General features: G+C 67.8%; 36 protein-coding genes and 1 rRNA gene. 10 read left to right on the forward strand and 27 right to left on the reverse strand.

Going from position 1 to position 41155, the window contains the following annotated elements:
* The first annotated feature begins 17 nt into the window (after positions 1–17).
* A 5S ribosomal RNA gene (gene rrf / locus VFY73_RS07760) occupies positions 18–130 on the forward strand.
* Between the two features lie 167 nt (positions 131–297).
* Here the strand turns inward: rrf and VFY73_RS07765 are convergent.
* From VFY73_RS07765 to VFY73_RS07800, 8 genes are all read right to left on the reverse strand, one after another.
* Positions 298–1590, reverse strand: coding sequence for a glycosyltransferase (locus VFY73_RS07765; RefSeq protein WP_329717355.1), 1293 nt, complete (start codon positions 1588–1590; stop codon positions 298–300).
* Positions 1587–2822: a hypothetical protein gene (locus tag VFY73_RS07770; RefSeq protein WP_329717356.1), complete on the reverse strand. Its 1236-nt coding sequence runs from the start codon at positions 2820–2822 to the stop codon at positions 1587–1589. The genes VFY73_RS07765 and VFY73_RS07770 overlap by 4 nt, the downstream gene beginning before the upstream one ends.
* 20 nt (positions 2823–2842) lie before the next feature.
* Positions 2843–3175: a hypothetical protein gene (locus VFY73_RS07775; RefSeq protein ID WP_329717357.1), complete on the reverse strand. Its 333-nt coding sequence runs from the start codon at positions 3173–3175 to the stop codon at positions 2843–2845.
* A gap of 8 nt (positions 3176–3183) precedes the next feature.
* A complete protein-coding gene (locus VFY73_RS07780) occupies positions 3184–4617 on the reverse strand; it encodes a cytochrome P450 (RefSeq protein ID WP_329717358.1) in 1434 nt (477 codons plus the stop codon).
* Positions 4614–5786: a hypothetical protein gene (locus tag VFY73_RS07785; RefSeq protein ID WP_329717359.1), complete on the reverse strand. Its 1173-nt coding sequence runs from the start codon at positions 5784–5786 to the stop codon at positions 4614–4616. Before VFY73_RS07785 ends, VFY73_RS07780 begins: the two co-directional genes overlap by 4 nt.
* 24 nt (positions 5787–5810) lie before the next feature.
* Positions 5811–6761, reverse strand: a complete 951-nt coding sequence (locus VFY73_RS07790; protein ID WP_329717360.1) for an MBL fold metallo-hydrolase — start codon at positions 6759–6761, stop codon at positions 5811–5813.
* On the reverse strand, positions 6758–8491 hold the full coding sequence (locus tag VFY73_RS07795) for a long-chain-fatty-acid--CoA ligase (RefSeq protein WP_329717361.1): 1734 nt from the start codon (positions 8489–8491) through the stop codon (positions 6758–6760). Before VFY73_RS07795 ends, VFY73_RS07790 begins: the two co-directional genes overlap by 4 nt.
* Positions 8492–8553: 62 nt before the next feature.
* Positions 8554–9297 (reverse strand): FFLEELY motif protein, encoded by a 744-nt coding sequence (locus tag VFY73_RS07800; protein WP_329717362.1) that lies wholly within the window; start codon positions 9295–9297, stop codon positions 8554–8556.
* Positions 9298–9434: 137 nt separating this feature from the next.
* Here VFY73_RS07800 and VFY73_RS07805 point away from each other — a divergent pair, with 137 nt between their 5' ends.
* Entirely contained in the window at positions 9435–10355 is a 921-nt protein-coding gene (locus tag VFY73_RS07805; protein ID WP_329717363.1) for an esterase/lipase family protein, read from the forward strand.
* 492 nt (positions 10356–10847) lie between these two features.
* Here VFY73_RS07805 and VFY73_RS07810 read toward each other — a convergent pair whose 3' ends face one another.
* The 5 genes from VFY73_RS07810 to VFY73_RS07830 form a co-directional block, all read right to left on the reverse strand.
* Entirely contained in the window at positions 10848–11699 is an 852-nt protein-coding gene (locus VFY73_RS07810; protein ID WP_329717364.1) for an HDOD domain-containing protein, read from the reverse strand.
* Between the two features lie 138 nt (positions 11700–11837).
* Positions 11838–12116, reverse strand: a complete 279-nt coding sequence (locus VFY73_RS07815; RefSeq protein WP_329717365.1) for a hypothetical protein — start codon at positions 12114–12116, stop codon at positions 11838–11840.
* A 54-nt stretch (positions 12117–12170) separates the two neighbouring features.
* The gene (locus VFY73_RS07820) at positions 12171–12338 is read right to left on the reverse strand and encodes a hypothetical protein (protein ID WP_329717366.1); all 168 of its coding nucleotides are present in this window, start codon (positions 12336–12338) and stop codon (positions 12171–12173) included.
* Between the two features lie 52 nt (positions 12339–12390).
* Positions 12391–12564 (reverse strand): hypothetical protein, encoded by a 174-nt coding sequence (locus tag VFY73_RS07825; RefSeq protein ID WP_329717367.1) that lies wholly within the window; start codon positions 12562–12564, stop codon positions 12391–12393.
* A gap of 541 nt (positions 12565–13105) precedes the next feature.
* Entirely contained in the window at positions 13106–13714 is a 609-nt protein-coding gene (locus VFY73_RS07830) for a hypothetical protein (RefSeq protein ID WP_329717368.1), read from the reverse strand.
* A gap of 110 nt (positions 13715–13824) precedes the next feature.
* Here VFY73_RS07830 and VFY73_RS07835 point away from each other — a divergent pair, with 110 nt between their 5' ends.
* The gene (locus VFY73_RS07835) at positions 13825–14457 is read left to right on the forward strand and encodes an SRPBCC domain-containing protein (protein ID WP_329717370.1); all 633 of its coding nucleotides are present in this window, start codon (positions 13825–13827) and stop codon (positions 14455–14457) included.
* Between the two features lie 12 nt (positions 14458–14469).
* Here the strand turns inward: VFY73_RS07835 and fusA are convergent, their stop codons facing one another.
* Both fusA and VFY73_RS07845 read right to left on the reverse strand, forming a co-directional pair.
* A complete protein-coding gene (fusA, locus tag VFY73_RS07840; protein ID WP_329717372.1) occupies positions 14470–16584 on the reverse strand; it encodes an elongation factor G in 2115 nt (704 codons plus the stop codon).
* A gap of 264 nt (positions 16585–16848) precedes the next feature.
* Complete coding sequence (locus VFY73_RS07845; protein WP_329717374.1) at positions 16849–18318, reverse strand: AMP nucleosidase; 1470 nt, start codon at positions 18316–18318, stop codon at positions 16849–16851.
* Positions 18319–18472: 154 nt separating this feature from the next.
* On the opposite strand from VFY73_RS07845, the gene VFY73_RS07850 reads away from it, so the two are divergent.
* A complete protein-coding gene (locus VFY73_RS07850; RefSeq protein WP_329717376.1) occupies positions 18473–18991 on the forward strand; it encodes a hypothetical protein in 519 nt (172 codons plus the stop codon).
* Positions 18992–19250: 259 nt separating this feature from the next.
* On the forward strand, positions 19251–20198 hold the full coding sequence (locus VFY73_RS07855) for a sigma-70 family RNA polymerase sigma factor (RefSeq protein ID WP_329717378.1): 948 nt from the start codon (positions 19251–19253) through the stop codon (positions 20196–20198).
* Positions 20199–20228: 30 nt separating this feature from the next.
* On the opposite strand, the gene VFY73_RS07860 is transcribed toward VFY73_RS07855, so the two are convergent.
* A complete protein-coding gene (locus tag VFY73_RS07860) occupies positions 20229–22127 on the reverse strand; it encodes a M48 family metallopeptidase (protein WP_329717380.1) in 1899 nt (632 codons plus the stop codon).
* 101 nt (positions 22128–22228) lie between these two features.
* Complete coding sequence (gene icmF, locus VFY73_RS07865; RefSeq protein ID WP_329717382.1) at positions 22229–25519, reverse strand: fused isobutyryl-CoA mutase/GTPase IcmF; 3291 nt, start codon at positions 25517–25519, stop codon at positions 22229–22231.
* A gap of 186 nt (positions 25520–25705) precedes the next feature.
* On the opposite strand from icmF, the gene VFY73_RS07870 reads away from it, so the two are divergent.
* Complete coding sequence (locus VFY73_RS07870; RefSeq protein WP_329717384.1) at positions 25706–26473, forward strand: type III pantothenate kinase; 768 nt, start codon at positions 25706–25708, stop codon at positions 26471–26473.
* Positions 26474–26581: 108 nt separating this feature from the next.
* Here VFY73_RS07870 and VFY73_RS07875 read toward each other — a convergent pair whose 3' ends face one another.
* From VFY73_RS07875 to VFY73_RS07915, 9 genes are all read right to left on the reverse strand, one after another.
* Complete coding sequence (locus VFY73_RS07875; protein WP_329717386.1) at positions 26582–27553, reverse strand: Bug family tripartite tricarboxylate transporter substrate binding protein; 972 nt, start codon at positions 27551–27553, stop codon at positions 26582–26584.
* A gap of 108 nt (positions 27554–27661) precedes the next feature.
* Positions 27662–28987, reverse strand: coding sequence for an ATP-dependent protease ATPase subunit HslU (hslU, locus tag VFY73_RS07880; RefSeq protein ID WP_329717388.1), 1326 nt, complete (start codon positions 28985–28987; stop codon positions 27662–27664).
* Entirely contained in the window at positions 28984–29535 is a 552-nt protein-coding gene (gene hslV, locus VFY73_RS07885) for an ATP-dependent protease subunit HslV (RefSeq protein ID WP_329717390.1), read from the reverse strand. The genes hslU and hslV overlap by 4 nt, the downstream gene beginning before the upstream one ends.
* A 192-nt stretch (positions 29536–29727) precedes the next feature.
* Positions 29728–31626, reverse strand: coding sequence for an STAS domain-containing protein (locus VFY73_RS07890; protein WP_329717392.1), 1899 nt, complete (start codon positions 31624–31626; stop codon positions 29728–29730).
* Between the two features lie 49 nt (positions 31627–31675).
* On the reverse strand, positions 31676–32155 hold the full coding sequence (gene dksA / locus VFY73_RS30415) for an RNA polymerase-binding protein DksA (protein WP_414654427.1): 480 nt from the start codon (positions 32153–32155) through the stop codon (positions 31676–31678).
* A 408-nt stretch (positions 32156–32563) separates the two neighbouring features.
* Positions 32564–33604 (reverse strand): GTP-binding protein, encoded by a 1041-nt coding sequence (locus tag VFY73_RS07900; RefSeq protein ID WP_329717396.1) that lies wholly within the window; start codon positions 33602–33604, stop codon positions 32564–32566.
* A gap of 315 nt (positions 33605–33919) precedes the next feature.
* The gene (locus VFY73_RS07905; RefSeq protein ID WP_329717398.1) at positions 33920–34411 is read right to left on the reverse strand and encodes a tetratricopeptide repeat protein; all 492 of its coding nucleotides are present in this window, start codon (positions 34409–34411) and stop codon (positions 33920–33922) included.
* Positions 34412–34516: 105 nt separating this feature from the next.
* Complete coding sequence (locus VFY73_RS07910; RefSeq protein ID WP_329717400.1) at positions 34517–35293, reverse strand: anti-sigma factor domain-containing protein; 777 nt, start codon at positions 35291–35293, stop codon at positions 34517–34519.
* A complete protein-coding gene (locus VFY73_RS07915; RefSeq protein ID WP_329717402.1) occupies positions 35290–35874 on the reverse strand; it encodes a sigma-70 family RNA polymerase sigma factor in 585 nt (194 codons plus the stop codon). The genes VFY73_RS07910 and VFY73_RS07915 overlap by 4 nt, the downstream gene beginning before the upstream one ends.
* Positions 35875–35995: 121 nt before the next feature.
* Between VFY73_RS07915 and VFY73_RS07920 the strand changes: the two genes are divergently transcribed.
* Together VFY73_RS07920 and lnt are read left to right on the forward strand one after the other, a co-directional pair.
* Complete coding sequence (locus VFY73_RS07920; protein WP_414654429.1) at positions 35996–36937, forward strand: HlyC/CorC family transporter; 942 nt, start codon at positions 35996–35998, stop codon at positions 36935–36937.
* A complete protein-coding gene (gene lnt / locus VFY73_RS07925) occupies positions 36934–38451 on the forward strand; it encodes an apolipoprotein N-acyltransferase (RefSeq protein WP_329717404.1) in 1518 nt (505 codons plus the stop codon). The genes VFY73_RS07920 and lnt overlap by 4 nt, the downstream gene beginning before the upstream one ends.
* On the opposite strand, the gene VFY73_RS07930 is transcribed toward lnt, so the two are convergent.
* The gene (locus tag VFY73_RS07930) at positions 38420–38899 is read right to left on the reverse strand and encodes a hypothetical protein (protein WP_329717406.1); all 480 of its coding nucleotides are present in this window, start codon (positions 38897–38899) and stop codon (positions 38420–38422) included. The genes lnt and VFY73_RS07930 overlap by 32 nt on opposite strands.
* Positions 38900–39060: 161 nt before the next feature.
* Here VFY73_RS07930 and glyQ point away from each other — a divergent pair, with 161 nt between their 5' ends.
* Positions 39061–39987, forward strand: coding sequence for a glycine--tRNA ligase subunit alpha (gene glyQ / locus VFY73_RS07935; protein ID WP_329717408.1), 927 nt, complete (start codon positions 39061–39063; stop codon positions 39985–39987).
* Positions 39984–41155 (forward strand): glycine--tRNA ligase subunit beta (glyS, locus tag VFY73_RS07940; RefSeq protein ID WP_329717410.1); only part of this gene is annotated, 1172 nt, incomplete at its 3' end. The genes glyQ and glyS, both read left to right, overlap by 4 nt.

Raw genomic sequence — 41155 nt, forward strand, 5'->3', positions numbered from 1 at the left:
CCAAGCAACAAGTTAAGCCTGATGACCATAGCGAGGTGGTCCCACTCCTTCCCATCCCGAACAGGACAGTGAAACGCCTCTGCGCCGATGATAGTGCGGATTCCCGTGTGAAAGTAGGACATCGTCAGGCTAATATCCGAGAGGCCCGATTGCAATGCAGTCGGGCCTTTTCTTTTGGGCCTTTCTTTTGTTCGGTTCAAGTCCTTCCCCCGAATGAAAGGTCTCCAAGCTCCGGCTCGGCGTTCGTGCGTTCGAGCCTCAAATATTGGGGATGCAGAGACGCAGCCCAAGTGCAAATCACGAACTCAAGGGCCGACGGGAAGTTTCTTCCAACAACTCACAGGTCCGGCGGGTCGCCGCCTGCGAGTCGTCATCAATCGACGGTCGTTGCTGCGCCTCGCCAGCCGCAGCGTCTGGTGACAACAAGGTGCTGAGCCGCTCACGGACCGTCTCTGCCGTGGCGCGATTCAGCGGCAGCCAAGTCCCATGGCCCTGCCCGGTGAGCCGACAGCCATTTTCGAACTGGTCGTAGGCCGAAGCGAGCACCAACTGGGGGACGTCAAAGCGCAACGCTTGAGCGACGCTGCCGATTCCACCGTGGTGCACGAACGCGCTGGCGCCGCGCAGCAGCGCACTCAGTGGTGCGTGCCTGACTGACAGGACGTCGGGCGCCATGGCGGCGAGCGGGATGTCGTCGCTGCGCAGATGGGGCGACAAGATGACCACGGGTTGCCCCAGCCGTCGGCAAGCCGGCAATACCAGATCGTTGAAGCGCTCTGCGGCACCGGCCGCTGAGCCAGGGTAGGCGAGGACATACCGGGGATGTCGGCGAACGAAATCATTCCATGCTGTTGGCAGCGCGGGCTGGACACTGGGTTCATACAGCGGGAATCCGGTCTGCATGACCCCTCGTCGGCGCCAATTCGAGGGAATTGAGGCGAACTCGGGGGGGTACAGCGCGATGCCGCCGTCGGGCGAATGGAGCCAGTCTCCGAAGACCGAGGTCGCGATGCGGGGTGTCCCCCACTGGGCTTGCCAGCGCTGAAGGGCGGGTCGGGCCATGGGCTCCAGCTTCCATTGATCGAGCAGGTGCCACAGTACCCGGCGCGCCGGCGGCGGCACCCATCGCGGCACCTGCCAGGCGCCCAGGAACATCGGATCGTCGGCGCTGCGCAAGCCCATGGGGGCTGTATAGCCGGAGAGCAGACGGATCCGGTCCGGCCAACGCTCGCGCGCAAACCGTGCACCCGCAGCCAGTGGTGATGCCAGCACCGTCCAGCGGTCGCCGGTTGCGTGGGTCAACGCGTCGAGAACGTCGCAGGTCGGCCCGATCGAGGGGACGGCGAGATGCCGCCACAGCACTCCGAACCCGTGCAGCGGATGCCAGAGCAGTGGATGCTTCAGCGTGCGTTCATGCGCGGCTGTGTCGACCACCGCCCGAAAGGGCACGCCTTCGGCCAACGATTGACCTTCATAGGGCGCCTGAGACAGCAGCTGCACTTCGTGACCACGCTGGACCAGCGCTCGCGCGACGGCGAGAAACGGATGCAGGTCACCGGCGCTGCCCAGCGTGACGACGGCGAACCTCATCGCCGTGGTCCGCCGAAGCACTGAAAGTCAGTGAAGCGGGTGACCGCTGGCTGGTGCGCGAAGTTGTCGGCGAGTCTGCGCGGGCCGGCGGTCAAGGCGAAGTAGTCATAGGTGCCCGGCACTTCAACAGCCATCAGGTACTGAAAGTGGCAACGGTACCTGTCCCGGCGGATTGCTTGATAACGTTCGGGCGGGAAACAGCGCACAAAGCGAGGCGACACCCGTTTTGGCCCCCCTCCCGACGCCCGCGCCTCAGTGGGCACGCCATCCTCGCAGACATCGGTTGGATCGATCAGCGCAAAGCAGCAGCCATCAGGCGGTGCAGTGACGTCGATCCAATTCAGATCATGGGCGGCACGCAGTGTCCCGAGTTCTTGCCGGAACTTTGCGGCTTCAGGTTGATAGCTGAGCAGCGGGATGCACTCGCCCAAGGTCAGCAGCGATACCGAAGCCGGGCGCTGCAACAGTTGTCTGTCGGCGCCCAGGGCGCGCGCCAGCACACTGACCGCCAGCATCGCACCGGAGCTGTGGCCGACGACAAGCACCTCGTCGACATGGGGCGCCACGACCAACTCGCACAAGCGCTTGGCGAACTGGTCAAGCCGCTCTTCCAGGGTAGGCAACTGGCCACGCGACTGCTGCAGAACGACGCTGGCACTGCGCATCAACCAGGCCATCTGCACCTTGGCTTGCGCACCCTTTGCCCAGGCGCGCAACGGCACGATGCCACCAACGACCACCGCGACGCCCAGCCACGCTGTCGTGTGGCTGCCGATGGACCACGCGAGGCCGGCCAGGCCGAGCAGCGCAAACACCACGCCAGCGATCAAGCTCGCCGGCAGGCTCAACGCCAGAAAGGCGGGCCAGCTCGTCTGCAGGATGCGCCACAACGACCCGTTGACCAGCAGGCGCGCGGTCGTGCGGATCGTCACCGCGAGCAGTCGAACTTGTCCGCGCGGCCAGTGCTGGCGAACGATGTCGTCCCAGCGCAGGAACTCGTAGCGCGTATCGACCGCTTCGCCGCCGTCGGCGCCTTGCCAACGCACGTCCCATGCGGCATTGCGGCCAACTCGTTGGCGCGGTCCCACCGTGATCCGGTCGCCGCTGACCTTGGATTGCAGTGCAGCCTGATCGGCGTAGAGCGCGTGGTAGTGGCCGGGCCCCTGCGGATCGAAGCCGCTCAGGTACAGCACATGCCGGCGCCGCACGCGCTTGTCGTTGGAGGCCGACATTGCCGCAGTCGTCGGCGCCATCAAAAAATGGTCTGCTTGTGCAAACCCTTGGCCAGCATCAGATCGACCAGCGGCTGCTCACGCTTGTTGGCGCGGCGGCAATGCCCGGGTTGGAAACGGTCGGTCAACCAAATGACGCCACGGGCCCAGCGTTGCTCCCGCGCGCGCCACGCGTGGGACGAGACCGACTCCCACGCGTAGCCGTTGAACAGCGTCGCGTTGACGAAATGGTCCAGCGCCCGCACCCCCGCGCGGCCCCTGGCGGTCGGACCGCCGAGGCCGATCAACACCAACAGCAGATAGCCGGCGATGGCCATCGGCACGATCGCCGTCATCACCAGAAACCCCGCCATCCGCTCCTTCATGGCCCCTCACCGACTCGGCGCTGAAATACGCGCAAACGGATGCCATTCTCGGCGCGAATCGTCAACCGACCGACCGGCTCCGGCACATGGCCCGGCACCGGTTCGACGCGGAACTCGCGGGCCAGCGTGGCCAGGATCAACGCTGCCTCTTGCTGGGCGAACGCAGCGCCAATGCAGACCCGTGGGCCCATGCCAAACGGCAGGTACGCGCGGCGCAGCGACTCGCGCGCCGACGGGCCGGGGTCTTGCGCAGGTGCATCAGATCCGGCGTCGTCGTAGCGGTCGGGGTCGAACTCGTCAGGCCGAGCCCAGAGGTCACGATGGCGTTGGATCAGCCACGGCGAGATGACCACCGATGCATGGGCTGGCACCCGCTTGTCGCGCATCGTGCAGCCGGCCGCCGACTGCCGCGCCAGGAAGCCGACCGGCGGGAACAGTCGCAAGGCCTCACGAAACACGTTGCGCGCCAACGCCAGGTCCTTCATCGCGCCGGGGTCGTCGCTGTCAGGGTCGAACGTGGTGCGCGCCTCTTCATGCAGGCGCTCTTGCACCGACGGGGCATGTGCCAGCAGGTGAAGCGCCCACGACAACGCGCTGGCCGAGGTCTCGTGCCCGGCCAGGAACAGCATCGCCACCTGATCGACCAGCTCGTCGAAGCCGAAGCCTTGACCGGTCTTCCCATCGCGCACCTGCAGCAACGTGGCCAGGATGTCACCTTCGATGACCACCTGGCCGGCTTGCGCCGCTTCGAAACGCGGTCGGATCAGCGCGGACAGCAGCGTGCGGATTTCCGCTGCGGCATGCCGACTGCGGCGGATCTGCCACCACGGGCGCAGCCAGCGCAGGCCGAAGAACGCCGGCATCATCAGGCGCGGCGCCAGCGCCTGGTAGCGCTCGAAGGCGGCGAACACCTGCTGCGCGCCGGCGCTGTCCAGGGGTTGCGACAGGATGGTGCGCAGGATGATGTCGGCCGCGACGTGGGTCATCTCGATCTCTACATCGTGCTCGGCGCCTTCCGGCACCTTGCGCAGGCGCTGGGCCATCGCGGCGGCGGCCTCGCGCATGCGGCCGAAAACATGCCGGATGCGCGCGGCCTCGAACGACGGGTCCATCAGCGCGCGCTGGCGTTGCCACACTTCGCCGTTGGTGGTGAAGATGCTGTCGCCCAGCAACGGGCGCAACGCGTCTCCCAGCATCGCGTGCTTGGGGAATGCGGCCGCTTCATCGACCATCACCCGGCGTACCAGCGCCGGCTCGTTGACCATGTACAGGTCGACCCCCGGCAGATGCACCTCGCCCATTTTCATTTGGTAGCTGCGGGCGTACAGGCTGTCCAGCCACGAGCGGCGCTTGCTGAAGAACATGCGCCAGGCGGACGGCCGCTTGGCCTGCGGTGCCGGGTAGTGCGGGCAGAATCGTTCAGGGGTCATGGATCAGTCGAAGCCTGGGGCGGGTGGCGGTCACGCAGCGTGGGTCGGCCGGCAGTGAAGGCCAGCAGATCGTAGCGGCCGGCGAGATCGGCAGGTTTCAGGTACTGCATGTGCATGGCCAGACGATTGCGCCGCAGTGTCTGGTAGTGCTCGGGCCGCAGGATCTTCGGGAAGCGTGGCGACAGGCGGTGCAGCACCGCGCGGCCTGGCCGATGCCAGGGCGATATGCGTGCGCATCCTGCCCAGTCGGCAGGTGCGGTGTAGTCGACCCAAGTCAGTTGCGGATGGCTGGTCAGTGCGTCCAACTCGTTACGCAATTGGTCAGCGGTTGCAAAGTAGTAGACCAGCGGGGTGCAATGACCCAGAGTCAGCAAGCTCAGTTGCGGGCCTCCGCTGCGGCCAATGTCCGGCGACAGGCTCAATGCGCGCGACAACGCACTGGCGGCCAACGTGGCGCCTGTGCTGTGGCCGACGACGAGCAGTTCCTGCGCATCAGGCGACTCCGCGGCTGCCTGGGCGATCAGCGCAGCCATGGCGTCGACGCGCGGGTCGAGCTCGTGCACGCGACCCGCGGCCTGGGTGTGCGAAAAGCCGTAGAGCCGCATCAGCCAGTCACTGCCGAGCCGATGGGACAGCCGCCGCCAACTCCACCAAGCGCCGCCACAGGCGACCAGGCCGACGGTCAACGTGGCCCACGGCGCCGCTGATGGCGGCAGCCCCGCCACGATGGCAGTTGCCAGCACGCTCCACAGCAGTGCCATCAACAGCGCCACGCCAAGCGGGAACACGACGAACATCCAGTTCAGCCGCGAGGCGCGCCATGCGCGGCCGAAGAAGCCCTGCCGGAACCCATCGACGTAGAAGCTCCAGTGGTCGCGCAACACACGGCCAGCGGTGCGCTCCCAGTGGGCGCGCACGATGTCGTCCCAGCGCAGCAAGGTGTAGCGGGTGTGCAGGTCGTCGCCACCTGCACTGGCCGGCCAGTGCACGTCCCATTCGTCCGCCCACTCGTTCAGCCGGCGGCGTCCGCTGACCTGCACCGGCGGGTCATCCGCGCCCTCCGAGCCGGCGGGGCGATGGGCGGCAAGGTTGCGGGACAGGTGGTGGTAGAAGCGTGGGCTTTTCGGGTCGAAGCCTGCAATGAAGAACACGCGCCGGTGCAAAGGCATGCACGGATTGTCGCGTGGCAGGCGTCAGGTGGCCGGTGGCGGCAGATCGAGCACGCCATTGTCGCTGTGCAACAACCCGTCCCCGATCAGCTTCTCGACCAGTTCATGGGCCCAGCGTGCCGGCGTCAGTGCGGTGCGACCGATGCGCGTACTCAGTTCGAAGATCGGCGTCTGCAGCAGCCAGGCTTCCAGCTCGGGGCGCCCCCGGGATTGATGCTCCATCATGTGGAACATCACCAGCGCACGGGCGGCGTGTTGTGCATGGCGCGCCGGATCCTGCTCGAAAGCGCTCAGTCGCCGTCGGCTGGCCGCCAGCGCGGCCGGCGCATCGCCGAACACGTCTCCATGGCCGGGGATCACGCAGCGTGGCGCCAACGACTCGATCAAGTCCAGCGTGCGCCGTGCCGGGCCAAAGCCGTCTTCGCCAAACAGCTCCGGGAAGATGATCGCCAGGCGGTCTTCCCAAAGCGCGTCGCCCGAGATCAAGGTGCGCGTTTGCGGCTCGAACAGCAGCACGGCGTCGGGGTCGTGGCCGGGGGCGGCGTGGACTTGCCACTGCGCCTGGCCCAGCCTGAGCGTGCAGCCCGGCGCGATCGCGCCGTCGACGCGGAAGCGCTCGCACAGCTGGCCGGTGGTGCGGTAGCTCAGGCGTGTTTCGTCCCAGGCTTGCACCACCTCCAGCGAAGCTGTCGGCACATAGGTCTTGGCCGGGTGACGGGCCTGCAACGCCCGGTTGCCGCCGCAGTGGTCCGAATGCAGGTGGGTGTTGACGATGCGTTCCAGCGCCGCGCCGCCCAGGGCCTGCTCGACCAGCGTGATCGTCATCCCGGCATGTCGCGCATAGCCGGTGTCGACGACCGTGGCCGGGGCGCCTGCGCCGCCTGCCGCAAACACGATGTTGTTGGCCGACAGCCAGTCGCGCTGCAGCACCTGGGCGCCCAGCGAGCGCAGCGTGCCGGCGTGGGCTGCGCTCATCCGCCGGTGTGGGCGCGCAACTCGCGGCGCAGCACCTTGCCAACCGGCGATTTGGGCAGCTCGTCGCGGAACTCGATCACCTTCGGTCGCTTGTAGGCGGTGAAGTTGTCGCGGCACCAGGCGGCCACGTCTTCTTCCGACAGCGTGGCGTCTTTCTTCACGACGAACAGCTTGACCGCCTCGCCCGAGCGGGCGTCGGGGATGCCGATCGCCGCGCACTCGAGCACACCCGGGTGCAGATTGACGACCTGCTCGATCTCGGTCGGGTAGACGTTGAAGCCGGAGACCAGGACCATGTCCTTCTTGCGATCGACGATGCGCACGTAGCCGCGCTCGTCCATGATGCCGACATCGCCGCTCTTGAAGAAGCCGTCAGGGCCGATCGCCCTGGCGGTTTCGTCCGGCCGGTTCCAGTAGCCCGCCATCACCTGGGGGCCGCGGATGCAGATCTCGCCCGGTGTGCCGAACGGCAGGTCACGCCCTTCGTCGTCGCGGATGGCGATCTCGGTCGATGGGATCGGCATCCCGATCGTGCCGCTGAATTCGGCCACGTCGAGCCGGTTGCTGGTCGCTACCGGCGAGGTCTCCGACAGGCCATAGCCCTCGACGACCGGACAGCCGGTGAGCTTCAGCCATTTTTCGGCCGTGGCCTGCTGCACCGCCATGCCCCCGCTGTTGGTGACGACCAGTTCCGAGAAATCGAGCCGCGCAAAATCTGGTTCGTTGGCCAGTGCGTTGAGCAGCGTGTTGACGGCCGGGAACATGTTGATCCGGTGCTCGCCCAGCGTGCGGATCAAGCCGGGGATGTCGCGCGGGTTCGGGATCAGCAGGTTCATGATCCCGAGCCGAGCGCCCATCATGTAGCAGATGGTCAACGCGAAGATGTGGTACAGCGGCAGCGCGCAGACGCAGGTCAGCGGCTTGTCGCCCAACTTGTCGAGCATCGGGCCGAACCAGGCCTCTGATTGCAGGATGTTGGCCACGACATTGCGATGCAGCAGCGTGGCCCCTTTCGACACCCCGGTGGTACCGCCCGTGTACTGCAGGAACGCGACATCGTCGGGGCCGATGGCCACCGGCCTCAGGCGCATCCGCGTGCCTTCCGCGATCACCATGTTGAAGCGGGTGACCGAGCGGCCATCGGCCAGCGGCAGGCGGTATTCGGGCACCATCTTCTTCAGGTGACGCACCGCAAAGTTGACCAACTGGCCTTTCCAGAAACCGAGCAGGTCCCCCATCGACGCGAGCACGACATGGCGCACCGAGGTGCCGTCGATCGCCTCCTCCAGCGTGTGGGCGAAATTCTCGAGCACGACGATCGCGGTCGCACCGCTGTCCTTCAGCTGGTGCGCCAGCTCCCGCGCGGTGTAGAGCGGGTTCACGTTCACCACCACCGCGCCGGCGCGCAAGATGGCGCCGATCGCCACCATGTACTGCGGCAGGTTCGGCATCATCACGGCGACGCGGTCGCCCTTGGCCAGCCCTTTGGCCTGCAGCCACGCGGCCAAGGCTTCGGAGAGCTCGTCGACCTCGCGAAAGCGCAGGCGGCTGCCCATGCAGCACGCCGCGTCGCGCGCGGCATGGCGACGCCATGAGTCCTCCAGCAGCGCCACGACCGACGGGTAGCGCGACGCATCGACGCGCGCCGGCACCCCCGGCGGATAGTGCGCCAGCCACGGGCGTGGTGCGGTCGTTGCGGAGGGGGCATCGGCCAGGGCGAGGTCGGTCACGGCGAATCCAGAAGTCAGAGATGAGCGGGGCGCCCCATGCTGCGGGGCGCTGCGGCGGCCGGCTACGGTAGTTGTCCCAACGCAGAGGCTTCAGCTGTCGCCGGGGTGACAGCGGGCGTGTCGAACAGGGCCTGCATCAACGCACGTTCGCGCTGCTCGATCAACGCCAGGAACTCGGTTGCGCCGCCCATGGCACCGAAGGTGTCGAAGCCGCGTTCGAGAAAGGTCTGCAGTGATGCCAGGCCTGCCGCCCGAGCCGGCCCGCGCATCAGCTTCAGGCTGTGGCGCAGCAGGCGGTTGCGGGTGTAGCGGTCCAACTGCTGGCCCAAGGTCATCACCAACTCGATCTGGCGCGCGCGGTCGGCCGGCCGGCCGGTGGCTTGCCACGCCTGGCGATAGGCGGTGGCGTCGACGTGTTCGCTCGGCAGCAGACGTGCCATCGCACTGTCCAGCGATTCGGACAAGGCGTGCAACTCGGCCAGTGCGTCGACCGTGACCACCACCTCGCTCGGGAACAGCCGCACCAGCGCGGGCACGATGCGGGCGAACTGGGCGTCGCGCTCGGCAAAATCCTGTGGGCCGTAGAGGTCGTCGAGAAAGAAGCGCGCCGCCGCGGCGTAGCGTGCATGGGCCAGCAGGTCGGCGTGGCTGCGGGCAAAACGGTCGCGCTGGTAGGTCTTGAGGGCCCGCACCTTTGCCGCCCAGGCCGGCTCGGCGATACGTGCCGCTCGCTCGGCCTGCACCTGTTGCAGATGGCCCAGGATGCTGGCCGCCAAGGGGGGGCTGGTGCCGTTGCTATTGCGCATGGTGTCGTGAGCCTATCGCAGCGGGCCGCCGTTTGGGTGCCGAGCCTAGTGGCGGAGCTCTAGCTTCGGTGGCGCCTGCAGCACTGCACCGGTGTGACACTGTGCGGATGACGCCTGTGCCGATCCCGCGCTGAACCATGCTGGCCCGATTGCAACAACTGCTGGTTTTGGGCTGGTGCATGGCGCTCCTGGCTGCCGCCATCCTGCCCTGGCGGGCCGGTTACCCGGTGGGCTCGCTGGTCGCGGTGGCCGTGGTGCTGGCCAGCCACGCGTTGTGGCTGCTGGTGACCTTTGCGCTGATGCGCTGGCACAACCGGCGCGACGCGGCGCCACCCGTGAGCTGGCGGCAGTGGTGGGCGGCCTGGTGGGGCGAGGTGCGGATGGCGCCGCGGGTGTTCGGCTGGCGCCAACCCTTCGCCTCAAATGCCGAGCGCGACTTCCTGCCGGCCGATGCGCGTGGTCGCGCGGGCGTCGTGCTGGTGCACGGCTTTGTCTGCAACCGGGGCCTGTGGACACCTTGGTTGGCGCAATTGCGCGCTGAAGGTGTCCCGTTCGTGGCGGTCAACCTGGAGCCGGTGTTTGGCTCCATCGATGACTACCCGGCCATCATCGAAGCTGCCGTGAAGAAGCTGGAGGCGTGTACCGGCGAGAAGCCGCTGCTGGTGGGCCACAGCATGGGCGGGCTGGCGATACGGGCCTGGCTGGCCCGGCAGGCGGCCGACGGGCGCATCCGCGGGGTGATCACGATCGGCACGCCGCACCGCGGCACCTGGCTCGCCACGCTGTCGCAGTTCGGGCGCAACACGCGCGAGATGCGGCCGGGCAGTGACTGGCTGTGCCGGCTCGAGGCCGGCGAGACGGCCTCACGCCGCGAACTGTTTCTCTGCATCTACGGCCATGGCGACAACATCGTCTTCCCGGCCTCGCACGCCGTGCTTCCCGGGGCCCGGCAGTTGCACGTCGCGGGCACTGCGCACATCGATCTGCTGCACCATCCCGAAGTGGTCGCCACGCTGTGGCAGGCGCTCGGTCGGCCGGGACCGCGTGACGGCGCCTGAGCCGGGAGTGGCCCGGCCCCACAGGCCCGACGCGGCCAACCACAGCGGCGCCAGTACCAGCCACAGCAGGGCGCGGCCATCCGCCACCTGGGCGTGCAGCAAGCCCAGCACCCAGACCGACAGTGCCAACCCCCATGCCAGGCACAGCAGGGCGCGCGAAGGTTGACTCGCCCACGCCGGGTGGATGCGCCGGCCGAGCTGACGCAGCGTGAGATGGCCGGCGACCAAGGCGCTGATCGCCAGCAGGGCGCCGCTGAACCAGGGGCCGAGCCACTGGCGAAGCGGGAACATCGGGTCGAACGCCGGCATCGAAAGCAGGCCGACGCCCACTGCCGTGGACAAAGCCAGGAACAGGGCCAATCCGTAACGACGACTCATGTCAGGTGTCATGCCGACCTGCTTCTTGTGGGAGCGATCTTTCGACCGAGAAATTCAGTGTCGCGTCGGCATCGCAACGGCACCATCACCCCCTTGGGGGATTACCCGCGGTGCTCAGCTGTCGATTTCGCGCAGCAGCGTTTCGGTCGGCCCCAGGCCCATGTTCAGCAACTGGGCGATGTCGCGCACATCGTCTGGCACTGCAGGGTTGGTCCAGCTCTGCGCGGTGTGTCGCGCCAGTCGGATCGCCAGCATCACGTTGCGGACCTGGCTCGCACTTTCCTGCCGGTCGTCGGTGATGCGCACCAGCAATTCGGGCAAACGCCAGGTCACCATCAAAGCATGCTGGATCTCGGCCAGCGGTACCCCCAGCAGCGCGCGCTGCACGGCAACGCTGCGCAGCGTCGGATCGGTCTTCTGGCGGTAGGCGATGTCCAGCGCCAAGTGCGGCGCATGCAGCCACAACAGCATCTCGGCAAAGTCGTGCAGCAGCGCAGCCTCGTGGATCACCGGTGCGTCGTGGTCGAAACGGTGGACCGCGAAGCTGAGCGCGAACTTGCCTGCACGGTGAGCACGCTGGAGCACGTCGCGCAGACCTTGCAACGCTTCGGGCTGGTCGTGCAGGTGCTGCTCGATCGTCGGCTGCGGGCCGAAGTCGCGGAAGAACGGGGTGATGCCGATCAGCACCAGCGCCTCGGTGGCGGTCTCGACATCGGTCTGGCGCCGGCCACTGTTTTGCAAGCCGGCGGTGTAGGCCAGCAGCTTCAGCATCATCAATGGGTCGGCCGAGATGACGTCGGCCAGCATGCGGGCATCGACGGCGTCCTCGTTTTCGCGCAGGTCTTCCAGTGCGTTGGCCGTGCTGGCGAGCACCGGGATCTCGGCCTGCTGGAAATAGCGCACCCAGCCGGCCACATCCAGCGGCGTGCGGCGAGGTGGAAACAGCGAGGCGTCAGGTGCGTTCATGGGGCCGAAGTCCGGCCGCAGGGAGCAGCCCGGTTTTCGGCTTTATCGGCTGGCCGGCACCGAAGTTGAGCCGGCCGGCGACCCCTGGTGAAGCACCAGGGGTGCCGACCGGCCTGATCGACGCCTGTTCCGCACCGATCACAGGCGCGAGACGTCGAGGCGGCCGACGTACTCACCGTTGACGAACAGCGCACCTTCGGGTGCGCCGGCTTCGGCGTAGAACTCCACCTCGGGCAACGGGCCGGGCTGTGCCGGGCGGGCGACGGGCGCGGCCAGTTGCCGAGCGAACCAGGCCAGCCAGACACCGGCGCGGCGCAACTGCCGGGCGGCGAGGCGGCGTGCCGGGTGGGCGGCCGCGACGGGGCGCCAGGGCGCGGGCCCATGGGCGACTTGGGGAACGTAGAGCGGGCGATGCATGGTGGTGACTCCAAGGGGCTCCACCGATCGGGCAGAGCCGAAGAAAAAAAGGATTCAGGGGCCGTGGCGGTCGCTGTCGGCGAGCTTCAGCTCGCGGCGCAGCTCATTGCGACCTCGTTGGCGTTGCGACCTGTCGCCACGGTCATGGCGGCCGGCTTGGCGCATGCGGGTTGGCGCGACCAACGGGTTGCGTGGCTTGGCGGTGGCAATGGTGAATTTCATGAACGCTCCTTGGGAATGACGGGATCGAACGATTTCAAAGGGCCTGCCGCGCTCACTGGTGCTCGGCAACGTCGAACGAGTCGCCGGCGGCCAGCACCGCGGCGTCGACAGGTGCCTTGGCGCTGGCGGTGCCGGGGGCCTGGCGGGCAGCGCGCAGGTCGGCCATCAGCAGCCGGCACAGCATCCAGGCGTGCCAGGCGCTTTGCGCGACTTGCGAAACAAACATCGGGTTGTGCATGGGTCTTCTCTTTCTTGTGCAGTCGATCGTCACCGGCGTCCGGCCGGTGGCGGGCAAAGCGCGGCGTCGGTGCCGCTGGGTCACTGGTGGGCCAAAGCAAACGGCCCGGGTGGAAAACCAACCCGGGCCGTGTGTCTGTGGAGGCCGCCGGAGGCGGCGGCCTTCAGCGCAAGTGACGACGACGGTGGGTCGAGAGGGATGCGACGCCTGCCACACCAACCGACAGGAAGGCGGCTCGGTGGGCGAAGGTCGCGCACAAGTTCAGCAGCATCAAAGGTCCTGGTGGGTGGCAGGGCCGGCCGGGAGGCCGGGGCGAAGGCTCTGTGGTGTCGGCTGGGCTCGCCTCCTGCGAGGCGGCCGCCGTTCTCCCTGAGCTGGGCGCAATGATAAACGATTGATTATCTTGCGCAACCACTTTTTATCAGTTGAGCATCCACAAGAAGGAGGACGTGGCAGAGCCGCCACCCGAAATGGTGGCGTCTGGCGGCGTAAGGCAACGAAATGAGGCGGCCCAGCGCGGCCGCCGGGCTCAGCGCTTTTTCTTCAGCGGCGCGACCCCGCTCTGGGTCTTCAGCCACAGCGAGTGCATGTCGTCGGCCGGCACGGTGCCGGGTGCCGGCTTGCCCGGGCGCAACACGCCGGGTGCGACCACGGTGGGCGGGGCGACCGGTGCGGGGGGCGCTGGCGGTGCGGCGGGGGCCGTTGCCGGCATCAACACCTCGCCCAACAGATCGAGCAGCCGGGTGCGGGCCCGCTGCGGGTGGCGCCTGTAGTACGTCAGCACCAAGCCGACGATGAAGCGTTCGTCGTCATCTTGCGGCAGCGGGGCATCGTTGCTGGCCTCGGGCAGGGCGGCGCCGAGCGCGGCGCGGCCGCCGCCTTGCGGCTGGTCCATCCAGCCATACGGCTTGTGGCAACACTGTTCGAACTGGCGCGCCAGGCGCTCACCGATTTGCCGCGAGCGGCCCTTGATCTGGCTCCAGTAGCTGGGTTGAATCTGCAAGCGTTCGGCGAATCGCCGTTCAAGGCCGCGCAAGGTGGCGGCATCGGGGTGCTTGACGGTGCTGCGAACGAATTCGTCGAACAACAGCAATGCGTTGTCCAGCCGAACCGCCGCCACGTCGCGGGGAAACTCCATGGCGCTGATGATAAAGCCGCGTTGCCTCGCACATGGGGTCAAACCGCTTGCTCACAACGGTCGGCCCGGTCTCCAATCCAGAAGACGTCAGAACTGATGGAGCCATGCCGATGAATTTCCGCTCAATCCGGCCGATCGGCCTGACCGTGCTGCCGGTCGCAGCGCTCATCGGGCTCGGCGTTGGCGCGGTCAGTGCTGCGGCGGTTGAACGCGCGATCGAGCGCGAGGTGGTGGTACCCGCCACGCTGGACCAGGCCTGGGCCGCGTGGACCACGCGCGAGGGCGTCACCAGCTTCTTTTCGCCCGACGCCGAGATCGACGCCCGTGTGGGCGGCGCCTTCCACATCTTCATGGACCCGACCGCAGCGCCCGGCGAAAAGGGCGCGGACGACATGCGCTACATGGCGTTGCAGCCGAAGAAGATGCTCTCGTTCGACTGGAACGCGCCGCCCAGCCTGCCCGAGGCGCGCGCGCAACGCACCTTCGTGATCGTGCGCTTCGAGCCGGTCAGTGACAAGGAAACACGGGTGACGCTGCACCACACCGGCTGGGGCACCGGGGGCCAATGGGACTCGACCTACGCCTACTTCGACAAGGCCTGGCCGCGTGTGCTGGAGAGCCTGCGCAAACGCTTCGAGACCGGCCCGCAGGATTGGGCACCCTGGCTGGCACAGCTGAGGGCCTACAAAGTGAAAGAGGCTGCCGCAGCAGCCTCTTCAGCCGCCAGCGCGGCAGCGAAGTAGCAACGCAACCCGTCAATCGTCGCTCGCGGCGACCTTGTGCTGGCTGGTCAGCTGCTGCTGCACCGTGGGCGGCACCGCTTCGTAGTGCGACAGGCTGAGCGTATAGCGGCCCTGGCCGCTGGTCAGCGCGTTGAGCCGGTTCTGGTAGCTCATCAGCTCGGCCAGCGGCGCCTGGGCTTTGACCAGCATCAGCCCGGCCATCTGCGCATCGGTGCCGGCCACCTGGGCGCGGCGTGACGACAGGTCGCCGGTGATGTCGCCGGTCGACGCCTCGGGCGCGGTGATCTCGACGTTGACGATCGGCTCCAGCACGATCGGCCGCGCCTCCAGGATGGCGGCGACCACAGCCTTGCGACCGGCGGTGACGAAGGCGATTTCCTTGCTGTCGACGCTGTGGCTCTTGCCGTCGTGCACGGTGACCTTGATGTCGACCACCGAGTAGCCGGCGATCACCCCGCCAGCCAGCGCTTCACGCACGCCTTTTTCGACCGCCGGGATGAAGGTGTTCGGGATCGCCCCGCCCTTGACCTCATCGGCGAACTGGAAGCCGCTGCCGCGCGGCAATGGTTCGACGCGCAGGAACACCTCGCCGAACTGACCCGCGCCGCCGGTCTGCTTCTTGTGCCGGTGGTGGCCCTCGGCCTTGGCGGTGATGGTTTCGCGGTAGGCCACCCGCGGTGGCCGGGTGTTGACCTCGAACTTGTGCACGTCGCGCAGCCGATCGAGCAGGATGCGCAGGTGCAGGTCGCCCAGGCCGTTGACGATGGTCTCGTTGGTGGCGGCGACGTGTTCGACCTTCAGGCACGGGTCTTCGTCGACCAGCTTCTGCAAGATCTCCCACATGCGCTGCTCGTCGCCGTGGCGTTTCGGCTCGATCGCCAGGCCGTGCACCGGCACCGGGAAGGCCAGCGGCTTGAGGTGGATGTGATCGTCTTCGGCTGCGTCGTGCAGCACCGCGTCGAAATGCAGGCTGTCGACCTTGGCCACCGCGCAGATGTCGCCGGGCAAGGCCTTTTGCACCTCGACATGGTCCTTGCCCTGCAGCATGAACAGGTGGCCGACCTTGAACGGCTTGCGGCCGTCGCCCACGTACAGCAGGCTGTTCGGCGTCACGGTGCCCTGGTGCACGCGGAACACGCCCATCTTGCCGACATATGGGTCGACCGTGACCTTGAACACATGGGCCAGCACGTGGAGCGCCGGGTCAGGGGTGGCGTGCATCGGTTCGGCGTCGGGGCCCTCGCCGCGCAGAAAGTCGGGCGGATTGCCTTCGGTCGGGTTGGGCAGCAGCCGCACGATCACGTCGAGCAGTTCGCGCACGCCGGCGCCGGAACGGGAGGAGACAAAACACACCGGGATAAGGTGGCCCTGACGCAGTGCCTCTTCGAGCGGGGCGTGCAGCTCGCTCGCGTCCACGTCGCCGTCGTTCAAGTAGCGCTCGACGAAGTCGCCGTCGACCTCGACCACCTGCTCGACCAGCGCGCGGTGGGCCGCCTCCACCGACGAGAAATCGGCCGAACCTTCGCGGTTGTAGAAGCAGTCGACCACCTGCGCGGCGCCCGCCGACGGCAGGTTCAACGGCAGGCATTCCTTGCCGAAGGTCGCCTGGATCTGCTCCAGCACGCCCTGCAGGTCCACGCCCGGCGCGTCGATCTTGTTGACGATGATGATGCGGTCCAGGTGCCGCTCGGCGGCGTGCTGCATCATGCGCACCGCCATCGGCTCGACGCCGGTGGCAGCGTTGATCACGATGGCCGCGGTTTCGACGGCCTCCAGCGCCGGCAGCGATTGGCCGACGAAATCAGCCGCCCCCGGGGTGTCGATCAGGTGGATACGGGTGTCGGCATGCTTCAGGTGCATCACCGACGAATTCAAGGAGTGCTGCAGCCGGCGCTCGAGCGGGTCGTGGTCACTGACCGTGCTGCCGCGTTCCAGACTGCCGGATGCGCCGATCATGCCGGTCTTGACGAGCATCGCCTCGGCGAGCGATGTCTTGCCCGCGGCCGCGGGCCCGACCAGCGCCAGGGTTCGGATCGCGGCGATCGCGGGATGGGTCGCCGACGCGGCGCCAGGGGCCGTTGCACCGGCGGCCGTGGCCCCGGCCGCCGGAAGATCTGGGCTTGACATGGTGGCTCTCCTCGTGAGTCAACGAAGGGCCGCTCCCGAGTCGACTCACCCCCTCGGAGGGCGGTGGCTGCATCCAGGCAGCCGCCTCGGGCCCTGCATCACCCGTCGCGGCACGAGAGCGCCGCGAAGGTGGCGGGCCATCAAGTGAACCCCAGCCTACGCCTGCCCGCAGCCGGGCGCAAGCGACTGAACACCGAGAAGAAAAACGCCCAGGGCGGGCCGGGCGTCGGAAATCGATACCGCGGGCCAACCCGCGGCGGCGCACTACTGGAACGCCACTTCTGCAAAGCCCCGCAGCTTGCGGCTGTGCAACTGGCCGACGCTGGATTCGCGCAGCAGCTCGAGCGCTCTCACCCCGATGCGCAAATGCTGGTCGACCCGTTCGCGGTAGAAATGGTTGGCCATGCCGGGCAGCTTGATCTCGCCGTGCAGCGGCTTGTCGCTCACGCACAGCAAGGTCCCATAGGGCACGCGGAAGCGGAAACCGTTGGCCGCGATGGTGGCCGATTCCATGTCGAGCGCGATCGCGCGGCTCTGGCTGAAACGGCGCTCGGGGCCCGGGTGCGGCAACAGCTCCCAGTTGCGGTTGTCGGTCGACGCGACCGTGCCGGTGCGCATGATCTTCTTCAGCTCATAACCCGACAATTGGGTGACTTCGGCGACCGCGTGCTCGAGCGCGAGCTGCACTTCGGCCAGCGGCGGGATCGGCACCCACAGCGGCAGTTCTTCGTCCAGCACATGGTCTTCGCGCACATAGCCGTGGGCCAGCACGTAGTCGCCCAATTGCTGGGTGTTGCGAAGGCCGGCACAGTGGCCGAGCATGATCCACGCGTGCGGGCGCAGCACGGCGACGTGGTCGGTGATGTTCTTGGCGTTGGCGGGGCCGACGCCGATGTTGATCATCGTGATGCCGCCATGGCCCTCGCGCACCAGGTGGTAGGCCGGCATCTGCGGCAACCGCGGCGGCGGGTGGCCGGCACCGGCTGCAGGCAGGCCGACGCGCGGCGTCACCACGTTGCCGGGCTCGACGAAAGCGAGGTAGTCGCTGTTCGGGTCGCCCATCCACAGGTGACCCAGGCGGATGAACTCGTCGATGTAGAACTGGTAGTTCGTGAACAGCACGAAGTTCTGGAAGTACTCCGGCGCGGTGCCGGTGTAGTGGCGCAACCGGTGCAATGAATAGTCGACCCGCGGTGCGGTGAACAGCGCCAGCGGGTGCGGGTCGCGCGGGGCCGGCTCGTAGGTGCCATTGGCGATGCCGTCGTCCATCGCGGCCAGGTCAGGCAGGTCGAACAGGTCGCGCAGCCGCATGCGCCGCTCGGGTGTCATCGTCCCTTCCAGGTGGTCGGCCTCGGCGAGCGAGAAATGCACGGGAATGGGCTGGGTGCCCAGCCCGATGTCCAGCGCCACACCGTGGTTGCGCAGCAGCAGGCGGAACTGCTCGCGGTAGTAGTCGGCGAAGAGTTCAGGCCGGGTCAGCGTGGTTTCATAGACGCCCGGGCCGGCGACGAAACCGAAGCTCAGCCGGGTGTCGGCGCGGGCCACGGTGTCGGTCTGCACGCGCACGCTCGGGTACCAGGCGCGCACCCGGCTGGTGGGCTCGTGGCCGGCGACGAAACTCTGCAAATGCTGGCGCAGATGCTGCACCTGGCTCTGGTACAGGGTGGCCACCTGGGCCAAGGCGGCGTCGGCGTCGGTGAAGGTCTGGCGGGGGGTGAATGGGGCTTCGCTCATGCACCATTCTCGCGCCACGGAACGGCCGTTTCGGCACGTCCCCAAAGGGTAAATTCGCGTAAAGGCTGCGCTTGGGGGTCGCCCTGTGCCGCATCCTCATGCGTTGCCAGAGTGGAGGCACTGTTGTCGCCGCTCGTCTTTCGAGGAGAACACTTTGAAACGCCACACCTGGGCCGCCCTGGCCACCACCCTGACCCTGATCGCTCCGCTGGCCGGCTACGCCCAGACGGCCGTTGAACCTGCGCCTCCCGATGCCCCTGCTGCGCCCGCTGCCCAAGCCGCGCCGCCCGCCCCGCCGGCGCCCGCCATGGTCCCCGGCGAAAAGCCGCAGCGCCTGCCGCAAGACAAGTTCGCGCAGGTGGACGCCAACCGCGACGGCGCGATCACCCGCGACGAGGCGGCAGCTGCCCCGCAGCTGTCAGGCAAGTTCGACGAGATCGACGCCGACCGTGATGGCCGCGTCATGCCGGCCGAGCTGAAGGCGTACGCCAAGACCCATCGCGGCGGCGCCAAGGGCGCCTTCAGCAAGATGGATGGCAATGGTGACGGCGTGGTCACACGCGATGAGGTTGCCGCCAACCCCAGGCTCTCCCGCAAGTTCGACGCCGCCGACATGGACCGCGATGGCCGCGTCACGCCGGAGGAAGCCAAGGCCGCCAGAGGCAGCAAATAGGATCCTTCCTTGCCGGCCCGTGAGGGCTGGCTGACCGGCCCAGCCCATCGTCGCTGGCCGGAAACACGAGCGCGCACGTCGCGATCGATGGTGCTGAATCGGGCGCGCGCCGAGCTGTTGGCGGCGCAGGGCAAGGCCGCGTGCCGGGGCCGTCAGCCTCGCACGCCTCTTGCCAAGGCCTCAAGCCGGGCATTGGCCGCAATTCCCCCCACTTTTGTGGTCATATGCTTTTGCGTTGCGGGCCTATGATGCACTCACCATGATCTCGATGCAGGGTGTCCCTTCTGTCCTGATCGCCAAGAACCAATCCTGGGTTCGGAAGCAGGCACAGGCACTGGTGCGCCACCTGCCGGCCAACGTCGAGCGGGCCGACCTGATCCAGGTCGGGCTGATCGCCGTGGCGCAGGCGGCGGTCAGTTTCGAGTGGGAAGGTGACCGCGACACCGCGGAAGCCCAGGAGGCTTTCGTGCGCTACGCGCGCATGCGGGTCAAAGGCGCGATGCTCGACGAGTTGCGCCAGATGGACTACCTGAGCCGCGGCGAACGCCGCAAGATCAAGGTCATCCAGATCGCCCGCGAGCGCCATCGCCAGACGCACGGCGCCGAGCCCAACTTCACCCAACTGGCCGCTGCCACCGGCTTGGCCGCCGAAGAGATCAGCTCCTTGATGCAGGCCGACCAGATGGGCCGCCATCAGGTCAACCTCGACGCCGACGAAAGCGACGAGGGCGGCGACCACGGCCACCGCTTCCACCCGGCCACGCCGCAGGAGGAAGTCGAGGCCCGGGTCGACACCGGCATCGTGATGCGTCGGCTCGAAAGTTTCTTTGCCGACCTGCCCGAGCGCGAGCGCATGGTCATCGATGCCTACCTGGGCGTCGGCTTGACGCCGCTCGAGGTAGCCAAATCGCTCAAGGTGACGCCGTCGCGTGTCTCGCAGATCTACCACTCGGTGGTGCGCCGCGTCGCAGTGCACTTCGGCAACGGGCCGAGCCGCGCGACCGACCGTTACCCGGACAAGTCGTCCGAGGAGTTCGCCGAGCTGATGCGCCAGCGCGAAGAGCAACTGCACCGCAGCCCGCACGACGCCTGGGACGAAATGATGGAGCAAGTGCTCACCCAGCGTGGGCGTGGCAAGCCGCCTGCCAGCAGCGGCACCGGCGAAGACGACTTCATCGAGGTCACGCCGACCACGCGCTGGGGCTGAGGCACAGCGCTGGCGGGCGGTTCGGCGCGTTTAGATCACCTTGGCGCCCACGACCTGCTGCAAGGTCGCGCCGTAGTCGGCATGGTCGCCATCCAGCGTGCAGAGCATCAGGTGGATCGGCCACTCCAGTTGAGCCAGGCGGTCGACGATGGCCTGCTGGCGGTTGCGCTGGCGTGCCCACCAGGTCAGCTTCACGCCCAGCACATAGGTCTCGATGTTCGGGTCTGATGGCAGTTCGCGCCGGACCAGATAGGCGCTGTCGATGCCGTCGTGGTCGACCCGGCTGAGCAACTGCTGGACAGCCGCCCATGCATCGCCCCCAAGCCCGTGCGGTTTGACGACGTGTCGGGTGTTCAACCGGTTGGCGTCCTGCTGCCGCTGGTTCTCGAAGGCATCGCGCTGACGCCAGCGTTCGGCAAAGTCTTCGGCGCGGGTGTCGTCACCGCGTTGCTTGAAGTGGCTGTATGCGCGCTCACAGGCCGGCTTGGTCGCGTCGGCGTCCAGCGCCATCGCGCGCTCCAGCAGGGCAACACCACCCTCGTCGTCCTTGTCCAGGCGCAGCACCCCTTCGAGGTACAGCGCGCCGGCACGGTCCGGATGGTCGGCGTTGTAGGCCGCCAGCGCATCCCGCCAGTCGGTGCCCGGCTCCAACTGCACCTGCAGCTGCAAGCGCTCGAGTTCTTCGTCGGGGTTGCGTTCTGCCTGCGACCGCAAGGCCACCAGGCGGCTGCGCTGTTGCTGGATTTCGCCGTGCCGTTCACGCCAGGGTTGGGTGACGCGTTCGGCCCACGCCGTCTGGAAGTGATCGTGCAGCGTGGGCAGCAGTGCGCCCAGCCATGCCTCGGCCGCGGACGGACCCTGGCGCGGGCGCGGCTGCGTGTTCATCGTCTCGGCCTGGCCGGGTAACGCCGACAGCCGGGCCGCCAGCGCGGGGTGGGTGTCGGCGAGACTTGTTTCGCGTGCCAGGGCCTGGCTGAGCCAGCGCTGGGCGTTGTCGGCAGCCAACTCGGTGCCGGCCTCGTTGGCCCAACGCGCCATCAGGTCGCGCGGCGGCTGAGGCTGGTCGCGGATGCGCTCGAGCGTTTGATTCAGAAAGCTGTCGTAGCGCGGGCTCGCCAGGTTGACGCGTTTGAGCGCGTCGGCCGCCGCCTGGGCGCCGACCAGGTCCACCGATGCGCGATCGGCCTGGTACTCGTTGGCCCGCGCCAGCACGAAGGTGTAGGCGTTGAAATACGGCGCGTACCAGCCGATCAGCCGTTGCAGGCCGCGGCCGATGAAGCCTTGCCACTGCTCGGCGTGGTGCTGGATCGTGCCCCAGCTCAGGCGCAGGCGGTAGATGAAGGCGCCGAAGCGGCTGTGCGAGCCCGCCAGGTGGCCATATTCGTGCGCCACCACTGCCATCGCCTCTTCGGGCGACATGCTGTCCAGCAGCGGCAGGCCCAGCAGCAGGTAGTTGCGCGGGAACCCGACCAGGCCGAACAACGGCCGCTGAACCACGGCGGCGTTGATCTGGTCGATCAACAGCACGTGGTGCACCCTGGGGCCGCGCAGTCGCTGGCGCATGTCCTGCACGGCAGCGAACAGCGCGGGCGCCTGGGCTGCCGTGAGCTCCAGCCCGTCCGGGGGCGGCAGCCGCACGAACATTGCGCGCAGCGAATGCTTGACCAGGAACCACAGCGGGATGGCCAGCAGCCACAGCAGCTTGCCGAGCTTGAACAGCAGCAGCAAGGCCTTGCCGCCCGTCAGCAGCGTTGCGATCGCGATGCCGACCAGCAGCACCAGCCCCAGCCCGGCGGCGCCGAGCACCAGCGCCAGAATGCCGAAGCCCAGCAGGGCGAGTGCCGCGACCTTGATCGCGTAGCTGCGTGGATGCTCGGCACTCTCGCGCTCGAGCCGACCCACCATCTGGGCAAAACGTTCTGCGTCCATGATCCCCCCATGCGCGCCTGCACGGCGCTGTCCTGGGTAGGAATTGTCGCGTCAGCCTTGGCGGCCCGAAGCGGGGAAAGCCCGGCCTCGGGCGGCATTCGTCACATGCTGCGGCGGTACTGCCCGCCCACCTCGAACAGCGCCGTGGTGATCTGACCGAGCGAGCACACGCGCACCGCGTCCATCAGCACCTCGAAGACGTTGCGGTTCTCGATCACCGCGGTCTGCAGGCGCTGCAGCATCGCCGGTGAATCACCGGCATGCTGGGTGTGAAAGTCGGCCAGGCGCGTCAACTGGCTCTGCTTTTCTTCTTCGGTCGAGCGGGCCAGCTCGATGTGCTCGGGCACCGGGTCGCCGTGCGGGTTGCGGAAGGTGTTGACGCCGATGATCGGGTACTCGCCGGTATGCTTCAGCATCTCGTAGTGCATCGACTCTTCCTGGATCTTCGAGCGCTGGTAGCCGGTCTCCATCGCACCCAGCACACCGCCGCGTTCGGCGATCTTCTCGAACTCGGCCAGTACGGCTTCTTCGACCAGCTCGGTCAGCTCGTCGATGATGAACGCGCCCTGGTTCGGGTTCTCGTTCTTCGCCAGGCCCCACTCGCGGTTGATGATCAGCTGGATCGCCATCGCGCGGCGCACACTCTCTTCGGTCGGCGTCGTGATCGCCTCGTCGTAGGCGTTGGTGTGCAGCGAGTTGCAGTTGTCGTAGATCGCGATCAGCGCCTGCAGCGTGGTGCGGATGTCGTTGAACGCGATCTCCTGCGCATGCAGGCTGCGGCCCGAGGTCTGCACGTGGTACTTCAGCTTCTGCGAGCGCTCGTTGGCGCCGTAGCGGTCGCGCATCGCCACCGCCCAGATGCGACGCGCGACGCGGCCGAGCACGGTGTACTCCGGGTCCATGCCGTTCGAGAAGAAGAACGACAGGTTGGGCGCGAAGTCGTCGATGTGCATGCCACGCGCGAGGTAGGCTTCGACGAAGGTGAAGCCGTTGCTCAGCGTGAAGGCGAGTTGCGAGATCGGGTTCGCGCCGGCCTCGGCGATGTGATAACCGCTGATCGAGACCGAGTAGAAGTTGCGCACGTCGTGGTGCACGAAGTACTCGGCGATGTCGCCCATCACCTTGAGCGAGAACTCGGTCGAGAAGATGCAGGTGTTCTGGCCCTGGTCTTCCTTCAGGATGTCGGCCTGCACGGTGCCGCGCACGTTAGCCAGCACCCAGGCGCGGATCTTGGCCGCCTCGGTGTCGCTCGGCTCGCGGTTGTTGTCGGCGCGAAACTTGTCGAGCTGCTGGTCGATCGCGGTGTTCATGAACATCGCGAGGATCGTCGGCGCCGGGCCGTTGATCGTCATCGAGACCGACGTCGTCGGGCTGCACAGGTCGAAGCCCGAGTACAGCACCTTCATGTCTTCGAGCGTCGCGATCGAGACGCCCGAGTTGCCGACCTTGCCGTAGATGTCCGGCCGCGGTGCCGGGTCGGCGCCGTACAGCGTCACCGAGTCGAAAGCGGTCGACAGCCGCTTGGCCGGCATGCCCTCTGACACCAGCTTGAAGCGTCGGTTGGTGCGGAAGGCATCGCCCTCGCCGGCGAACATGCGCGTCGGGTCTTCGCCTTCACGCTTGAACGCGAACACACCGGCGGTGTAGGGGAAGCTGCCGGGCACGTTGTCCAGCATCAGCCACTTCAGCACTTCGCCATCGCACTCGTAGCCCGGCAGCGCGACCTTGCGGATCTTCGAGCCCGACAGCGTGGTGTGGACGAGGCGGGTGCGGATCTCCTTGTCGCGGATCTTCACCACGTAGTCGTCGCCGGCGTAGGCCTTCTGCATGTCGGGCCACTGCGCCAACAGGTGGCGCGCATCGGCGCCGAGCTGGCCTTCGCGCTGCTGCGCCAGGTTCAGCACCGCGTCGCGGGCGTTGGTCTTGTCCGGGTTGGCTTCGGTCAGCATGCGCGCCGTGGACTTCAGCTGCTGCACCTCGCGCGCCAGCCGTGCTTGGGCGCGCGCGCGGGCCTTGTAGCCGCGCACCGCGTCGCTGATCTCGGCCAGGTAACGCACGCGCGCCGACGGCACGATCGGCGTCTGGTGCGTGCTGTGGCGCGTGGCCACCGGCGGCAGCCGGCCTTCGGTGAGCTTCAGACCCACGTCGCGCAGCCGCTCACGCAGCGCCTGGTACAGCGCCGTCACGCCGTCGTCGTTGAAGCGGCTGGCCATCGTGCCGAAGACCGGCATCTGGTCCGGCATCACGGTGAAGGCTTCGCGGTTGCGCTGCACCTGCTTGCTGACGTCGCGCAGCGCATCGGCCGCACCCTTGCGGTCGAACTTGTTGATCGCGACGAACTCGGCGAAGTCGAGCATGTCGATCTTCTCGAGCTGGCTGGCGGCGCCGAACTCGGGCGTCATCACGTACATCGGCACGTCGACCAGCGGCACGATCGCCGCGTCGCCCTGGCCGATGCCGGAGGTCTCGACGATCACCAGGTCGAAGCCGGCGGCGCGGGCCGCGGCGATCACATCGGGCAACGCGGCCGAGACCTCGCTGCCGGTGTCGCGCGTCGCGAGCGAGCGCATGTAGACGCGCGAGCCTTGGCTCCACGGCGAGATCGCGTTCATGCGGATCCGGTCGCCCAGCAGCGCGCCACCACTCTTGCGGCGCGACGGATCGATCGAGATGACAGCGATGCGCAGCGCATCGTCCTGGTCGAGGCGGAAGCGGCGGATCAGTTCGTCGGTCAGGCTGGACTTGCCGGCGCCACCGGTGCCAGTGATGCCCAGCACCGGGGCCGGGTGGGCCTTGGCGGCCTCGTGCACGGCAGCCACCAGCTCGGGCTCGGCCTTGCCGTTTTCGAGCGCGGTGATCAGCTGGGCCAGTGCGCGCCAGGCGGCTTCCGAGTGGCCCTGGATCGCCTTCACGGTCTTGGGCGCATGCACCGTCAGGTCGGCGTCGGCGCGCATCACCATCTCGCCGATCATCCCTTGCAGACCCATGCGCTGGCCGTCTTCGGGGCTGTAGATGCGCACGCCCTGGTCGGCCAGCGCGCGGATCTCGGCTGGCACGATCACGCCGCCACCGCCGCCGAAGACCTGGATGTGCGCGCCGCCGCGCGCGCGCAGCAGCTCGACCATGTAGCTGAAGTATTCGTTGTGGCCACCCTGGTAGCTGGAGACGGCAATGCCTTGCGCGTCTTCCTGCAGCGCCGCGGTGACGACCTCGTCGACCGAGCGGTTGTGGCCCAGGTGGATCACCTCGGCCCCCATGCCCTGCAGGATGCGACGCATGATGTTGATGGCGGCGTCGTGGCCATCGAACAGCGACGCGGCGGTGACGAAGCGCACCTTGTTCGTCGGGCGGTAGGCGGCCAGGGCTTTGTACTCGGCGGACAGGTCGGTCATGGTCGAACTCGTGGGATGGGCGGGCGGGCCGGGAAGGTCGGACGTCTGGTTGACGTTTACGTAAACGTCAATTGTGCATGATGCCGGCCATCGGCAAAAGGCAGTCTGACACCGCCCGGGCAGGGGTGCTTGGGGTTTTCCCCGCCGCGCGGCGGGCCATGCCGCCGGCTGCTACCCTCGCGGTCCATGAGCTTCATGGCCATCGACATCGGGAACACTCGGCTGAAGTGGGCGCAGTACGCGTCGCCACAGCCGGGCGCGGCGCTGCTTTCGCACGGGGCGATGTTCCTCGAGACCATCGACGAGATGGCCGAAAAGGAGTGGAAGAGCCTGGCGCCGCCGCGCAGCATGCTCGGCTGCGTCGTGGCCGGCGAGGCGGTGCGCCGCCGCGTCGAAGAGCAGCTCGAGCTGTGGGACCTGACCCCGCGTTGGGTGGTGTCGTCGCCGCACGAGGCTGGCGTGACCAACGGCTACGACCACCCAGCCCGGCTCGGCGCCGACCGCTGGGTCGCGATGATCGGCGCGCGTGGCCATGTGCTGGCGCGCGGTCCGGCGCGGCCGGTGCTGGTGGTGATGATCGGCACCGCCGTGACGGTGGATGCGCTGGACACCCAGGGAAAATTCCTCGGGGGGCTGATCCTGCCCGGCCACGGCATCATGCTGCGGGCACTCGAAAGCGGTACCGCCGGCCTGCGCGTGCCCACCGGCGAGGTGATGCGCTTTCCGGCCAATACGTCGGACGCGCTGACCAGCGGCGGCACCTACGCGATCACCGGCGCGATCGAGCGCATGCACCGCCACCTGGCCGAGCACTGCGGCGAGCCGCCGGTGATGCTGGTCACGGGTGGTGCGGGCTGGAAGGTCGCGCCGCATCTGGACCTGCCGCACGAGCTGATCGAGTCACTGATCTTCGACGGCTTGCTGCACATCCAGTCGCACCGGCTGGCATTTTGACTCTGCTGCTTCGCGGAATGCAGCGCTCCGCAGGAGCCGCTGCACTGAGGGGGCGGGCCCCTGGTCCGACGCGGCCTGCAAGGCAGCCCCGGGACGGGGCGTGGAGACTCAACCCTTCAGCTTCAGCATGTGGGCGACGACGCCGGCGATGCTCTGGTCGACCTCCAGCGCTTGCTTGAATGGCTCGCCGACCAGCAGCGCCCCCATCCATTCCTTGGCGATCACGGCCTGTTGCCAGGAGGTGGATTCGGTGGCGCTGACGACGAGGTCGCGCAGCGCGGCCTTCTGCACATCGCTGATGCCGGCCGGGGCGAATACGCCGCGCCAGTTGGCCAGCTCGATCGGCAGACCTTGTTCGCTCAACGAGGCGATGCCGTGCAGGCCGCGTCGCGACGAGACAGCGAGCGCGACCACGCGCTTGGCTTCGATTTCGGCCTTCAGTTCGCTGTAGCCCGAGATCAGGATCTGCGCCTTGCCGCTGTCCAGCAGCGCGAGCGACTCCTTCGCGGCGGTGGCTGGCTCGTAGCGCAGCCGGTCGGTGTCCAGCCGCATCTGGCGGATCATCATGCCGGCCAGCATGTGGTCGACGCCACCGAGCGAGCCGCCGGTGAAGACGACGCCGCCAACGCCGCGCTGCAGCTCGGCGTTCAGCGCCTTCAGGTTGGCCAATTTCGAGCCGGCCGGCACCACCAGAGCGAGGTAGTCGTTGGTCAGGCGCGCCAGCGGCGTCACCTGGGCCAGCGTGACCTTCGGTTGCGACGCGGCGATCGCCCCGACCATCACCATGCCGCCGACCAGCAGAGCGGCAGGGTCCTGGTTGAAGCGCTCGACGAAATCGGCCAGGCCAATCGTGCCGCCCTTGCCGCCCTTGTTCTCGTAAACGACCTTTTGCGCCAAGCCGGCGGCCAGCGCCGCGTCGCCTAGCGCGTGGCCGGTCTGGTCCCAGCCACCGCCGACGCCGCCGGGCACGTAAATGCGCAGCTGCGGCAGCGGGCTGGGTTTGCCGTTGGCCGCGCGGGCAGCGGCCAACGGCCCCAGCGCCGTGGCGACAAGCGCCAGGCAGTCACGACGTCGAACCATGGGAAGCCTCCACAACCGAGCTCGAAGCGATACTTCCCATCATCGCTGCGAGGCTGTCAATCGGCTGGCAGAAGTCTGCGGGTTTCCAGGGGGGCCTGCGGTACGGTTTCACAGGATGTAGCGCGACAGATCCTCGTTGCGCGCCAACTCGCCCAGCCGCTGCGACACCATGGCAGCGTCGATGGTCACGGTTTCGCCGCTGCGCTGCGGGGCATCGAAGCTCAACTCGTCGAGCAGACGCTCCAACACCGTCGACAGCCGGCGGGCGCCGATGTTCTCGGTGCGCTCGTTGACCTCATAGGCAATCTCGGCCAGTCGGTGAACTGCGTCGGGCGCAATGTCCAGCGTCACCCCTTCGGTGGCCAGCAGGGCTTGGTACTGCTGGATCAGGTTGGCCTGGGTGCCGCTCAAGATGGCTTCGAAATCGGCCACCGACAGCGCCTGCAGCTCGACGCGGATCGGAAAGCGCCCTTGCAGTTCGGGGATCAGGTCGCTCGGCTTCGACAGGTGGAACGCGCCCGACGCGATGAACAGGATGTGGTCGGTCCGTACCAGGCCGTACTTGGTGTTGACGGTGGTGCCCTCGACCAGCGGCAACAGGTCGCGTTGCACGCCCTGGCGCGAGACATCGGCGCTCTGGGTGTTGTTGCGTGAGGCGACCTTGTCGATCTCGTCGAGGAAGACGATGCCGTTCTGCTCGACATTGCCGAGCGCGCGGCCCCGCAGCTCGTCCTCGTTGACCAGCTTGGCGGCCTCTTCGTCGGTCAGCGCCTTCAGCGCATCGGCGATGCGCAGCTTGCGGGTCGTCTTGCGCGATTGGCCCATCTGTGAAAACAGACCCTGCAGTTGCTCGGCCATTTCCTCCATGCCAGGCGGCGTCATGATTTCCATGCCCGGCTTGGCCTCGGCCAGCTCCAGCTCGATCTCCTTGTCGTCCATCGAGCCTTCGCGCAGGCGCTTGCGCATCGTCTGGCGCGCGGTCGAGTCGCCGGTTTCGCCGCTGCCGAAGCCCACGTTCCTCGGTGGCGGCACCAGCACGTCGAGTACACGCTCTTCGGCGGCATCCTCCGCACGCATGCGGGCCCGGGCCAGCGCGGCCGCGCGCTCCTGCTTGATCGCCACCTCGACCAGGTCGCGCACGATGGAGTCGACGTCCTTGCCGACATAACCGACCTCGGTGAATTTCGTCGCCTCGACCTTGATGAATGGCGCATCGGCCAGCTTGGCCAGTCGGCGCGCGATCTCGGTCTTGCCAACGCCGGTCGGCCCGATCATCAGGATGTTCTTCGGCGTGATCTCGGCCCGCAGGCCCGGCTCCACCTTCTGGCGACGCCAGCGGTTGCGCAACGCGATCGCGACCGCGCGTTTTGCGTCCTGCTGGCCGACGATGTGGCGATCCAGCTCCGAAACAATTTCTCTCGGGGTCATGCTCATTCCAGGACCTCGATGGTGTGGTTCTGATTGGTGTAGATGCAGATCTCGCCGGCGATCTCGAGCGAGCGCTTGACGATGTCGGTGGCGCTCAGCTCGCTGTGGCCCAGCAGCGCGCGTGCAGCGGCCTGCGCGAAGGCGCCGCCGGAGCCGATCGCCGCGATGCCCAGCTCGGGCTCCAGCACATCACCATTGCCGGTGATGATCAGTGACGCTTCGCGGTCAGCCACCGCCAGCATGGCCTCGAGGTTACGCAGCACCTTGTCGGTGCGCCAATCGCGCGTGAGTTCGATCGCGGCGCGCACCAGGTGGCCCTGATGCTTGTCGAGCTTGGCTTCGAAGCGTTCGAACAGCGTGAAAGCATCAGCCGTGGCGCCCGCAAAGCCAGCCAGCACCTTGTCGTGGTGCAGCCGGCGCACCTTGCGCGCACTGGCCTTGACGATGGTGTTGCCCAGCGTCACCTGGCCATCGCCGCCCAGCGCCACCTGCCAACGCCCGTCGGGCAGCTTGCGGCGCACGCTGAGGATGGTCGTGCCGTGATAGGAGTCCATGGAATCTGTCTTCTTCAAATCGAAAGTCGAGCATGCCACGACAAGATGGCGATCGGCATGACCGCTTCAAGTGCTGCACGCAATGCGGCGCTCCGCCGGAGCCGCCGGCTTCAAGTGGCGTGCGCGGATCCGGCTTGGCCGGGCCGCTGCGCGAGCCCCCTCGGGGGGCAGCCCCCGGAAGGGGGCGTGGGGCTAACTCTGTCTCAATTGCATCGCCACGTGCTCACTGATGCCCATCGCATGGAACATCAGTGCCACCAGACGGTTGACGTCGGTGAAGGTGATTTGGCGTTGCTCGGCGCGTTTGGAGATGACCCAGTTCAGCAAGTCACCCGCGGCGACGAAGTCGACCCGGATCAACAGCGCGCACGAGATACGCACCAGCTTCGAGTCGCCCAGCCGCTGGTCCAGGTGCTTCAGCAAGGCGGTCTGATCACCGGCCAGCTGGCCCGAGATCTCGAGGCTGGTGACCTCGACCTCGCCGTGGCCGTCCGGCGCGTCCATCACCGAGGTGACCACGTCGCCGACCGACGACAGGATCGCCGAGCGGGTGTTGGCCGACGGGCCGCTGATCCGGACCGTGCACTTGGTCGGCTCCCAGCTCGGCGGTGAAACCTCGTAGGTCACGCAATAGTCGATTGCGACGTCGTCGAATTGATCGGGGCGGTTGACCAAGCGCAGGGCATCGAGCCGCGCCAGCCAGAAGGCCGGGTCGGCATCACGCACGCCGACCGGCGCGGCTTCCTGCAGCACGTCGAACAGTTTGTCGGCCGCCAGCCAACGCATCGTCAGCTTCTCTTGAGCCCATTGCTGGAACATGTGGCGCAGTTCCGCGGCCGCCGCCGGCTCGATGCGCTTGAGTTGAGTCCAGTCGAGCACCCAGGGCATCGACATCTGCAGCAGCTGCGACGACAGCTGCGTCAGCCCATCATGGGTCAGCAGCGGGTCGCAGACCCAGCCGATCTGGGTGGTGCTTTCGGTGTTGCTGGCGCTGGCGGCCCGCTGTGCCGCGGTCGCGTCGGCCAGCAGTTTGGGCAGCGAATACCACTGGGGCGGCGACCGGTGGCACTGCTCGGCAAAGCTCATCGACAGCGAGTCGAAGCGCTGCTGCTGGCCGGTGGCCCGGTACAGGTCGAACAGCACCAGCCAGGTGTCTTCATGGTGCTGGCGCGGCGCGCCTTGGCTGGTCAGCTGCACGAGCACGTGTTCGCTGTGCGTGAAGTCGGCGTTGGCGAACGCGATCACCGCCTCATCCAACTCCGGGTCGTGCTTGATCTCGCGCACCTCGACCTCGGGTAGGTCGGTGATGCGGCCCATCGGCATGCGCGCGGTCGGGGTGGGCTCCGGCGCGGCCGCCGCGGGCGTTGGCGCCGGGGCGGCGGGTGGCGGAAAGTCGAAGGCCAGCGGCGGCAGCTCGCGTGGCGCGGGCGGCGGGGCGACCGCCGCAACCGCCGCGGGTGTCGGGGCCGGGCCCGGGGCGGGAGCCGCGCGCGGCTCGACCACGCCGCCAATCGCGCCCACCGGCGGCAGGGTGATCGGGCCACCGCCGTCGGAGCGCAATTCGAGCGGGATCGTCGCCTCGGGGTCGATCGGGTGCGTCAGCACCGGCGGCGGCACCTTCAGGTGGGCGGGGGCGCCGCTGGGCGACGCGGCCGGCGCTGACGCAGCGGCTGGCGCGGTCGGCGGCACTGGCGTGAAGGCCATCGGCCGCGAGGCCGACAGCGGCGCCACGCCAACCATCTGCTTCTCGATCGCGTCGATCTTGGCTTTGACGGCACCGTCGGCCAAGCTGGACGGGCGGCTCGCCCGCACGTCGACCTCGTCGAGATTCGAGTTGGCCAGCGCTGCCGCCTGCTCGGGCGTCAGGCCTTCGCGACGGATGCGGCGCAGCATGTCCAACTCGCGCTTGCGGACGAAATCGTTACGCCGCTTGCGCTCGATCATCGCCTTCAGCTCGGCGCGATCGGAATCGGCGAACTGGCTCAGGCGGCTGTCTTCGACCCGCTGGATCAGGTCCTTGGCCGGGCCGGCCACCTTGCGCACCACGCGGCGCAGCAGGCCGCCGCCTTCACCGTCGTTGTCGTTCGACATGGCGCCGGCTCAGGGTTGCGCGGAGGGGGAGGGTCGGGCAGGACAGGGTTCAGTCCCCGAACATCTTTTGCTTCATCTCGCGCCGTTGCTGCGCTTCGAGCGACAGCGTGGCGGTCGGGCGGGCCAGCAGGCGGCCCAGACCGATCGGCTCGCCAGTCTCGTCGCAGTAGCCGTAGTCACCGGCCTCGATGCGGCCCAGCGATTGCGAGATCTTCTTCAGCAGCTTGCGCTCGCGGTCGCGCGTGCGCAGCTCCAGCGCGTGCTCTTCCTCGATCGTGGCGCGGTCGGCCGGATCGGGGACGATCGAGGTGTCTTCGCGCAGGTGCTCGGTGGTTTCACCGGCGTTGGACAGCAGCGCGTCCTTCTGCTCCTGCAGCCGGCTGCGGAAGAACTCCAGCTGCTTGTCGTTCATGTACTCGGACTCTGGCATCGCCAGCAGTTCGGCTTCGGTCAGGTCGCGACCGGCTTTCGTCTTCCAGGCGTTGGCAAGCTTGGGGTCCGCCTTGGTGGCACTCTTCACGGCATTCATCGGTTCTGGATAGGTCTTTGTCGCCTGTTTCGCAGGGGCGAAACGGTCGGTGAAGCTGGCGGTGGAAGGGGTGGGGGCGTGAGCCCGGGACGGCGCGGCTGGAGCGGGTATCTTGGCCGGTGCTGCTTTGGCCGCGGGGGCTTTGGCAGGCGCTTCGGCGACGGATTTCACGCTCGCGGCTTTTGCCGTTGCTGCCTTGGGGGTGGCCTTCGGGGCAGCGGCGGGCTTGGTCGCGCTTTCCTGGGCTGGGGCCGCGCTTTTCGCCGGTGTCTTGCTCACGTCCGTCTCCTCACCACATGGCATGGGATATGGCGGTTATACCCCTTGGGCGGGGGCGCTTGTGGTGCAACCGCCACGGTTTTGGCGCGCGGATTGTAGCCACGGTGATGTGCCCGTTGGCTGGCCCGCTCAGGCCAGGCAACCCTCCAGGCCCTGCAGCAGGATGTCTTTTGGCAGATCGATGCCAATGAACACCATCTTGCTGGTTTTTTTCTCGCCTGGGGCCCACTTGGGGCCGAGATCGCTGCCCATCAGCTGGTGCACGCCCTGGAAGATGACCTTGCGGTCGCTGCCCTTCAGGTACAGCACGCCCTTGTAGCGCAGCATCTTCGGGCCGTAGACCTGCACGATCGCGCCCAGGAAGTCTTCCAGCTTGGCCGGGTTCAGCGGCTTGTCGGCGCGGAAGACGAACGACTTCACGTCGTCATCGTGGGCGTGGTGATGCGGATGGTCGCAGTGTTCGCCGTGCTCGTGGTCATGATCATGGTCGTGCCCATGGTCGTGGCCGCCGTCCTCGTTGAGGAACTCGGGGTCGATGTCGAGCTTGGCGTTGAGGTTGAAGCCCTTGAGGTCGAACACGTTGGCCAGCGGCACGTCGCCGAAGTTGACCCGGCGCTGCGGCGCGCGTGGGTTCATGTGCTTCAGGCGGTGCACCAGGTCGTCGACCGCGACTTCGTCGACGAGGTCGGTCTTGCTGATGAAGATTTGATCGGCAAAGCCCACCTGGCGGCGTGCTTCCTGGCGGCTGTCGAGTTGCTCGTTGGCGTGCTTGGCGTCGACCAGGGTCAGGATCGAGTCGAGCAGGTAACTCTCGGCCACCTCGTCGTCCATGAAGAAGGTCTGGGCCACCGGGCCGGGGTCGGCAAGGCCGGTGGTCTCGATCACCACGCGTTCGAAGTCCAACTCGCCTTTGCGTCTGCGGGCGGCCAGGTCGGCCAGCGTCGAACGCAGATCTTCGCGGATGGTGCAGCAGACGCAGCCGTTGCTCATCTGGATCACCTGCTCTTTGCTTTCGGTGACCAAGATGTCGGTGTCGATGTTTTCTTCGCCGAACTCGTTCTCGATGACGGCGATCTTCTGGCCGTGAGCCTCGGTCAGCACGCGCTTGAGCAGGGTTGTCTTGCCGGAGCCGAGGAAGCCGGTGAGGATGGTGGCGGGAATCAGGGACATGGTGGGGCGTGGAGGTGAAAGCGCAGCGTCGCGCGGGCCAGACAAAGCATGCAGCCAGCCCCGGGCGACGATGCCCCAGCCTGCCAGAGGGCAGCCGGGGCATGGACTCTGGGGCAGCAGCCATGCCCTGTCAAGCGACAGGGCATGGCCCGCCACCCGCACGAACAGAGGCTCCCCAGGGTCCGGGCTAGGCCCGCCCCGCCCCCCGAGGGGGATCAAGAAACTCGGGAGCAGCCCTTCGCTTCTTATTGGGGGCGATGTGCACCATTTTCAACCGCCAGCTTCACCCCACACGCCGGGGGCGCTTTGGGCAGTTCAGGGCTTGGCGGCGTAGACGTTGCCGTTGGCCTTGTAGCGGGTGATCGAGGCTTTCAGGTCGGTGTACTCGGCGCAGGGCATGAAGCAGACCTTGTCCAGCGTGGCCAGACGAGCCTCGGCCTGGGGCAACTGGTTCAGCACCAGGTACAGCTCGCCGGAGTATTCCAGCGCACCCTTGTGCTTCGGGTCGATGCGCAGCGCTTCGTTGTAATACTGTTCGGCGGCCGTGTAGTCGGGCACCTTGGCCTTGCGGTGGCTGTAGCCCATCAGGTTGTTCCAGTCGGCGCTACCGCGGTCGTCGACCTGCTTCAGCGCGTCGATCGCCGCGACCCACTTGTTCTGCTGGATCAGCTCGCGCGCAGCGGCCAGTTTGTCGGATGCGGCGTTGCTGGTGCTGGGGCCGGTGTCGGCGGCGTGGACGGCCAACGCCAGCGTGGCGGTGGCGAGCGTGGTGCCGATCAGGCGAAAGGTACGGGCAATGCGGGTCATGGTGAATCCTCTGGTTTGAAGTGGCGCCACCTTTGGCGCTCGCTGGCACCTACGGGGGGGGTGGGCGTTTGGACGCAGTGGATGCAAAAAAAACTCTTCGCCGGCTCACCACAGCTTGGCGCACGGGCCTTCGGCGAGGAAGGGTTGTGTCGGAGCGGCTGGCGGTGGCGCGTCAGCGGGCTCCAGGCTGACCGCGAGTCGATCGACCTTGGCAAAAATCGCCTCCGACGCGGCGGGCAGCTGCAGCGTGCCCGGGCCGGCCGGCAGCGCGCCGACCGGGATTGCGGGCCCGCCGTCCCTGCCCAATGCCCACAGTCGCGCCACCTGGCCGGCGGGCAGTTGGTAAGCCGGCTGCAGCCACTTGATCGTCAACACCTGGCCCTGCCGGCGCGAACTGGCCAGCACCAGCGCTTTGCCCTGGGCGTCCGACAGGATGCCGACGTAGGCCGCCGGCAAACCGGGCCCGGCGGCTTCGAGGCCGACCTTGGCAGCCCACGGTGGCTGCCAGCGCAGCGCGGCGACCGCCAGCGCCGCTCCGACCAGTACCCCCAGCACCAGGCCGGCGCCCACCGGGCCGCCGCGCGGGCCGACCGGCAGCCAGCGGCCCCACCACGGTGTGACGGCCTGCGGGGCCGGTGGTGTGGCAGGCTGCGAACCGAACAGCCGCGTTTCGATGCGGGTCCAGACGGCATCGCGCGGTGCCGCGGCCGGGACCACGTCGGCCAGCCTGGCAAGCCGCTGCTGCCAGCTCTCGACCACGCGCCGGGCTTGCGGGGCCTCGTGCAGCACACGTTCGAAGCGGCGCCGGGCGCGGCCCCGCAGTGTGCCGACGGCGTAGTCGCGCGCCAGCGCGTCCAGCCGCGGTGGGTACAGGTAGTTCATGCCGCGCCCTCGGCCGCCGGGTCGTCGCCCATGCAGGCCTTCAGCTTGTCCAGCCCGCGCCGGACCCAGGCCTTGACGGTGCCCAGCGGCGCCGCCAGCGTCTCGGCAATCTCGCCGTGCGCGAGCCCGCGGTAATAAGCCAGGGCCACCGCCTGGCGCTGCGGCGCGCTCAGCGACGCCATGCAACGGTCCAGGCCAAGCTTGGCGATGCTGGCCGCCAGCAACTGCGGCGGCTCGGCGGCCGGGTCGGCCGGCAGGTCCATCGTGTCGTCGTCCAGCGCGTGGGTGCGGGCCATTTCTTCGCGGCCGGCGCGCAGGCCGTCGATCGCCCGGTTGCGGACGATGTTGATCAGCCAGGTCATTGGGCTGGCGATCGCGCGCTGGTAGCTGCCGGCGTGCTGCCAGACACTGACGAAGGCCTCTTGCAGCACCTCTTCGGCCTGCTCGCGGCGCAGCGTGATGCGCCAGGCCACGCCCAGCAGGTGGGCGCTGGTCAGGCGGTACAGGCGGGCGAAGGCTGCGCGGTCGCGCAGCGCGATGCGCGACAGCAGCTGGGCCAGGTCGTCGGTCGGTTCGTCCACGCGGGCGTGCGGGCAGCCAGGGTTGGCGCGCAGTGTAGGGCCCAGGGCCGGCCGCGAGGTAGGGGCTGGGCGTGTCAAGTCGTTCGGGTATCCTAGGTTCCCCGCAATTGCCGGCACCCTTGTGTCCGATCCCCAGTCTCATCGCGCCCCGGCCTCGCCGAAGAAGGGCGCCCACCCTCACCGCGGCTCCGGCGGCGACACCGCGCACGAGCGCACCGACAAGCGCACGCTGTTCGAGCGCCTGGTCGAGTTCATTTCGCCCGGCCCCGATTCAACCGACGAGCTGATCGAAACGCTGGCGGAGGCCGAGCACCGCGAGCTGATCGAGCCGCAGTCGCGCGCGATGCTCGAAGGCGTGATCCGCATGGCCGACATGGTGGCCGGCGACGTGATGGTCGCCGCACCGCGCATGGACCTGCTCGACATCGACGCGCCGTATGACGAGCTGCTGGCCGTTGTCATCGACACCGGCCACTCGCGCTTTCCGGTCACCGAAGGTTCGCGCGACAACATCATCGGCATCCTGCTGGCCAAGGACTTGCTCAAGCTGCAGCGCGCGCCGGAGCTGAACCTGCGCACGCTGCTGCGCCCGGCCGTGTTCGTGCCCGAAAGCAAGGGCCTGAACGAGTTGCTGCGCGACTTCCGCACCAATCGCAACCACCTGGCGATCGTGATCGACGAATTCGGCACCACCGCCGGGTTGTTGACGATCGAGGACGTGCTGGAAGAAATCGTCGGCGAGATCGAGGACGAATTCGACGACGCCGCTGCCGGCAGCGCGGCCGATGCGGTCTACACCCTGGCCGACGGCAGCCACCGGGTCGCCGGCGACGCGGCGATCGCCTCGGTCAACGAGGCTTTCGCGGTCGCGCTGCCGCAAGACGAGTTCGACACCATCGGCGGCCTGATCGCCCATGAACTGGGCCGGGTGCCGCGGCGTGGCGAATCGGTCGAGGTCGCGAACCTGCGCTTCTCGGTGATGCTGACGCGTGGCGGTGCGGTGCGCTGGTTCAAGGTCCAGCGTCTGCCCAAGCCGGCCGACGCGGCCGAAGCCGAAGCGTGAAGCGGGTGGGTTTCTGGCCGCTGGCGATGCTGCTCGCCGGCGGGCTGCACACGGCATCGTTCGCGCCGCTGGGCTGGTGGCCGCTGCAGATCGCCGCGCTGGCACTGCTCGCCGGGGCCGTGAACGCCGCCACGCCGCGCCAGGCCGCTGTGCGCGGCTTCTGTTTCAGCGTGGCCTGGCTCACGTCGGGCCTGTGGTGGCTTTACATCAGCATGCACGACTACGGCGGCATGCCGGCACCATTGGCCGCCCTTGCCGTGGTGGTGCTGGCGGCAGCCCTGTCGCTCTATGTGGCCGGGGCGATGGCGCTGTTCGCCTGGCTGCGCCGCGGTAGGCCGGTGCCCGATGCGCTGGGTTTCGCCGCCTGCTGGCTGCTGGCCGAGTTGGCGCGCGGCCAGTTCTTCACCGGCTTCCCCTGGATCGCCTCGGGTTATGCGCACAGCGACGGCGTGTTGGCGGGGCTGGCGCCATGGATCGGGGTCTACGGTATCGGCGCCGTCGCGGCGTTGCTGGCGATGACGCTCGCGATGGGGTGGCATGCGAAGACTCGCTCATGGCGGCTGGCGATGCTGTTGGTGGCGCTGCCGATCGCGGTTCAATTCGCGCCGAGAGAGTTCACCGAATCCACCGGTACGCTGCGGGTCAGCCTGCTGCAGCCCAACGTCGCACAGGACCTGAAGTTCGATGGCGACCGCATCGTCGGCCAGATGGCGGCGCTGCAGGCCCAGCTGCAATCGGCGCAGGGGGATCTGGTCGTCACACCGGAATCGGTGCTGCCGATCCCGAAGGACCAACTCGACCCGGTCTATTGGCAACAACTGATGGCGCCGTTTCGCAGCGGCGTCCGCGCCGCGCTCGTCGGCACTTTCCTGGGCAACGAGCAAGACGGTTACGTCAATTCGCTGGTCGGGGTGTCCGCTGGCGGCGAGCGCTACAGCTACGGCAAGCGCCACCTGCTGCCGTTCGGCGAATACGTGCCACCGGGCTTTCGCTGGTTCGTCGATTTGATGCAGATCCCGCTCGGCGACCAGGCCAGTGGCCGCAGCGAAGCGCCGTTCGTGGCCGGCGGTCAGCGCCTGCGGCCGCTGATCTGCTACGAAGACCTGTTCGGCGAGCACATGGTCGACAGTGCCGTGGCGGGCGCCGACGAAGCGACCATGTTCGTCAACGTCAGCAACCTGGCCTGGTTTGGCCGCCACATGGTGCAGGACCAGGACCTGCAGTTCTCGCGCCTGCGCTCGCTGGAGTTCCAGCGGCCGATGGTGCGGGCGACCAACACCGGTGCCACCGCGGTGATCGACCACCGCGGCCGCGTGACGGCCCGGTTGCCGGCGGAAACCGCCGGCACGCTCGACGCCGAGGTCGAGGGCCGGCGAGGCGCGACGCCCTACGCGCGCTGGCTGGCAGCATTCGGGCTGTGGCCGCTGTGGGGGCTGGGCCTGGCCGGCGTGGCGGGGCTCGCCGCCGGCCGCGCTGCACGGGTCAGTCGTGCAGCACCACCGAGATATCGCTGATCCAGCCGCCGGTCGCGCCTGAATCGAGGCGGCCCTGCACCTGGAACGTGTGGGAGCCGACCGTCAGCCGCACCGGCACCGTGATCGACGGGCGCACCCAGCCGTCGAAGCCCAGCGTGCCATTGGCGCCGCAGAAAGCGTCGAACGTCGAGGCCGTGGGCGAGATGGCCACACCGTCGACCAGGATGTCGAGATCGACCCAGGCGCTGCTGTTGCCGGCCGGCGCGTCGACCGAGCACTCGGCCGAGAAGGTCAGCACGTAGGTGGCGGCGGTCGTGATGTTGACGGTGCGGGTGGTGGCACCGGTCGAAGCGAGCGGCACGAGCGCCGTCGGCGTGGTGAACGAAAAGTTGCTCGCGTAGGTGCCCGACATGAGGACCTTGGCCTGGGCGGCGGCGGTCAAGGCAAGCAGGGCGGCGGCACAGATGGCCTGATGACGAAGCTTCATGGAAGACTCTCCTGGGGTTGTCGATGCCGCCCTTCTTGGTGATGCGAGCGGTGCCCACACTCTGTGCGTTCGGGTTCGCGGCGCCGATCCCTAGCGCCGCCGAATGCGCCCCCTAGAGCGGGTGGCTCCTAGAATCCCCAGTTTTCATCGTTCGAGTCCCCATGCTGACCTTCCAGCAACTCATCCTCCGCCTGCAGGACTACTGGGACGCGCAAGGTTGCGCGCTGCTGCAGCCCTACGACATGGAGGTGGGGGCCGGTACCAGCCACACCGCCACCTTCCTGCGCGCGATCGGCCCCGAGCCGTGGAAGGCCGCCTACGTGCAGCCCAGCCGCCGCCCCAAGGACGGCCGCTACGGCCAGAACCCGAACCGCCTGCAGCACTACTACCAGTACCAGGTGGTGCTGAAGCCCGCGCCGGCCAACATCCTCGAGCTCTACCTCGGCTCGCTCGAAGCACTCGGCTTCGACCTGAAGAAGAACGACGTCCGCTTCGTCGAGGACGATTGGGAGAACCCGACGCTCGGCTGCTGGGGCCTGGGCTGGGAGGTCTGGCTGAACGGCATGGAGGTGACGCAGTTCACCTACTTCCAACAGGTCGGCGGCATCGACTGCAAGCCCGCCACCGGCGAGATCACCTACGGCCTCGAACGGCTGGCGATGTACCTGCAGGGTGTCGAGAACGTCTACGACCTGCAGTACGCGCCGGGCATCAAGTACGGCGACGTATTCCTGCAGAACGAGATCGAGCAGAGCACCTACAACTTCGAGCACTCGGATGTCGAGTTCCTGCTGCAGGCCTTCTCGGCGCACGAGAAGCAGAGCAAGTACCTGATGGAACAGCAGCTCGCGCTGCCCGCCTACGAGCAACTGCTCAAGGCGGCCCACACCTTCAACATGCTCGATGCCCGTGGCGCGATCAGCGTGACCGAGCGCGCCGCCTACATCGGCCGCATCCGCAACCTCGCGCGTGCCGTCGCGCAAAGCTACCTCGCCAGCCGGGCCCGCCTGGGCTTCCCGATGGCACCCAAGGAATGGGCAGCGGAAGTGCTGGCCCAGCTCGAACAAAAGGACGGCCCGAAGCCATGACCGCCCAAACCCTTCTCGTTGAACTGTTCGTCGAAGAACTGCCGCCCAAGGCACTGAAGAAGCTGGGCGAAGAGTTCGCCGGCAACCTGGCCGCCAGCCTGAGGGCACAAGGCCTGACCGCGGCCGATGCGGCAGTGACGTCGTATGCCTCGCCGCGTCGCCTGGGCGTGCAGGTGGCACAAGTTGCTGCCAAGGCAGCCGACCGTCCGCTGCAGCAGAAGCTGATGCCGGTGGCGGTGGCCTTGAATGCCGAAGGTCAGCCGACACCGGCGCTGCTGAAGAAGCTCGCCGCGCTGGGTGCCGATGCGTCGGCCGTGCCGCAGTTGAAGCGCGCGATGGATGGCAAGGCCGAAGCGCTGTTCCTGGACACCGTGGTGCCCGGCGCGACACTGGCCGAGGGCCTGCAGAAGGCGCTCGACGAGACACTGGCCAGGCTGCCGATCCCGAAGGTGATGACCTACCAGCTGGCCGATGGCTGGAGCGACGTGAAGTTCGTGCGGCCGGCTCATGGCCTGGTCGCGTTGCATGGCGCGGCGGTGGTACCGGTCGGTGTGCTGGGCCTGATGGCGGGCCGCACGACCAAGGGCCACCGGTTCGAGGCGCTGACGCCGCTGGTCGAGCTGGTCGATGCCGACAGCTACGCTGCGCAGATGGTCGAGCAGGGCGCGGTGATCGCCGGTTTTGCCGAGCGCCGCGCCGAGATCGTGCGCCAGCTCGACGTGGCAGCGACCGCGCGTGGCCTGAAGCCGATCGATGACGACGCGCTGCTCGACGAGGTCACCGCGCTGGTCGAGCGGCCGAACGTGCTCGCCTGCCAGTTCGAATCGGAGTTCCTCGGCGTGCCGCAGGAGTGCCTGATCCTGACGATGAAGGCCAACCAGAAGTACTTCCCGTTGCTCGATGCACAGGGCAAGCTGACGAACCAGTTCCTGCTCGTCAGCAACATCCGGCCCGAGGACGCGAGCGCGGTGACCGGCGGCAACGAGCGCGTCGTGCGTCCGCGCCTGGCCGACGCCAAGTTCTTCTTCGACCAAGACCGCAAGAAGACGCTCGAATCGCGCGTGCTGGGCCTGGCCAAGGTGGTCTACCACGGCAAGCTGGGATCGCAGGGCGACCGCGTGCAGCGCGTGATGGCGATCGCCCGCGCGATCGCTGCGCAGCTCGGTGG

The organism is Ideonella sp. (assembly GCF_036277275.1).
Lineage (GTDB): Bacteria > Pseudomonadota > Gammaproteobacteria > Burkholderiales > Burkholderiaceae_C > Ideonella.

Excerpts from the sequence above, each read along its gene's own strand:
- VFY73_RS07765 (WP_329717355.1), bottom strand. The coding sequence starts at position 1,590 with ATGAGGTTCGCCGTCGTCACGCTGGGCAGCGCCGGTGACCTGCATCCG.
- VFY73_RS07770 (WP_329717356.1), bottom strand. The coding sequence starts at position 2,822 with ATGTCGGCCTCCAACGACAAGCGCGTGCGGCGCCGGCATGTGCTGTAC.
- VFY73_RS07775 (WP_329717357.1), bottom strand. The coding sequence starts at position 3,175 with ATGGCGGGGTTTCTGGTGATGACGGCGATCGTGCCGATGGCCATCGCC.
- VFY73_RS07780 (WP_329717358.1), bottom strand. The coding sequence starts at position 4,617 with ATGACCCCTGAACGATTCTGCCCGCACTACCCGGCACCGCAGGCCAAG.
- VFY73_RS07785 (WP_329717359.1), bottom strand. The coding sequence starts at position 5,786 with ATGCCTTTGCACCGGCGCGTGTTCTTCATTGCAGGCTTCGACCCGAAA.
- VFY73_RS07790 (WP_329717360.1), bottom strand. The coding sequence starts at position 6,761 with ATGAGCGCAGCCCACGCCGGCACGCTGCGCTCGCTGGGCGCCCAGGTG.
- VFY73_RS07800 (WP_329717362.1), bottom strand. The coding sequence starts at position 9,297 with ATGCGCAATAGCAACGGCACCAGCCCCCCCTTGGCGGCCAGCATCCTG.
- VFY73_RS07805 (WP_329717363.1), top strand. The coding sequence starts at position 9,435 with ATGCTGGCCCGATTGCAACAACTGCTGGTTTTGGGCTGGTGCATGGCG.
- VFY73_RS07810 (WP_329717364.1), bottom strand. The coding sequence starts at position 11,699 with ATGAACGCACCTGACGCCTCGCTGTTTCCACCTCGCCGCACGCCGCTG.
- VFY73_RS07815 (WP_329717365.1), bottom strand. The coding sequence starts at position 12,116 with ATGCATCGCCCGCTCTACGTTCCCCAAGTCGCCCATGGGCCCGCGCCC.
- VFY73_RS07820 (WP_329717366.1), bottom strand. The coding sequence starts at position 12,338 with ATGAAATTCACCATTGCCACCGCCAAGCCACGCAACCCGTTGGTCGCG.
- VFY73_RS07825 (WP_329717367.1), bottom strand. The coding sequence starts at position 12,564 with ATGTTTGTTTCGCAAGTCGCGCAAAGCGCCTGGCACGCCTGGATGCTG.
- VFY73_RS07830 (WP_329717368.1), bottom strand. The coding sequence starts at position 13,714 with ATGGAGTTTCCCCGCGACGTGGCGGCGGTTCGGCTGGACAACGCATTG.
- VFY73_RS07835 (WP_329717370.1), top strand. The coding sequence starts at position 13,825 with ATGAATTTCCGCTCAATCCGGCCGATCGGCCTGACCGTGCTGCCGGTC.
- fusA (WP_329717372.1), bottom strand. The coding sequence starts at position 16,584 with ATGTCAAGCCCAGATCTTCCGGCGGCCGGGGCCACGGCCGCCGGTGCA.
- VFY73_RS07845 (WP_329717374.1), bottom strand. The coding sequence starts at position 18,318 with ATGAGCGAAGCCCCATTCACCCCCCGCCAGACCTTCACCGACGCCGAC.
- VFY73_RS07855 (WP_329717378.1), top strand. The coding sequence starts at position 19,251 with ATGATCTCGATGCAGGGTGTCCCTTCTGTCCTGATCGCCAAGAACCAA.
- VFY73_RS07860 (WP_329717380.1), bottom strand. The coding sequence starts at position 22,127 with ATGGACGCAGAACGTTTTGCCCAGATGGTGGGTCGGCTCGAGCGCGAG.
- icmF (WP_329717382.1), bottom strand. The coding sequence starts at position 25,519 with ATGACCGACCTGTCCGCCGAGTACAAAGCCCTGGCCGCCTACCGCCCG.
- VFY73_RS07870 (WP_329717384.1), top strand. The coding sequence starts at position 25,706 with ATGAGCTTCATGGCCATCGACATCGGGAACACTCGGCTGAAGTGGGCG.
- VFY73_RS07875 (WP_329717386.1), bottom strand. The coding sequence starts at position 27,553 with ATGGTTCGACGTCGTGACTGCCTGGCGCTTGTCGCCACGGCGCTGGGG.
- hslU (WP_329717388.1), bottom strand. The coding sequence starts at position 28,987 with ATGAGCATGACCCCGAGAGAAATTGTTTCGGAGCTGGATCGCCACATC.
- hslV (WP_329717390.1), bottom strand. The coding sequence starts at position 29,535 with ATGGACTCCTATCACGGCACGACCATCCTCAGCGTGCGCCGCAAGCTG.
- VFY73_RS07890 (WP_329717392.1), bottom strand. The coding sequence starts at position 31,626 with ATGTCGAACGACAACGACGGTGAAGGCGGCGGCCTGCTGCGCCGCGTG.
- dksA (WP_414654427.1), bottom strand. The coding sequence starts at position 32,155 with ATGAATGCCGTGAAGAGTGCCACCAAGGCGGACCCCAAGCTTGCCAAC.
- VFY73_RS07900 (WP_329717396.1), bottom strand. The coding sequence starts at position 33,604 with ATGTCCCTGATTCCCGCCACCATCCTCACCGGCTTCCTCGGCTCCGGC.
- VFY73_RS07905 (WP_329717398.1), bottom strand. The coding sequence starts at position 34,411 with ATGACCCGCATTGCCCGTACCTTTCGCCTGATCGGCACCACGCTCGCC.
- VFY73_RS07910 (WP_329717400.1), bottom strand. The coding sequence starts at position 35,293 with ATGAACTACCTGTACCCACCGCGGCTGGACGCGCTGGCGCGCGACTAC.
- VFY73_RS07930 (WP_329717406.1), bottom strand. The coding sequence starts at position 38,899 with ATGAAGCTTCGTCATCAGGCCATCTGTGCCGCCGCCCTGCTTGCCTTG.
- glyQ (WP_329717408.1), top strand. The coding sequence starts at position 39,061 with ATGCTGACCTTCCAGCAACTCATCCTCCGCCTGCAGGACTACTGGGAC.